54 protein-coding genes (2 of these 54 running past the window's edge) are annotated in these 55,628 nt (G+C 73.2%); 22 read left to right on the top strand and 32 right to left on the bottom strand.

The window, feature by feature from the left end:
* Positions 1–637 carry the 3' portion of an ABC transporter substrate-binding protein gene (locus CRP29_RS09840; RefSeq protein ID WP_097194803.1) on the top strand. Its footprint begins 260 nt before the window's first position, so 637 of the gene's 897 nt are visible here — the last part of the coding sequence; its start codon lies beyond the left edge, outside the window; the stop codon is at positions 635–637.
* 9 nt (positions 638–646) lie between these two features.
* On the opposite strand, the gene phaZ is transcribed toward CRP29_RS09840, so the two are convergent.
* The 5 genes from phaZ to CRP29_RS09815 form a co-directional block, all read right to left on the bottom strand.
* The gene (phaZ, locus tag CRP29_RS09835; protein ID WP_097194802.1) at positions 647–1,471 is read right to left on the bottom strand and encodes a poly(3-hydroxyalkanoate) depolymerase; all 825 of its coding nucleotides are present in this window, start codon (positions 1,469–1,471) and stop codon (positions 647–649) included.
* Positions 1,455–3,161 (bottom strand): PHA/PHB synthase family protein, encoded by a 1,707-nt coding sequence (locus CRP29_RS09830; protein WP_097194801.1) that lies wholly within the window; start codon positions 3,159–3,161, stop codon positions 1,455–1,457. The genes phaZ and CRP29_RS09830 overlap by 17 nt, the downstream gene beginning before the upstream one ends.
* Positions 3,162–3,247: 86 nt before the next feature.
* On the bottom strand, positions 3,248–4,429 hold the full coding sequence (locus CRP29_RS09825; protein WP_097194800.1) for an acyl-CoA dehydrogenase family protein: 1,182 nt from the start codon (positions 4,427–4,429) through the stop codon (positions 3,248–3,250).
* 117 nt (positions 4,430–4,546) lie between these two features.
* Positions 4,547–5,575, bottom strand: coding sequence for a YihY/virulence factor BrkB family protein (locus tag CRP29_RS09820; RefSeq protein WP_097194799.1), 1,029 nt, complete (start codon positions 5,573–5,575; stop codon positions 4,547–4,549).
* A 108-nt stretch (positions 5,576–5,683) separates the two neighbouring features.
* Positions 5,684–7,189 (bottom strand): MFS transporter, encoded by a 1,506-nt coding sequence (locus tag CRP29_RS09815; protein WP_097194798.1) that lies wholly within the window; start codon positions 7,187–7,189, stop codon positions 5,684–5,686.
* Positions 7,190–7,407: 218 nt separating this feature from the next.
* Between CRP29_RS09815 and CRP29_RS22690 the strand changes: the two genes are divergently transcribed.
* On the top strand, positions 7,408–7,557 hold the full coding sequence (locus CRP29_RS22690; protein ID WP_176522854.1) for a hypothetical protein: 150 nt from the start codon (positions 7,408–7,410) through the stop codon (positions 7,555–7,557).
* Positions 7,558–7,621: 64 nt separating this feature from the next.
* Here the strand turns inward: CRP29_RS22690 and CRP29_RS09810 are convergent, their stop codons facing one another.
* The 3 genes from CRP29_RS09810 to CRP29_RS09800 are packed head-to-tail and all read right to left on the bottom strand — an operon-like array spanning position 7,622 to position 11,717.
* A complete protein-coding gene (locus CRP29_RS09810; RefSeq protein WP_097194797.1) occupies positions 7,622–9,418 on the bottom strand; it encodes an acyl-CoA dehydrogenase in 1,797 nt (598 codons plus the stop codon).
* Between the two features lie 29 nt (positions 9,419–9,447).
* Complete coding sequence (locus tag CRP29_RS09805) at positions 9,448–11,208, bottom strand: MDR family MFS transporter (protein WP_097194796.1); 1,761 nt, start codon at positions 11,206–11,208, stop codon at positions 9,448–9,450.
* Complete coding sequence (locus tag CRP29_RS09800; RefSeq protein WP_097194795.1) at positions 11,205–11,717, bottom strand: MarR family winged helix-turn-helix transcriptional regulator; 513 nt, start codon at positions 11,715–11,717, stop codon at positions 11,205–11,207. The genes CRP29_RS09805 and CRP29_RS09800 overlap by 4 nt, the downstream gene beginning before the upstream one ends.
* A gap of 193 nt (positions 11,718–11,910) precedes the next feature.
* Between CRP29_RS09800 and hrpA the strand changes: the two genes are divergently transcribed.
* Positions 11,911–15,849: an ATP-dependent RNA helicase HrpA gene (gene hrpA / locus CRP29_RS09795; RefSeq protein WP_097194794.1), complete on the top strand. Its 3,939-nt coding sequence runs from the start codon at positions 11,911–11,913 to the stop codon at positions 15,847–15,849.
* Here the strand turns inward: hrpA and CRP29_RS09790 are convergent.
* Positions 15,839–16,243 carry a hypothetical protein gene (locus tag CRP29_RS09790; protein WP_097194793.1) on the bottom strand — a complete coding sequence of 135 codons (405 nt, stop codon included), beginning with the start codon at positions 16,241–16,243 and terminating at the stop codon, positions 15,839–15,841. The two genes, hrpA and CRP29_RS09790, sit on opposite strands and share 11 nt — an antisense overlap.
* 189 nt (positions 16,244–16,432) lie before the next feature.
* Here CRP29_RS09790 and CRP29_RS09785 point away from each other — a divergent pair, with 189 nt between their 5' ends.
* Both CRP29_RS09785 and CRP29_RS22685 read left to right on the top strand, forming a co-directional pair.
* Positions 16,433–16,822, top strand: a complete 390-nt coding sequence (locus CRP29_RS09785) for an ATP-binding protein (protein ID WP_097194922.1) — start codon at positions 16,433–16,435, stop codon at positions 16,820–16,822.
* A gap of 85 nt (positions 16,823–16,907) precedes the next feature.
* A complete protein-coding gene (locus tag CRP29_RS22685; RefSeq protein WP_176522891.1) occupies positions 16,908–17,075 on the top strand; it encodes a hypothetical protein in 168 nt (55 codons plus the stop codon).
* Between the two features lie 93 nt (positions 17,076–17,168).
* On the opposite strand, the gene CRP29_RS09780 is transcribed toward CRP29_RS22685, so the two are convergent.
* On the bottom strand, positions 17,169–18,482 hold the full coding sequence (locus CRP29_RS09780) for a sulfate adenylyltransferase subunit 1 (protein WP_217991512.1): 1,314 nt from the start codon (positions 18,480–18,482) through the stop codon (positions 17,169–17,171).
* Between the two features lie 68 nt (positions 18,483–18,550).
* On the opposite strand from CRP29_RS09780, the gene CRP29_RS09775 reads away from it, so the two are divergent.
* The gene (locus CRP29_RS09775; protein ID WP_097194792.1) at positions 18,551–18,787 is read left to right on the top strand and encodes a hypothetical protein; all 237 of its coding nucleotides are present in this window, start codon (positions 18,551–18,553) and stop codon (positions 18,785–18,787) included.
* On the opposite strand, the gene cysD is transcribed toward CRP29_RS09775, so the two are convergent.
* From cysD to CRP29_RS09745, 6 genes are all read right to left on the bottom strand, one after another.
* Positions 18,778–19,686, bottom strand: coding sequence for a sulfate adenylyltransferase subunit CysD (gene cysD, locus CRP29_RS09770; RefSeq protein WP_097194791.1), 909 nt, complete (start codon positions 19,684–19,686; stop codon positions 18,778–18,780). The genes CRP29_RS09775 and cysD overlap by 10 nt on opposite strands.
* An 84-nt stretch (positions 19,687–19,770) precedes the next feature.
* Positions 19,771–20,526 (bottom strand): inositol monophosphatase family protein, encoded by a 756-nt coding sequence (locus tag CRP29_RS09765; protein WP_097194790.1) that lies wholly within the window; start codon positions 20,524–20,526, stop codon positions 19,771–19,773.
* 4 nt (positions 20,527–20,530) lie between these two features.
* Positions 20,531–21,241, bottom strand: coding sequence for a PaaI family thioesterase (locus tag CRP29_RS09760; protein ID WP_097194789.1), 711 nt, complete (start codon positions 21,239–21,241; stop codon positions 20,531–20,533).
* A gap of 22 nt (positions 21,242–21,263) precedes the next feature.
* Positions 21,264–22,829: a sensor histidine kinase gene (locus tag CRP29_RS09755; RefSeq protein ID WP_097194788.1), complete on the bottom strand. Its 1,566-nt coding sequence runs from the start codon at positions 22,827–22,829 to the stop codon at positions 21,264–21,266.
* Positions 22,826–23,584 carry a response regulator transcription factor gene (locus CRP29_RS09750; protein ID WP_097194787.1) on the bottom strand — a complete coding sequence of 253 codons (759 nt, stop codon included), beginning with the start codon at positions 23,582–23,584 and terminating at the stop codon, positions 22,826–22,828. The genes CRP29_RS09755 and CRP29_RS09750 overlap by 4 nt, the downstream gene beginning before the upstream one ends.
* Before the next feature lie 210 nt (positions 23,585–23,794).
* Positions 23,795–24,631 carry a siderophore-interacting protein gene (locus tag CRP29_RS09745; protein ID WP_097194786.1) on the bottom strand — a complete coding sequence of 279 codons (837 nt, stop codon included), beginning with the start codon at positions 24,629–24,631 and terminating at the stop codon, positions 23,795–23,797.
* A 222-nt stretch (positions 24,632–24,853) separates the two neighbouring features.
* Here CRP29_RS09745 and CRP29_RS09740 point away from each other — a divergent pair, with 222 nt between their 5' ends.
* Both CRP29_RS09740 and CRP29_RS09735 read left to right on the top strand, forming a co-directional pair.
* Positions 24,854–25,063, top strand: a complete 210-nt coding sequence (locus CRP29_RS09740) for a hypervirulence associated TUDOR domain-containing protein (RefSeq protein ID WP_097194785.1) — start codon at positions 24,854–24,856, stop codon at positions 25,061–25,063.
* A 39-nt stretch (positions 25,064–25,102) separates the two neighbouring features.
* The gene (locus CRP29_RS09735) at positions 25,103–25,552 is read left to right on the top strand and encodes a DUF2795 domain-containing protein (RefSeq protein WP_097194784.1); all 450 of its coding nucleotides are present in this window, start codon (positions 25,103–25,105) and stop codon (positions 25,550–25,552) included.
* A 4-nt stretch (positions 25,553–25,556) separates the two neighbouring features.
* Here the strand turns inward: CRP29_RS09735 and CRP29_RS09730 are convergent, their stop codons facing one another.
* Positions 25,557–27,803 (bottom strand): arylsulfatase, encoded by a 2,247-nt coding sequence (locus CRP29_RS09730; protein WP_097194783.1) that lies wholly within the window; start codon positions 27,801–27,803, stop codon positions 25,557–25,559.
* 93 nt (positions 27,804–27,896) lie between these two features.
* Complete coding sequence (locus CRP29_RS09725) at positions 27,897–28,823, bottom strand: hypothetical protein (RefSeq protein WP_097194920.1); 927 nt, start codon at positions 28,821–28,823, stop codon at positions 27,897–27,899.
* 170 nt (positions 28,824–28,993) lie between these two features.
* Between CRP29_RS09725 and CRP29_RS09720 the strand changes: the two genes are divergently transcribed.
* Entirely contained in the window at positions 28,994–30,892 is a 1,899-nt protein-coding gene (locus CRP29_RS09720) for an LCP family protein (RefSeq protein ID WP_245852689.1), read from the top strand.
* A 99-nt stretch (positions 30,893–30,991) separates the two neighbouring features.
* On the opposite strand, the gene pstB (CRP29_RS09715) is transcribed toward CRP29_RS09720, so the two are convergent.
* The 5 genes from pstB (CRP29_RS09715) to CRP29_RS09695 form a co-directional block, all read right to left on the bottom strand.
* Positions 30,992–31,771 (bottom strand): phosphate ABC transporter ATP-binding protein PstB, encoded by a 780-nt coding sequence (gene pstB / locus CRP29_RS09715; RefSeq protein ID WP_097194781.1) that lies wholly within the window; start codon positions 31,769–31,771, stop codon positions 30,992–30,994.
* A 17-nt stretch (positions 31,772–31,788) separates the two neighbouring features.
* The gene (gene pstA / locus CRP29_RS09710) at positions 31,789–32,877 is read right to left on the bottom strand and encodes a phosphate ABC transporter permease PstA (protein WP_097194780.1); all 1,089 of its coding nucleotides are present in this window, start codon (positions 32,875–32,877) and stop codon (positions 31,789–31,791) included.
* A complete protein-coding gene (gene pstC / locus CRP29_RS09705; protein WP_245852688.1) occupies positions 32,877–33,782 on the bottom strand; it encodes a phosphate ABC transporter permease subunit PstC in 906 nt (301 codons plus the stop codon). The genes pstA (CRP29_RS09710) and pstC (CRP29_RS09705) overlap by 1 nt, the downstream gene beginning before the upstream one ends.
* 100 nt (positions 33,783–33,882) lie before the next feature.
* Positions 33,883–34,980: a phosphate ABC transporter substrate-binding protein PstS gene (pstS, locus tag CRP29_RS09700; RefSeq protein ID WP_097194778.1), complete on the bottom strand. Its 1,098-nt coding sequence runs from the start codon at positions 34,978–34,980 to the stop codon at positions 33,883–33,885.
* 166 nt (positions 34,981–35,146) lie between these two features.
* Positions 35,147–35,893, bottom strand: a complete 747-nt coding sequence (locus tag CRP29_RS09695) for a response regulator transcription factor (protein ID WP_097194777.1) — start codon at positions 35,891–35,893, stop codon at positions 35,147–35,149.
* 266 nt (positions 35,894–36,159) lie between these two features.
* Between CRP29_RS09695 and CRP29_RS09690 the strand changes: the two genes are divergently transcribed.
* From CRP29_RS09690 to pstB (CRP29_RS09675), 4 genes are all read left to right on the top strand, one after another.
* Positions 36,160–37,131 (top strand): PstS family phosphate ABC transporter substrate-binding protein, encoded by a 972-nt coding sequence (locus tag CRP29_RS09690; RefSeq protein WP_097194776.1) that lies wholly within the window; start codon positions 36,160–36,162, stop codon positions 37,129–37,131.
* 72 nt (positions 37,132–37,203) lie between these two features.
* Positions 37,204–38,181: a phosphate ABC transporter permease subunit PstC gene (gene pstC / locus CRP29_RS09685; RefSeq protein ID WP_245852687.1), complete on the top strand. Its 978-nt coding sequence runs from the start codon at positions 37,204–37,206 to the stop codon at positions 38,179–38,181.
* Entirely contained in the window at positions 38,181–39,077 is an 897-nt protein-coding gene (pstA, locus tag CRP29_RS09680) for a phosphate ABC transporter permease PstA (protein WP_097194775.1), read from the top strand. Before pstC (CRP29_RS09685) ends, pstA (CRP29_RS09680) begins: the two co-directional genes overlap by 1 nt.
* 52 nt (positions 39,078–39,129) lie before the next feature.
* A complete protein-coding gene (gene pstB / locus CRP29_RS09675; protein ID WP_097194774.1) occupies positions 39,130–40,047 on the top strand; it encodes a phosphate ABC transporter ATP-binding protein PstB in 918 nt (305 codons plus the stop codon).
* 27 nt (positions 40,048–40,074) lie between these two features.
* On the opposite strand, the gene CRP29_RS09670 is transcribed toward pstB (CRP29_RS09675), so the two are convergent.
* On the bottom strand, positions 40,075–41,280 hold the full coding sequence (locus tag CRP29_RS09670) for an MFS transporter (protein WP_097194773.1): 1,206 nt from the start codon (positions 41,278–41,280) through the stop codon (positions 40,075–40,077).
* Positions 41,281–41,290: 10 nt separating this feature from the next.
* Positions 41,291–42,685, bottom strand: a complete 1,395-nt coding sequence (locus CRP29_RS09665) for an FAD-dependent oxidoreductase (RefSeq protein ID WP_245852686.1) — start codon at positions 42,683–42,685, stop codon at positions 41,291–41,293.
* Positions 42,686–42,830: 145 nt separating this feature from the next.
* Between CRP29_RS09665 and CRP29_RS09660 the strand changes: the two genes are divergently transcribed.
* On the top strand, positions 42,831–43,169 hold the full coding sequence (locus tag CRP29_RS09660) for an ArsR/SmtB family transcription factor (RefSeq protein ID WP_245852685.1): 339 nt from the start codon (positions 42,831–42,833) through the stop codon (positions 43,167–43,169).
* A 1-nt stretch (position 43,170) separates the two neighbouring features.
* On the opposite strand, the gene mshD is transcribed toward CRP29_RS09660, so the two are convergent.
* A complete protein-coding gene (gene mshD / locus CRP29_RS09655; protein ID WP_097194771.1) occupies positions 43,171–44,058 on the bottom strand; it encodes a mycothiol synthase in 888 nt (295 codons plus the stop codon).
* Positions 44,059–44,062: 4 nt separating this feature from the next.
* Positions 44,063–44,794: a winged helix-turn-helix transcriptional regulator gene (locus CRP29_RS09650; RefSeq protein ID WP_097194770.1), complete on the bottom strand. Its 732-nt coding sequence runs from the start codon at positions 44,792–44,794 to the stop codon at positions 44,063–44,065.
* 169 nt (positions 44,795–44,963) lie between these two features.
* On the opposite strand from CRP29_RS09650, the gene CRP29_RS09645 reads away from it, so the two are divergent.
* The 6 genes from CRP29_RS09645 (at position 44,964) to CRP29_RS09620 (ending at position 48,784) form a co-directional block, all read left to right on the top strand.
* Positions 44,964–45,806, top strand: a complete 843-nt coding sequence (locus CRP29_RS09645; protein WP_097194769.1) for a hypothetical protein — start codon at positions 44,964–44,966, stop codon at positions 45,804–45,806.
* 46 nt (positions 45,807–45,852) lie between these two features.
* On the top strand, positions 45,853–46,545 hold the full coding sequence (locus CRP29_RS09640; RefSeq protein WP_097194768.1) for an LmeA family phospholipid-binding protein: 693 nt from the start codon (positions 45,853–45,855) through the stop codon (positions 46,543–46,545).
* 29 nt (positions 46,546–46,574) lie between these two features.
* Positions 46,575–47,024 (top strand): thioredoxin family protein, encoded by a 450-nt coding sequence (locus CRP29_RS09635; protein ID WP_245852684.1) that lies wholly within the window; start codon positions 46,575–46,577, stop codon positions 47,022–47,024.
* A gap of 150 nt (positions 47,025–47,174) precedes the next feature.
* Entirely contained in the window at positions 47,175–47,609 is a 435-nt protein-coding gene (locus CRP29_RS09630) for a DUF4395 domain-containing protein (protein ID WP_097194767.1), read from the top strand.
* Positions 47,610–47,653: 44 nt separating this feature from the next.
* Entirely contained in the window at positions 47,654–48,481 is an 828-nt protein-coding gene (locus tag CRP29_RS09625; RefSeq protein WP_097194766.1) for a sulfurtransferase, read from the top strand.
* A 9-nt stretch (positions 48,482–48,490) separates the two neighbouring features.
* On the top strand, positions 48,491–48,784 hold the full coding sequence (locus CRP29_RS09620) for a DUF1416 domain-containing protein (RefSeq protein ID WP_097194765.1): 294 nt from the start codon (positions 48,491–48,493) through the stop codon (positions 48,782–48,784).
* A gap of 61 nt (positions 48,785–48,845) precedes the next feature.
* Here the strand turns inward: CRP29_RS09620 and CRP29_RS09615 are convergent, their stop codons facing one another.
* Both CRP29_RS09615 and CRP29_RS09610 read right to left on the bottom strand, forming a co-directional pair.
* Positions 48,846–50,087, bottom strand: a complete 1,242-nt coding sequence (locus CRP29_RS09615) for a PP2C family protein-serine/threonine phosphatase (protein ID WP_245852681.1) — start codon at positions 50,085–50,087, stop codon at positions 48,846–48,848.
* A 98-nt stretch (positions 50,088–50,185) separates the two neighbouring features.
* On the bottom strand, positions 50,186–50,911 hold the full coding sequence (locus tag CRP29_RS09610) for a DUF4184 family protein (protein ID WP_097194763.1): 726 nt from the start codon (positions 50,909–50,911) through the stop codon (positions 50,186–50,188).
* A gap of 118 nt (positions 50,912–51,029) precedes the next feature.
* On the opposite strand from CRP29_RS09610, the gene CRP29_RS09605 reads away from it, so the two are divergent.
* Together CRP29_RS09605 and CRP29_RS09600 are read left to right on the top strand one after the other, a co-directional pair.
* Entirely contained in the window at positions 51,030–51,578 is a 549-nt protein-coding gene (locus tag CRP29_RS09605) for a heme-binding beta-barrel domain-containing protein (RefSeq protein WP_097194762.1), read from the top strand.
* On the top strand, positions 51,575–53,284 hold the full coding sequence (locus tag CRP29_RS09600) for a DUF885 domain-containing protein (RefSeq protein WP_097194761.1): 1,710 nt from the start codon (positions 51,575–51,577) through the stop codon (positions 53,282–53,284). The genes CRP29_RS09605 and CRP29_RS09600 overlap by 4 nt, the downstream gene beginning before the upstream one ends.
* Here CRP29_RS09600 and CRP29_RS09595 read toward each other — a convergent pair.
* The 3 genes from CRP29_RS09595 to nhaA all read right to left on the bottom strand — a co-directional run.
* Positions 53,231–54,013 (bottom strand): hypothetical protein, encoded by a 783-nt coding sequence (locus CRP29_RS09595; RefSeq protein WP_141437097.1) that lies wholly within the window; start codon positions 54,011–54,013, stop codon positions 53,231–53,233. The genes CRP29_RS09600 and CRP29_RS09595 overlap by 54 nt on opposite strands.
* 30 nt (positions 54,014–54,043) lie before the next feature.
* Positions 54,044–54,775 carry a hypothetical protein gene (locus CRP29_RS09590; RefSeq protein WP_097194759.1) on the bottom strand — a complete coding sequence of 244 codons (732 nt, stop codon included), beginning with the start codon at positions 54,773–54,775 and terminating at the stop codon, positions 54,044–54,046.
* 315 nt (positions 54,776–55,090) lie between these two features.
* On the bottom strand, positions 55,091–55,628 hold the 3' end of the coding sequence (gene nhaA, locus CRP29_RS09585; RefSeq protein WP_097194758.1) for a Na+/H+ antiporter NhaA. Its footprint extends 881 nt past the window's final position; the window shows 538 of its 1,419 coding nt (coding positions 882–1,419); the start codon falls outside the window, past its right edge; the stop codon is at positions 55,091–55,093.

Here is a 55,628-nt window from a genome sequence, read left to right as displayed (position 1 = left end):
CTACCTGGGGACGGCGCTGGCCTTCGCCCGGCCGGAGTTCGCCCGTCCGCCGGTCGCGCCCGAGGAGATGCACGCGGTGCTCGTGCGGACCATGGGCGGCCGCGGCGTCGACGTCCTCGCGCCGTCGACGGCCGAGGACCAGAACGGCTTCGTCGTCACCCGCTCCTTCGCCGCCGAGCACGGCGTCCGCACGCTCTCCGACCTCGCACCGCTCGCACCGGAGCTGGCCTTCGGCGGCCCACCCGAGTGCCCCGCCCGGCCCTTCTGCCTGCTCGGCCTGGAGCGGGTCTACGACCTGCGGTTCGGCGCGGTGCTGAGCATGCCCACCCGTGGTGCGACGCTCGAGGCGCTGCTGTCGGGGCAGGTCGACGTCGGCATGCTCGAGACGACCGACGCCCGGCTGGCCGTCGCGCCGGTGACGCTGCTCGAGGACGACCGGGCCCTGCAGCCCCGGGAGAACGTCGTCCCGATGGTCGGCGCCGAGGCCGCCGAGCGCTGGGGCGAGCCGTTGCGCCGGGCGCTGGAGGAGGCGAGCGCCCGGCTGACGACCGAGCAGGTGATCGAGCTCAACCGGGCGGTGGAGCTCGACGGCCGCACCCCGGCCGAGGCGGCGGCGTCCTGGTGGGACGCCCAGTGAGCAGCCGCCTCAGCCGTCCAGGAAGTCCTCCACCACGGGCGCGAGCTCGGGGGCCTCGGTGACCAGGGCGATGTGGCCGCCGCCGTAGACGTGCAGCCGGGCGTGCGGCAGCAGCCGGGACATGAGGCGGGCGTTGACCACCGGCACGATCGGGTCGTCGTCCCCGGCCAGCACCAGGGTGGGCTGCCGGATCAGCGAGAGGAACGGCAGGCTGCTCCAGCCGGTGCTGGCGGCGAGCTGGAAGTAGTACCCGCGGCGCGGGCCCAGGCGGGTGGCGGCGTGCAGCGCCCGCGCCGCCCGCTCGGGCTCGGCGCGCATCGAGCCGCCGTAGATCTCTCCCGCGATGCGCCGCGCGTACTCCGGGTCCCGGTGCCGGCGGGGGGTCAGCATGCGCCCCAGCACGCGGGGGTGCGCGGGCACCATGAGCGCGCCCGTGGCGGTGGCGGCCAGCACCAGCCGCCGGCAGCGGCGCCGGTGCTGGACGGCGAAGTGCTGGGCCAGCCCCCCGCCCCAGGAGAGGCCCAGCACGTCGACCGCCCCGCCGTATCCGAGCCGGTCGAGCATCCCCGTCACGACCGGTGCGAAGGTGGCCAGGTTGTAGGGGACGACGGGTGGCGGGGAGCCGCCCACGCCCGGCACGTCGAACCGGATGACCGTCCGCCGGCCGTCCAGCGCGTCGACGAACGGCTGGAGCACCTCGAGGCTGGCGCCGATCCCGTTCATGAGCAGCAGCGGCGGGACGTCGTCGTCGGTGCCCGGCCGGACCGATGTCCGCAGCGTGCGGCCCCCGGCGGTGACCGAGCGGACGCGCTCGCCGCTACTTGTCGAAGACATAGGTGCCCGGAGCGTCGCCGAGGACCTCCAGCCCGCCGCCGAGATCGGTCGGAGCCGGGACGTGCTCGCCGGTGCGCTCGTCCAGCCAGGTGGTGAAGTCCGGCCACCAGGAGCCCTTCTCCGTGCGGGCGGCGGCCAGCCACTCCTCCGGGTCCGGCGGGGTGGAGTCGGCGACCTGGAAGGTGGACTTCGGGTTGCCCGGCGGGTTCACCAGCGACGCGATGTGGCCGCTGGTCGAGAGGATGAACCGGCTCTCGCCGCCCAGCAGCTGGGTGCTGCGGTAGCAGGCCTGCCACGGGCAGAGGTGGTCGGCGATACCCGCAGTGACGTAGGTGTCGACGGTCACCGTCGACAGGTCCACGGGCGTGCCGAGCATCGTCGCGCCGCCGGCCTCGGTGAGCTGGTTGCCGAGGGCGACGTCGATGAAGTCGTGGTGCAGGCCCGCGCTCATCCGGGTCGTGTCGGCGTTCCAGAACAGGATGTCGAAGTTCGGCGGCGGCTTGCCCTGCAGGTAGTTGTTCACCCAGTAGTTCCAGATCAGGTCGTTGGGGCGCAGCCAGGCGAACACCTCGGCCAGCTGTGCGCCGTCGAGGTAGCCCTTCTGCCGCGACTTCTCCGTCGCCGCCCGCACCGACTCCTCGTCCATCAGCGCCGAGACGGTGCCCGCGCGCGACCAGTCCAGCACCGTGACGGCGAAGCTGGCCGCGCTCACCCGGTCCTGCCGGCCCTGCGCGGCCAGGTGGGCCAGCACCATCGCGGTGATGATCCCGCCGGAGCAGAACGCCTGGAGGGCCACCCGCTCGCTGCCCGACGCCTGCTCGACGGCGTCCATCGCGTCGAGGAGGGCCTGACCGTAGGTGTCCAGGCCCCATTCGGCGTGCCGTTCGTCGGGGTTGCGCCAGGAGATCATGAAGACCTGGTGGCCCGCGGCCACGTAGTGCTCGACGATGCTGCGGCCGGGGGCGAGGTCGGTGATGTAGTACTTGTTGATCGTCGGCGGCACGATCACCAGCGGCACCTCGCGGACGGTCTCCGTCGTGGGGTGGTAGCGGATCAGCTCGAACACCTCGGTGCGGAACACGACGACGCCCGGTGTCACCGCGAGGTCCTCGCCGACGCTGAACGCGTCGGGCTCGACCATCGAGGGCACGCGGGGCGGTGCGGCCAGGTCCGTGGCCATCCGCCGGAGGCCCTGGACGACGTTCCTGCCGCCGGTGTCGATCAGCGCCTTCCAGCCCAGCGGATTGAGCACCGGCACGTTGGACGGCGCCAGGGCGTCGACCAGGTTCGTCGCGGTGAACCGGATCCGCTCGTCGTCCTGCCAGTCGAGGTCGGCGTCCTCGATCAGCTCCCAGGTCGCGCGCGCGGCGGCGAGGTGGGTCTGCATCGCCCGGCGCAGCAGCGGGTTCCCCGTCCAGGCCGGGTCGGCGAACCGCTTGTCCTTGCGGCCCGGGGCGAGTTCGGACCGGCCGACGGTGATCAGGCCGAGTTCGCGGGCCAGCTCTCCGGTCCGCCGCGCCACCGTGCCCGGCTGGCGGGCCAGGGCCGCGCCGAACCGCAGGGCGGTGCTCGCCGGTGGCACCATCCGGCGCAGCGGGCCGCGGGCGGCGTCGACCAGGACCATGTCCAGGCCGAGCGCCCCCTCGGCCGCGCTCTCCGCGGTCTCCCGGTCGGTCGCCGACGACGTCATGAGGGCCTCCTGCGTGGCGCTGGATGTGACTCAGGCCACTGAAACACACCCGGCGCGGTCCGGCAGGAGAAGCGGAACGCTCCCGCTCAGGTGATCGCGCTCGTCCCCGTGACCGCTCGCCCGACGATCAGCGTGTTGACCTCGCGGGTGCCCTCGTAGGAGTAGATCGCCTCGGCGTCGGCGGCGAACCGTCCCACGTGGTTCTCCAGCAGGATGCCGTTGCCGCCCATCAGCTCGCGGGCGTAGCCGACCGTCTCGCGCATCCGCATGGTGCAGAACGCCTTGGCCAGCGAGGCCTGCTCGTCGCTCATCGTGCCCTCGTCCTGGAGCTGGGAGAGCCGCGCGCACATGGCCGCGGAGGCGGTGATGTTGCCCAGCATCCGCACCAGCAGGTCCTGCACGAGCTGGAACTCGGCGATCTGCTGACCGAACTGCTCGCGGTCGGTGGCGTAGCGCAGCGCGTGCTCGTAGGCGCCGCGCGAGCAGCCGACCGACGACCACGCGACGCCGGCGCGGGTCATCTTCAGCACCTTCGCCGTGTCGCGGAAGCTGCGCGCCTCCTGCAGCCGGTTCTCCTCCGGCACGCGGACGTCCTCGAGGGTGATCAGCGCGTTCTGCACGACCCGCAGCGCGATCTTGTCCTTGAGGTCGACGGTCGAGAAGCCCGGCGTCCCCTTCTCGACGACGAAGCCGAGCACGTCGTCGGTCTCCTCGTCCTTGGCCCAGATGATGATCAGGTCGGCGAAGCTGGCGTTGCCGATCCACTTCTTCTCGCCGTTGAGGACCCAGGTGTCGCCCTCGCGGCGGGCCGTCGTCCGGGCGCCGCGCGCGATGTCGGAGCCGGCCTCCGGCTCGGTCAGCCCGAAGGCGCCGATCAGCTCCATGCGGGCCATCGCCGGCAGCCAGCGCTCCTTCTGCTCCTCGGAGCCGCAGAGGTAGATCGAGCCCATGGCCAGCCCGCCGTGCACCCCCATGAAGGTGGAGATCGAGGCGTCCCCGCGGGAGAGCTCCATGGCCACCATGCCGTCGAACAGCGACGACCGGCCCGGGCAGCCGTACCCGGAGTAGGGGTTGCCGGCGATGCCGAGCTCGGCCAGACCCGGGATCAGCTCGTGCGGGAACTCGCCGCGGGTCCAGTACTCGTTGATGACCGGCTCGACCTTCTTGTCCATGAAGGCCCGCACCCGGTGCAGGAGCGCACGCTCGTCCTCGGGCAGCAGCGCCTCGAGGTCGTAGAAGTCCGAGGTCACCGGCGGGGCGTCGCTCATGGGTGTCGTGTCTCCCTGCAGTCGTGGGTCGGTCGATGAGGATGATCAGCACGCACCGAGGGCTGCCATCCGACGTCGGATGACAGCCCTCCGTGCGTTCTGATCATGGTGCGGGCGCTACGTCGTCTGCTTGTCCTTCGGGTTGGCCCGGGCGTCGAGCTGGATCTCCTTCTCCGCCCTCGGCACGCCCTCCTTCAGCTCCGTGGTGCGCTCGATCTCGGCGTCCAGCTCGATGCCGAAGAGCAGGGCCACGTTGATCAGCCAGAACCAGACCAGGAAGATCACCACGCCGGCGAGGGCGCCGTAGGTCTTGTTGTAGCCCGCGAAGTTGGCCACGTAGAACGCGAATGCCGCCGAGGCCACGATCGCCACGAGGATCGCCACGCCGGCGCCGGGGCTGACCCACTTGAAGCCGCGGAGCTTCACGTTGGGGGTCGCGTAGTAGAGGACGGCGATCATCAGGGCGAGCAGGACGAGCACGACCGGCCACTTGGCGATGCTCCAGATGTTCTGGCCGGTCTCACCGATCCCGATGGCCGAACCGATCGCGTCGACGACCGGCCCGCTGAGCACCAGCAGCGACAGGATGATGGCCGCGAACAGGATCCCGATCAGCGTGACCAGCAGCTGGAGCGGCTTGAGCTTCCAGACCTTGCGTCCCTCGGGCGTCTCGTAGACGACGTTCGCCGCGCGGGTGAACGCGCCGACGTAGCCCGAGGCCGACCAGACGGCCGTCAGGAGACCGATGATCAGCGCGACGCCGGCGGTGCCGCTGTTGCCGGCGATCTGGTCGATCACCGGGTTCAGGGTCTCGGCGGCGTCCGCCGGCACGACCTCGGTGAGCGCGTCGGTGAGCTGCTTGGGCTCGGTCAGCAGGCCGACGATGGACACCAGGGCGATGAGCGCGGGGAACATCGCCAGGACGCCGTAGTAGGTCAGCGCCGCGGCCCAGTCGGTGAGGTTGTCCTCGCTGAACTCCTTGAGCGTGCGCTTGATCGTGCCGCCCGTCGTCGGCTTCGGGTCGGCGCCGACGGGCGCGTAGTCGGCGCGGGTGCCGCTGATGACGTCGGTGTCCGGGGCCGGGTCGGCGCCGGCCTTGCCGGTGGAATCGCTCGCGTGGCTGGACGAGCCGGTGGGTCGGGTCATGGAGTCCTCCGGTTCGGGGAAGGCGCACGGGCCTTCAGGTCGGAGGGTTCGGTGCCCCGGACCGTCCGGTTCCATGCCGGGCCCCGGCGTGCTGTTGTCGAACGGAGATCAGCGGATCCCCGACACCGGCGACCACTCGCCCGCCCCGGCGACGGCCTCCTCGACCTCCGTCAGCGGGTCCGGCCGCCGCTGCCGCGCCGCGCGGGAGTCGGCGCGGAGCCCGAGCAGGGCGGCGACCAGGATCGCGACGGCGGCACCGATGCCGACGGCGCCCACCAGCGTGAAGGCGACGTCCCGGGGCAGGCCGGTGCCGGGGTCCAGGTGGGCGGCGATGAGCGTGACCGCCACCGCGCTGCCGAGGGCCTGACCGACGGAGCGGGCGATCGAGTTGATCGCGTTGGCCACGCCGGTCTCGTCCTCGTGCACCGCCTGCACGACCAGCGACGGGAGCGCGGCGTAGGCGACGGTGACCGCCACCTGGGTCAGCAGGCCGGCGGCGATGACCGCCCAGGGCTCGCTGCGGAACCAGGTGAGCAGGACGAACCCGGCCAGCCCGAACGTCCAGCCGACGAGCAGGGTCGGCAGCCCGCCGAAGCGGGTGACCACGGAGCCGGCGAACGGCGCCAGCAGGATGCCGACGACCCCTCCGGGCAGCAGGTAGACCACCGTCGCCTCGAGGACCGTGGCGTCGAAGCCGTACCCGGTGATCCCCGTCGGGCTCTGCACGTACTGCAGGACGGCGAGGAACGAGGCGAACATCGCCACACCGGTGAGCAGGCCGACGACGTTCGGCACGATGGTGCGGCGGTCGGCGAGCATCGCGGGGCGGACCAGCGGCGCGGCCAGCCGCCGCTGCAGCACCGTCCACCCGCTCAGGACGACGACCGCGCCGGCCAGGCAGCCCAGGGTCGGAGCGGAGGACCAGCCCCACGCGTTGCCCTGCGAGACGAACAGCAGCAGCAGCGACAGGCCGGCGCCGAGGACGGCCGCACCCCACCAGTCGACGCCGCCGGACGCGGTGACCGGGCGGCGGGGCAGCAGCCGCACGGCGAGGACCAGCGCGACCACGGTGATGCCCAGGCCGATCCAGAACGGCCGGCGGTAGTCGGCGTCGTCCCCGGCGAGCAGGCCCGTCGCGACGAGCCCGGCGACGCCGCCGACGCCCAGGGTGCTGCTGACCACGGACATGCCCATGCCGAGCCGGCGCTCGGGCAGCTCACGGCGCAGCACGCTGATCGACAGCGGGAACAGCCCGTAGGAGGCGCCCTGGAGGACCCGGGCCAGGAGCAGCAGCGGCAGCGACTCGGTGGCGATCGCCAGCACCGTGCCCACCGCGACGGTCACGAGGATGCCGATGATGACCGGCCGCTCGCCCTTGAGATCGCCGAGCCGGCCCAGCACGGGGGTGAGCACGGCCGCGGCCAGGAGGTTGGCGGTGAGCACCCAGCCCGCGGCGCTCGGCGAGACGTCCAGCTGTGCGGCGATCCGGTCGAGGACGGGGACGACCAGGCTCTGCAGCAGCGAGAGCGTGGTGACCACCAGCGACAGCGCGAGCACCAGCAGGACGGGCCCGGCCGCCCGGCCCTGGACGGGGGGCTGTTCGCGGACCGACACCCGAGGATCAGACCACGGCCCCCGGCGGTGGCTGCCCCCCGTGCCGGGACCGTGCCGAACATGACTCTGGTCACACACCGTCAGGTGAGCTGCACAACTCGACGATTAGGAGCCTCGTGGACGGGGGACAGAGCCCTCTGAAGACGTGCCGCCGTCCCTGACCCGACGGCGGGTTCCGAACCTGGGGGAGAACAACAAGCATGGTGATGTGGCCGACCGTGACGCTGATCGGATTCCTGGTGCTGACGGCCCTGGTGATCGCGATGGGCACGCAGTCCACCGCCCGCTACGAGCGTGAGCGCGCCGAGCGCACCTCTGGTGCCCGGCACGCCACCGCCGAGCCCGTCGGGGCGGCGCAAGCCGCCTGACGCACCCGACGACGATCGCCGGACGCCCCGCTCCCTCTCCGGAGGCGGCGGGGCGTCCTGCTGTTCAGAGCACGTCGGCGGGGGTGTCCAGCACGGTGCGGTCCAGCGACTCGAGCAGGTCGAACTGGGGACCGGTGCGAGGCAGCTCCGAGCGCCAGAACCAGCGGGCAGCGGCCCGCTTGCCCTCGTAGAAGCTGCCGGTGCCCTCGCCGGTGGCCAGTGCCTGCTCCAGCCACAGCCAGGCGACGACGACGTGGCCGGCGGCCTCCAGGTAGACGTGCGAGTTGGCCAGCGCGAGATCGGGGTCGCCGGTGCCCCAGAGCGTCGCGGTCACCGCGCCGAGCCGGCCGACCGCGGCGTCGAGGTCGGCGGCGAGGCCGGCCCACTCCGTGCCCGAGGCCCGCCGCGTGGCCGCGGAGATGGTCTCGGTGAGCAGTCGCAGCCCGGCACCGCCCTGCTGCACCACCTTGCGGCCGAGCAGGTCGAGGGACTGGATGCCCTGCGTGCCCTCGTGGATCGGGTTCAGCCGGTTGTCCCGGTAGAACTGCTCGACGGGGTAGTCGCGGGTGTAGCCGTAGCCGCCGTGCACCTGGATCGCCAGGTCGTTCGCCGCCGGCCCCCACTGCGAGGGCCAGGCCTTGGCGATGGGGGTGAGCGTGTCCAGCAGCAGGTGCGCGCGCTCCCGCTCCTCCGTCGTCGGCGCGGTCTGCTCCTCGTCCACCAGCCGCGCGCAGTACAGCCCCAGCGCCAGCCCGCCCTCGACGTAGCTCTTGGCGGCCAGCAGCATCCGGCGCACGTCGGTGTGCTCGATGATCGGCACCATGGGCGACGCGGGGTCCTTCGCGCCCGCCGGGCGGCCCTGGGTCCGGGTGCGCGCGTACTCGAGGGCGTGCAGGTAGCCGGTGTAGCCCAGCACGCTCGCGCCCACCCCGACGCCGATCCGCGCCTCGTTCATCATGTGGAACATGTAGGTCAGGCCGCGGTTCTCCTCGCCCACGAGGTAGCCGACGGCGCCGGCCCGCCCGCCCGGCGTGTGCACGCCCTCGCCGAAGTTGAGCAGCGTGTTCGTCGTCCCCCGGTAGCCCATCTTGTGGTTGAGCCCGGCCAGGACGACGTCGTTGCGCTCGCCGAGCGCGCCGTCGTCCCCGACGAGGAACTTGGGGACGACGAACAGCGAGATGCCCTTCACGCCGGCCGGGCCACCCGGCACCTTGGCCAGCACCAGGTGGACGATGTTCTCGGTCAGCTCGTGGTCGCCGGCGGAGATCCACATCTTGTTGCCGGTGAGCCGGTAGCTGCCGTCGTCCTGGCGCTCGGCCCGCGTGGTGATGTCGGCCAGCGAGGAGCCGGCCTGCGGCTCCGACAGGGCCATGGTGCCGAACCAGCGGCCCTCGACCATCGGCGCGACGAAGGTGTCGATCTGCTCCCGGCTGCCGTGCGCGAGGAGCAGCCGCGCGTTGGCCATCGTGAGGAACGGATAGGCCGACGTCCCGATGTTGGCGGCCTGGAACCAGGCCAGCACCGCCTGGCCGACGGTCTGCGGCAGCTGCATGCCACCGAACTCCTCGTCGAAGGTGCCCGCCATCAGCCCGGTGCGGGCGAACACGTCCAGCGCCCGCCCGACCTCGGGGATCTGCACGACCCGCCCGTCGACCATCCGCGGCTCGTTCTCGTCGGCCAGGCGGTTGTGCGGCGCGAAGTGCTCGGTCGCGACCTGCTCGGCCAGGTCGAGGACCGCGTCGAAGGTCTCCCGCGAGTGCTCGGTGAACCGGTCCCGCGTCGTCAGTGACCCGACGTCGAGCCACTCGTGCAGCAGGAAGTCGAGATCACGCCGGGACAGGACGAGCGACGAGCTGGGCATGCCCCCAGTCTCACCCGGGGGTGGAGGGGTCAGCGCGGCGCGGGGTCCTCGCCCGGGCGGCCGGCCGGGGGCGGCGTGGACGTCGGGGCCGCGACGGCGGCACCCCGGACGGCCTGCTCCGCCGTGTCCGCCGGGTCGCCGGCCGCCGCTTCCGCCGCCTCGCCCTGGCGGGCCTGGAGGGCGGAGACGTTGCTCAGCGCCAGCTGCGGCAGGAACAGGAACACGAAGAACCCGATCGCGACCACGCCCGCAGCGATGAGGAAGACCAGGTCGATGGTGGCGGTGAAGCCCTCGCGGAAGGGCGCCACCAGCAGCGGGAACTCCGTGATCCGGGTCGTGTCGGCCAGGAGCCCGTCCAACCCGCCCTGCTGGAGCTGCTGCGCCTGGGTGGCCGCCTCGGGGTCCGCCGCGGCCGCCTCGCCGATCCGGCCGCCCACCTCGGTCGGCAGCCGGGTGAACAGGATGGACAGGAAGGCCGCGGTGCCGATCGTGCCGCCCATCTGGCGGAAGAAGGTGACCGACGACGTCGCCACCCCGATCTCCCGCGGGGAGACGGCGTTCTGCACGGCGAGGATGACCGGCTGGAAGTTGAAGCCCAGGCCCAGGCCGAGCATGACCATGAACGGCGCCATCACCCACACCGAGGTGTCGGCCTCGACCACGAACGACAGGGACAGCAGGGCCACCACCATCAGCGCCACGCCGACGAGCGGGAAGATCTTGTACTTCCCCGTCTTCGAGATCGTGGTGCCGGAGATGATGCCGCCGCTCATGATGCCGAGGACCAGCGGTGTCATCTGGAGCCCGGCGACGGTGGGGCTGGAGCCGTGCACGATCTGCAGGTACTGGGGCAGCAGCAGCAGCCCGCCGAACATGCCCGCGCCCATGACGACCGACCCCACGCCGCTCACGGTGAAGGTGCGGTTGCGGAACAGCCGCAGGGGCAGCAGGGCGTCGTCCCGGTAGGCCCGCTCGGCGAGCACGAACAGGGCGAAGCCGACGGCGCCGATGGCGTAGCAGAGCAGAGCCCGGCCGGAGGTCCAGCCCCAGGTCCGGCCCTGCTCGGCGATGACGAGCAGCGGCACCAGGAACGAGATCAGCGCCAGGGCACCGGGCCAGTCGATGCGGTGCTCGCGGCGCTCGTGCGGCAGGTGCAGCACCCGCCAGATCGTCACGAACGCGACCGCCCCGAGGGGGACGTTGATGAAGAAGATCCAGCGCCAGCCCTCCATCCCCAGCAGGGTGCCCTGACCGGCGAAGAAGCCACCGATGACCGGGCCGAGCACGCTCGAGGAGCCGAAGACGGCCATGAAGTAGCCCTGGTACCGCGAGCGCTCCCGCGGCGGCACGATGTTGCCGATGATCACGAAGGCCAGCGACATGAGGCCGCCGGCGCCGATGCCCTGCACCGCGCGGAAGACCGCCAGCTGGTACATCGAGTCGGCCATGCCGCACAGCACCGAGCCGACCACGAAGATGGTGATCGCGAACAGGTAGAACGGCCGCGAGCCGTAGATGTCGGAGAGCTTCCCGTACAGCGGGGTCGCGATCGTCGAGGTGATGAGGAACGCCGTCGTCGCCCAGGCCTGCAGGTCGTAGCCCTGCAGGTCGTCGGCGATGGTGCGGATCGCGGTGGAGACGACGGTCTGGTCCAGCGCCGCCAGGAACATCGCGACCATCAGGCCGACGAGGATCGTGACGATCTGCCGGTGGCTGAACGTGCCGTCGGCAGCGGGGGCGGCGGCGGTGCGCCGCCGGGCTCCCCGCTCGGCTGCGGTGGTCTGGCTCATCGGAGGTCTCCCGGTACGGGCGTGGCGGCGGCGTCGCCCGGCAGGGCGGCGGCGAGGTCGTCGAGGAAGCGGCCCAGGAGGCCGGTGAAGGAGGCGAGGTCGTCCGGCTGCCAGTCCGCGGTGATGCGCTGCACGACCGCCGCCCGGTCCCGGCCCAGCTGCTCGAGCGCGGCCAGCCCGGCGTCGGTCACCAGCAGCCGGGTGGCCCGGCCGTCGGACTCGTCGGCCACCCGCTGCACGAGGCCCTCCTGGACCAGTGCGGCGACGTGCCGGCTGACGGTCGAGGGGTCGGCCCGCACCTGCTCGGCGAGCGCCCCCTGGCGGATCGGCCCCAGCCGAACCAGCGGGTGGAGCAGCACGAGGGCCGCCCGGTCACGAGGATCGGTGGAGAGGTGCACCTTGGCCGCGGAGATCAGTCGCAGGAACCGGGGGAGCTGCTCGGACAGCGTCTCCACGGAGCGGCCGCGGGGCGTCGCGACGGCCGGTGCGGGGCCGGGAGAGCGGGTCATGACGGCCCTTCGGTGACGACGAGAACCCGAAAATCGTACGACCGGTTGTTGGATGCAAGCAAACAGTTGCGGCCTGCATCCATTGTGATCCTGACGACGTCCCGGGCGTCGCCGCGCAGCAGTGGGATCCTGGGTACGCGCGGCGCGAGGCCCGCCCGTACCCCCGCCCATCCAGAGAGGAACGCGACGCCCGGTGAGTTCTCCGCAGGACGACCTCCGCGCGCGCCTCGCGACCCTGACGCTCGTCGACGAGCACCGGTTGCGCCGCCGGCTCGACGGGCTCCGGAAGACCCGGGACGTCGCCGCCCGCGAGCGGCAGCGGGAGCGCATCGTCGCCGACGTCGTCGCCGCGGAGGAGCGGATCGCCCGCCGGCGGGCCGCCGTCCCGGCGATCACCTATCCCGAGGACCTGCCGGTCAGCGCGCGTCGTGACGACATCGCCGCGGCACTCCGCGACGCCCAGGTCGTCGTCGTGGCGGGGGAGACGGGCTCGGGCAAGACGACGCAGCTGCCCAAGATCGCGCTCGAGCTCGGCCGGGGCGTACGTGGCCGGATCGGGCACACCCAGCCGCGCCGGATCGCCGCCCGCAGCGTCGCCGAGCGGATCGCCGAGGAGCTCGGCACGCCGCTGGGCGAGGCCGTCGGGTTCAAGATGCGCTTCAACGACCAGGTGTCGGACGACACGCTGGTCAAGCTCATGACCGACGGCGTGCTGCTGGCCGAGATCCAGCGCGACCGGCTGCTGCGCCAGTACGACACGATCATCCTCGACGAGGCCCACGAGCGGAGCCTCAACATCGACTTCCTGCTCGGGTACCTGGCGCAGATCCTGCCCCGGCGCCCGGACCTGAAGCTGGTCATCACCTCCGCGACGATCGACGTCGAGCGGGTGGCGGCCCACTTCGCGGGCGCGCCGATCGTGGAGGTCAGCGGCCGGACCTACCCGGTCGAGGTGCGGTACCGCCCCGTCGTCGACCCGGACGACCCGGAGGCGGACGAGGATCGGGACCAGGTGACGGCGATCCTGGACGCCGTCGACGAGCTGGTCGCGGAGGGGCCGGGCGACATCCTGGTGTTCCTCGCCGGCGAGCGGGAGATCCGGGACACCCAGGACGCGCTCGCCGAGCGGGCGCTGCCGTACACGGAGGTCGTGCCGCTCTACTCGCGGCTGTCCGCCGCGGACCAGCACAAGGTGTTCAGCTCCCACACGGGGCGGCGGATCGTGCTGGCCACGAACGTCGCCGAGACGTCGCTGACCGTGCCGGGCATCCGCTACGTCATCGACCCGGGCACCGCGCGCATCTCGCGGTACAGCCATCGCACCAAGGTGCAGCGGCTGCCGATCGAGGCGGTCAGCCAGGCCTCGGCCCGGCAGCGCTCCGGCCGCTGCGGCCGGCTCGGGCCGGGCATCGCGATCCGGCTCTACAGCGAGGACGACTTCGACGGTCGCCCGGAGTTCACCGACCCGGAGATCCTGCGCACCAACCTCGCCTCGGTGCTCCTGCAGATGGCCGCCCTCGACCTGGGCGCGGTCGAGGACTTCCCGTTCGTCGACCCGCCGGACCGCCGCGCCGTCGCCGACGGCCTGGCGCTGCTCGAGGAGCTCGGTGCCCTGGACGGGCACGGGGCGCTGACGCCGACCGGCCGGTCGCTGGCCGCGCTGCCGCTGGACCCGCGCATCGCCCGCATGGTGGTCGAGGCGGACCGCCGCGGCGTGCTGGAGGAGGTGCTGGTCATCGCCGCGGGCCTGACGATCCAGGACCCGCGCGAGCGGCCGACCGAGCACCAGCAGGCCGCCGACGAGCTGCACCGCCGCTTCGCCGACGAGAACTCCGACTTCCTCGCGCTGCTCAACCTGTGGCGCTACCTGGGGGAGCAGGCCGAGGCGTTGAGCGGCAACCAGTTCCGCCGCACGGTGAAGCGGGAGTTCCTGCACTACCTGCGCATCCGGGAGTGGCAGGACCTGCACGGCCAGCTCCGCGGCACCGCACGGCGGCTGGGCATGAAGCTGGGCGAGCCGGCGGCCGAGCCCGACGAGCGGGGCATCACCGCGGCGCTGCTGGCGGGGCTGCTGTCGCAGATCGGCATGCAGGCGGAGCCGGTCAAGCAGCGCGACGGCAAGCCGGGCCGGCCGGGACGGGAGTACGTGGGCACCCGCAACACCCGGTTCGTGCTCGCGCCGGGCACGCCGCTGGCGAAGAAGCCGCCGCGCTGGGTGGTCGCCGCGGAGCTCGTCGAGACCAGCCGGCTGTTCGCCCGCACGGTCGCCCGGATCGATCCCGAGACGGTCGAGAAGCTCGCCGACCACCTGGTCACTCGGCAGTACTCCGAGCCCCGGTGGGACGTCAAGCGCGGCTCCGTCGTCGCCACCGAGCGGGTCACGCTGTACGGCCTGCCGCTGATCGTCGGCCGGCGCGTGCAGTACGGCTCGATCGACCCGGAGATCAGCCGCGAGCTGTTCATCCGGCACGCGCTCGTGCAGGGGGAGTGGAGCACGCACCACCGCTTCTGGGCGGAGAACCAGCGCGCGATCGAGCAGGTGGCCCAGCTCGAGGAGCGCGCCCGACGGCGGGACATCGCCGTCGACGACGAGACGCTGTTCGAGCTCTACGACGCCCGCGTGCCCGCCGACGTCGTCTCCACCCGGCACTTCGACCGCTGGTGGAAGGCCGCCGCGCGGCAGACCCCCGACCTGCTCACCTTCACCCCGGCGATGCTCACCGACGCCGCCGCGGCGGGGCAGGTGGACCCGTCGGACTACCCGGACGCGGTCGAGCTCTCGCAGGGCCTGACGCTGCCGCTGTCCTACGCGTTCGCGCCCGGTGACGCGCAGGACGGCGTCACCGTCGACGTGCCGCTGGGCGTGCTCGACGCGGTGGCCCAGCGGACGTCGGGGGAGTCGCTGGCCTTCACGGTGCCGGGCGTGCGCGAGGAGCTCGTGACCGCCCTGCTGCGCACGCTGCCGAAGCAGACGCGCCGCGCGCTCGTGCCGATCCCCGACCGGGTGCGTCAGGTGCTGCCGCAGATCGATCCGGGCGAGGCGTTGCTGCCCGCGCTGGAGCGCGAGCTGCGCCGTGCGGCCGGCGTCGTCGTCCCGCCCGACGCCTGGCAGCCCGCGCAGGTGCCCGACCACCTGCGGGCCACCTTCCGGGTGCTCGACGACCAGCAGCGCCCGCTGGCCACCGGCAAGGACCTCGCCGCGCTCAAGGCGCAGGTGGCGCCGCAGGCCCGGGCCACCCTGGCGGCCGCGGCGGCCTCCGTCGAGCGCAGCCGGATGACCACCTGGGACATCGGCACGCTGCCGCGGACGGTCGAGGTGCGCCGGGGCGACCACCTGGTCACCGCCTATCCCGCGCTGGTCGACGAGGGCGCGACCGTCGGCGTCCGCGTCGTCCCCACCGAGGTGGAGGCCACCCGGCTCAGCCGGCGCGGGGCGCGGCGGCTGCTCGTGCTCGTGGCCGGCTCCCCGACCAAGCAGGTCGTGAAGACGCTGGGGCCGCGCACCCGGCTGGCCCTGCAGTTCAACCCCGACGGCGAGATCCCCGCGCTGGTGGACGACTGCGTCGACGCCGCTGTCGACGAGCTCATCGCGGCCGCCGGCGGACCGCCGCGCGACCAGGCGGCCTTCGAGGCCCTGGTCGCGACGGCGAAGCGCGAGCTGCACCCGCTCACCCTCGACGCGGTGCAGAAGGTCGAGGCCGTGCTCACCCAGGCCCGCGAGGTCGCGGTCGCGATCGGAGCCGCGCCCGGACGCCGGGTGCCCGAGGCGGCGGTCGCCGATCTGCGCCGGCAGATGACCGGCCTGCTGCACCGCGGCTTCGTCGCCGCGGCCGGCCGGCGGCGGCTCCCGGACCTGGTCCGCTACCTGCGGGCGATGGCGCACCGGCTGGAGAAGCTGCCGGCCAACGCCGTCCGCGACGAGCTCTGGACCGCGCAGATCGCGGCGGTGACCGCCGAGTACGAGCAGCTCCGTGCCCAGGTCCCGGCGACCGGCGCGCCCGACGACCCGGTGGTGCGGGTGCGCTGGATGGTCGAGGAGCTGCGGGTCGGGCTCTTCGCGCAGGGCATCGGCACGCCGCGGCCGATCTCCGAGCAGCGCGTCTACAAGGCCATCGACAGCCTCATGGCCTGAGCTCGTCCCCCCGTTCCCGGCCAGGGGGATCCTCGGAGCCGCCTTCCCGCAGCAGGGCCGAGATGCGCTGCCGCGTGACGCCGAACAGTGCGGCGATCCGGTTGATGCTGATCTGCTCGGCCTGGAGGGCGGCGGCCTGTTCGCGGCGCCACGTGTGGCCGGCCGCGGACAGCGCGGCCAGGACGGTGGAGATGCGCTCGACGATGAGGGGGCGGGCCTCGTTCGTGACGACGTCGAGCCAGGCCGACCCCTCGCGGCGCCGACGCTGGAGCGTCTCGGCCCGTGCGCGGGCCTGTACGAGCTCGTCCACGCACCGGTCGAGCTCGGTGAGCAGGTCGGCCAGGGCGCGGTCCGCCTGGTCGTCGGGCGGGGTGGCGCCGGTCTCGGTGCCCATGACACCTCTCTCGTCGGCGGTTTCCGGCTGCACACTAGCAAGTGTTAACAGGCGTTGCATGCAATGGTCCTTGCAACGCAAGGGCCATGACATGCAACGGCCCTTGCGTACCGGAACGATCCGTGGTTGGTTGTGTGCAACACAGCCGCCGGGACCGCGGGGCTGTGGCCCGCGCAGATCGGATCCCTCATGTCCAGCCGCAACGCCAGCGTCGACCTCCCCCCGACAGCGCGCAGCGTGCGCGTCGCCCGGCGCCTGGTGCTCGAGCTGATGGGGGCCTGGGGCGTTCCGCACGACCCGGAGGACGCCGCGCTCCTGGTGACCGAGCTGGTGTCGAACGTCGTGGACCACGTCGGGGGCGAGGCCGAGCTGACGCTCGAGATCGGCGCATCCGAGGATTGGCTGCGGATCGCCGTCGTGGACGGGTCCGCCGTCCTGCCCGTGGTGCGCGAGCTGTCGATGGACGAGCCGCGAGGGCGGGGCATGCGGATGGTCCAGGAGATCGCGGACCGCTGGGGGGCCGAGGACCACGACGGCGGCAAGCGGGTCTGGTTCGAGCTCCGGCCACCGGGCCGCTGAACCGCCGGTGTGACCGGGCAGCTGGTTTGCCGGGGCCCGGGATCGGGGAGGGGTCTGTTGCACACGACCGAGAGGAAGGACGGCGATGAGCGAGCCGAAGAACACGCAGGCCGCGGGCGAGGGTGTCTCCGACGAGGAGATGATCGAGACCGTCGCCGGGCAGACCGACAGCGCCTCCGAGAACGCCGACGTGGCGGGCAAGGACTGGAACGGCGACCCGAGCGAGGCTCCGGCCCCGACCGACCAGGCCTGAGCACAGACGCATCCGGTCCCGGTTCCCCTCAGCGGGGAGCCGGGACCGTCGTCGTCCGGGGCAGAAACGGCCACCTCTGCCCCGGAGGAGCTGCTACGGGGCGACGAGCATCCCGGCGCCGACGGTGGCGTTGGTGGCCTCGTCGACCAGGATGAACCGGCCGGTGGCCCGGTTGCGGGCGTAGTCGTCCACGAACAGCGGCTGCGTGGTGCGGAGCATCACCCGGCCGATGTCGTTCAGCCCGAGGTCGCCCGCCTCCTGGTCGCGGTGCAGCGTGTTGACGTCGAGGCGGTAGACGACGTCCTTGACCATGGCACGCACCGAGCGGGTGGTGTGCTTGATCGCCAGCCGCTGACGGGGCCGCAGCGGCTCGTCGGCCATCCAGCACACCATCGCGTCGAGGTCCTGGGTGGCGCGCGGGGCGTTGGCCGGCCGGCAGATGAGATCGCCGCGCGAGACGTCGAGGTCGTCGGTGAGCCGCACGGTCACCGACATCGGGGGGAACGCCTCGTCCACCGGCCCGCGCGGCCCGTCGATGCCGGCGATCGTCGTCGTCAGGCCGCTGGGCAGCACCTGCACCTCGTCCCCGGTGCGCAGCACGCCGCTGGCCACCCGGCCCGCGTAGCCGCGGTAGTCGTGGTGGGCGTCGGACTGCGGGCGGATCACGTACTGCACGGGGAACCGGGCGTCGACGAGGTTGCGGTCGCTGGCGACGTGCACGTGCTCGAGGTGGTGCAGCAGCGAGGGGCCCTCGTACCAGGGCGTGTTCTCCGAGCGGGTGACGACGTTGTCGCCGTTGAGCGCCGAGATCGGGACGACGGTCAGGTCGGGGATGGAGAGCTTCGCGGCGAACGCGGTGAACTCGTCGCGGATCGCCTCGTAGGTGGTCTCCGACCAGTCGACGAGGTCCATCTTGTTGACCGCCACGACCAGGTGCGGCACGCGCAGCAGCGAGGCGAGGAAGGCGTGCCGCCGGCTCTGCTCGAGCATCCCCTTGCGGGCGTCGACCAGCACGATCGCGAGGTCCGCGGTCGAGGCGCCGGTGACCATGTTCCGCGTGTACTGCACGTGCCCGGGGGTGTCGGCCAGGATGAAGGTGCGCCGCGGGGTGCTGAAGTACCGGTAGGCGACGTCGATCGTGATGCCCTGCTCGCGCTCGGCGCGCAGGCCGTCGGTGAGCAGCGCGAGGTCGACGTAGTCGCCCTTGCTGGCCCGCTCGACCGCCTCGTACTGGTCCTCGAAGACGGCCTTGCTGTCGTACAGCAGCCGGCCGATCAGCGTGCTCTTGCCGTCGTCGACCGAGCCGGCGGTGGCGATCCGCAGGATGTCCTTGCGGGCGACGGCGATGTCGTGGGCCTGGGCGGCGGCGTCGGAGTGCAGGTCGACGGGTCCGTCAACGGGGGTCATCGGGCGGTCTCCTGGCAGCGGACGGCGGGGCGGCGCACCCTGGGGCGCGGAGCCCGGGAGAGGTGCGCATGTTCGTGTTCGCGGTGGCCACGCCCGCGCTGCTGGTCGTCGTCCTCGGCTACGTCGTGGGCTACGCGGCGGGCGCGTGGGTGACCGACCTGCTCGGGACGTCGTCCCCCGTGGTGGCGGAGCGGGTGGGCTGGACCACCGGACTGCTGCTGCTGGCCGTCGTCACGCGCGTCGCGCTGCTGCTGTGGCGCCGTCGTCGGGCGGGCCATCAAGATCGCGGAGGCCATCAGAAGTAGCCCTCCTTCTTGCGGTCCTCCATGGCGGCGTCGCTGACCTTGTCGTCGCCGCGGGTGGCGCCCCGCTCGGTCATCCGGGTCACCGCGATCTCGGCGATGACCTCCTCGACCGTGGTCGCCTCGGACGGCACCGCCGCGGTCAGGTTGGCGTCGCCGACGGTGCGGTAGCGGACGGTCTCCCGGCGCACCTGCTCGCCGTCGCGCGGCCGGATGAACTCGTTGACCGCGTAGAGCATCCCCTGGCGCTCCACGACCTCGCGCTCCTCGGCCAGGTACAGCGCCGGGATCGCGATCTCCTCGCGGAGGATGTACTGCCAGATGTCGAGCTCGGTCCAGTTCGACAGCGGGAAGATCCGGATGGACTCGCCGAGGTGGATCCGGCCGTTGTAGAGGTCCCAGAGCTCGGGGCGCTGGTTCTTCGGGTCCCACTGGCCGAACTCGTCGCGGAAGGAGAACATCCGCTCCTTGGCGCGGGCCTTGTCCTCGTCGCGTCGGGCGCCGCCGAACAGCGCGGTGAAGCCGTGCTCCTCGACCGCGTCGAGCAGCACGGGGGTCTGGATCCGGTTGCGGGAGCCGTTGGGCTCCTGCTTGACGGTGCCGGCGGCGATCGCGTCCGGCACCGAGGCGACCACCAGGTCGACGCCGAGCTCGGCGACCCGCTTGTCGCGGAACTCCAGCACCTCGGGGAAGTTCAGCCCGGTGTCCACGTGCATGACCGGGAACGGGATGCGGGCCGGCGCGAACGCCTTGCGGGCCAGCTCGAGCATCACGATCGAGTCCTTGCCGCCGGAGAACAGCAGAACCGGTCGCTCGAGTTCCGCCACGACCTCGCGGATCACGTGGATGGACTCGGCCTCCAGCGTCTCGAGCTGGCTGAGCCGGTAGTCGGGCGTGGTCACGGCGTGAGGACTCCGGGGGATTCGGGGCTGGCTCGTCACAGCACCAACCGCATCGGATCGGTGCAGATTCCCCTCCAGTGTCCGCTATCGCCCCGCGCGCACCGCAGCCAGGATGGGCTCGGCCAGCTCCGGGCGGCAGACGACCAGGTCAGGCAGGGAGAGTTCCGCGGCGTTGTAGACCAGCGCGCGGCCGTCGATCCGGCTGGTGGTCAGGCCGGCGGCGCGGGCGACGGCGACCGGTGCCGCGGAGTCCCACTGGTACATCCCGCCCGCGTGGACGTAGGCGTCCACCTCGCCGCGGACGACGGCCAGCACCTTGTAGCCGGCCGAGCCCATCGGCACCAGTTCGGCGCCGAGCGCGGCGGCGACCGCCTCGGACTCGGCCGGCGGGCGGGTGCGGCTCACGGCGATGCGGACCGGTCCGTCCCGGCGCGCGGGGAGCACCGGCGCGGGCTCGGTGACCAGGACCTGGCCCAGCGCCGGCAGCGCGACCGCTGCCGTTCTCAGATCCCCGCCGGCCCCGCGCTCGCCGTCCGCCCACAGCGCGACGTGCACCGCCCAGTCGGAGCGCCCGGCCTCGCCGTACTCGCGGGTGCCGTCGAGCGGGTCGACGATCCAGACCCGGTCCGCCGACAGCCGCCCCGGATCATCGGCGGCCTCCTCGCTCAGGACGGCGTCGCCGGGGCGCTCGGCGGCGAGCACGGCGCTGATCGCCTGCTGCGCGGCCGCGTCACCGGCGTCCCCGAGGGCGCGACCGGTCAGGGCGCCGTCGGCCCGCAGGGCCAGCAGCACGTCGGCCGCCGCCCGTGCGGCGCGGGCGGCGACGGCGACGTCGTCCACGGGATCAGGCCAGTCGGAGCGCGGTCGCGTCGCCGGGACGGCGGGGCGGGGCGTGCCGGCCGCTGGCGTCGGTGACGGCGCCGAAGTAGGCGGCCTGCTTCTCGGGGCGCGGCATCACGAACAGGCCGCGGGCCTCGACGAGCACCTTCTCGGGCGCCGAGGCGAGCGCGATCGTGCCGCTGATGAAGGCCTTCCGGCCCTCCTGCGACTCCACGCGGGCGCGGAGCACCAGCGCCGTCTGCAGCGGCAGCGGTCCGCGGTAGTCCAGCTCGAGGTGGGCGGTCATGCCCCACAGGCCGGCGGCGCCGGCCGCGCTGCCCAGCATCTGGTCCATGAACAACGCGCTCATGCCGCCGTGCACGAACGTCGGGGGGCCCTCGTAGGCCAGCCCGAGGGTGATCTCCGCGACGACGCCGCCGTCCTCCTGGCGCACGATCAGCGGGGGAGCGAGCGGGTGGGCGATGCCCGTGACCGGGTTGAAGACACGGCGGCCCTCGGAGGGGTCGTCCAGGCGGGGCAGCTGGGTCGCCTGTCGCGGTGCGCCGCTGATCCGGGCCGTGGCCGCGCGCACCAGCTCGGCCGCCGCACCGACCTCACCGGCGGCCGCGGTGGTCGTCACCGAGGTCTCGATCAGCTCGCGCAGGGCGTCGCCCAGCTCGATGGTCGCGGTCAGCAGCTCGGCGGTGGAAGCGGCGCCGCCGTCGTTCGAAGTCACGTTCGAATGGTGACAGGCGCCCTCACGCGGGCTGGTCGGCGGCCCCGTCGGGAGCGGCCGGCGGCGGTGGTGGCGGCGGTGGCGCCGGCGGGCCGGTGCGGTGCAGGCGGACGGTGAACACCGCACCGCGCCCGGGCGCGGTGTCCAGCGCGATCGTGCCGCCGTGCGCCTGGACCAGGGAGGCCGCGATCGCCAGACCCAGCCCGCTCCCGCCCGCCTCGCCGTCGTCGCCGTTGCGGGTGCGCGAGGTGTCGGCCCGGTAGAACCGCTCGAAGGCGCGGGCCGCGTCGGCGGCGGCCATGCCGGGGCCCTCGTCGGCGACGCGCAGCAGCAGGGCGTCGTCGCCGTCCTGCCCGACGCTCACGGTGACCCGGGTGCCGGGCGGGGTGTGCGTCAGCGCGTTGGTGACGAGGTTGCCGACGACCTGGCGCAGCCGCCCCTCGTCGCCGAGGACGACGGGGACGTCGGTGAGCGACTCGTCGAGGTGCAGCGCGATCGGCCGGTCCGGCTGCACCGCCCGGGCGTCGTGCACCGCGTCCCCGGCGATCGCGGCGAGGTCGACGGGGGTGAGCACGAGCGGCCGGCGCTGGTCGAGGCGGGCGAGCGTGAGGAGGTCCTCGACGAGGCCGCCCATGCGGGCGCCCTCGGACTCGATCCTGCCCATGAGGCGCTGCAGGTCCTCCTCGGAGGACACCGCGCCCTGCCGGTAGAGCTCCGCGAACCCGCGGATCGAGGTGAGCGGCGTCCGGAGCTCGTGGCTGGCGTCCGCGACGAACCGGCGCATCTTCTCCTCGGAGCCGCGCGCCTCGGCCTCGGAGGCCTGCTGGGCGCGGAACGCGCTCTCGATGCGGGTCAGCATCCCGTTCAGCGCGGTGGACAGCCGGCCGACCTCGGTGCGCTGGTTGCCCTCGGGCACGCGCTGGGACAGGTCGCCCGCGGCGATGGCCTGCGCGGTGCGCTCCACCTCGGCGAGGGGGCGCAGCGAGTTGCGGACGAGCGCGTAGCCCGCGACGCCGAGCAGCGTCAGGACGATCAGCCCGACCACGATCTCGATGCGCACCAGTCGGGAGATGACCTTTTCGTCGCCGGCGAGGTCGCTGGCGAAGAGCGCGGCGTTCCCGTCCGGCAGGGCGACGGCCATCATCCGCCAGGACGTGCTGCCGTCCTGAGCCCGGATGTCGAAGGGTTCCACGCGGTCGGGGCCTTGATCGCCACCCATCAGGTCCTCGACGCGCTCCGCCACGCGGTCGAAGTCGGGCAGGCGCTCCTGGTCGTCCAACGGGCTAGCGAAGACGAACACCCGGTTGATCGACGGGACCAGGCACCCGACGAAGTCCGTGGATGGGAAGCGCCTCCCGCCCTCGCAGAACTCAGACGCCCAGGACCGGGAGCTGCCGGCGACGCTCTCCGCGTTGACCCGCAGCGCGTCGTCCTGCTGGTCCTGCAGGTAGTCGCGCAGGAGCGAGGTGGCGGCTGTCCCCGTGGCGGCGAGCGCGATGGTCACGAGGAGCAGCAGCAGCGCGACGAGGGTGATCCGCAGCGGCACCCGGGGGCCGCTGCGGACCGGCGTCGATACCGGTGCGGTCATGCTCCCCGCGGCAGGCGGAGCGTGTAGCCGACCCCCCGGATCGTGTGCAGCAGGCGGGGCTCGGTGGTGTCGATCTTGCGCCGCAGGTAGGAGATGTAGGACTCCACGACGTTGGCCTCGCCGTTGAAGTCGTAGTTCCACACGTGGTCGAGGATCTGCGCCTTGGACAGCACCCGCCCCGCGTTGGCCATCAGGTAGCGCAGCAGCTTGAACTCCGTGGGCGACAGGCCGATCACGGTGCCGGCCTTGATGACCTCGTGGCTCTCCTCGTCCAGCTCGATGTCGGCGAAGGTCAGCCGCGGCGCCTCCGCGGCCTGCTGGGCGCCGGCGGTCCGCCGCAGCACCGCGCGGATGCGGGCGATGACCTCGTCGAGGCTGAAGGGCTTGGTGACGTAGTCGTCCCCGCCGAGCGTCAGCCCGGACACCTTGTCCTCCGCGGCGTCGCGGGCGGTCAGGAAGAGCACCGGCGTGCGCCGGCCGGACTCCCGCATCCGGCGGACGACGCCGAACCCGTCGAGCCCCGGCATCATCACGTCGAGCACCAGCAGGTCGGGGCGGAACGACTCGGCCAGGGCGAGCGCCTGCTGGCCGTCCGCGGCGGTGGCGACCTCGAAGCCCGCGTAGCGGAGGCTGGCCGAGAGCAGCTCGCGGATGTTCGGCTCGTCGTCCACCACGAGCAACCGGGCCTCGGGTGCGCGGGTCTGCGAGCTGCCGGCCACGGATCCTCCGGTCGAACGAGCGGGTGCCGTCGTCATGCCCTCAGCGTGCCGTCGGGGGCTGCCGTCGCACTGGACGCTACCTGTGAACTCCCTGGGCGCATGGGCATGGGAAGCAATACCTGCGTCAGGGGCTCCGGAACGGGTGCATCGCTTCCCATGCCCGTGTCAGCCGGCGGGGTCCTCTGGCCGGCTTCCGCGCCCGGGTCCGCTCCTCGATCGTTCCTCGCTGCGATGCTCCCCGGGCTGTCAGCCGGCGGGGGCCATGGCGCGGCCGCGGCGCCAGTAGCCGATCGCGTGGTGCTGCGCGCGGCTCAGCCCCCAGCGGCCGCGCAGGTCCGCCCGGATGGCGCGGACAGCGGCCGACTCGGCCCCGACCCACGCGAAGACGTCGTCGGAGGCGGGCGGGTCCAGGGCGGCGACGGCGTCGACCAGCAGGGTGCTCTCACCCGGCGGCGTGCCCAGCCGGTGCAGCCAGTGGACGGCGATCCCCGGGGGCGCCACGAGCGGTTGCTCCTCCTCCGGACCCGCGACCTCGAGGTAGGCGACGCCGGTCGTGGCGGGGTCGGCCGCGGCGAGCAGCCGGCTGATCGCCGGGAGCGCGGTCTCGTCGCCGGCCAGCAGCAGCCACCGGGCGGGGCGCTCGGCGAGGGACGCCGCCCCGGCGACGGCGAGCAGAGCCCCGGGGCGGGCGGCGGCGGCCCAGGCGGCGGCCGGCCCGTCGCCGTGCAGCACGAAGTCGATCTCGAGCTCTCCCGTGGCGGGGTCCTGGCGGCGCGCGGTGTAGCTGCGCAGCGCGACCCCGTGGCTCCCCTGCGGCCAGACGATCCGGCCGTCCCGCTGGATCCGCGGCCAGTTCGGCTCGGCGTCCCCCACCCGCGGCACGAGCAGGTTCACCGTCGGCCCGGCGGCGGCGACCGCCTCGGGGCTGCCGGTCAGGACGACCCGGCGCACCGACGGCGTCACGTCGGCGACCGCGGTGACGGTCAGCACGTCGGCCGGGCGGAGTCCGTCGAGGGGAGGGCCGTCGAGTGGAGGGCCGTCCGGGGTGACCCCGTCGATGGAGGCCCCATCGCTGGAGGACATGGCTCGCAGGCTAGCGGGGCCGACCCGGCCTTCCCCGGGGGAATGGGGTCGACCGGGCCGGCGAAAACCACGCTAGGTGAGCAAATCGCCCCTGCCAGCGCCCGCACGGGTGAGGGTGGCTCCCCGAACGGGTGATCGAGCGGACCGCCACGGCGATGTGTGCCTCCCGCCCGCGGCGGGCACGGGGAGCCCCACACCGTCCACGAGCGCGAGGAGCCGGGCATGGCCGATGAGCTGAAGAAGGGTGACCACGTCACCTGGAAGAGCCACGGGAGCACCGCCGAGGGCACCGTCGAACGGAAGATCACCTCCGACACCGAGGCGTCCGGCCGCACCGTGCGGGCCAGCGAGGACGACCCGCAGTACGAGGTGAAGAGCGAGAAGAGCGGTGGCATCGCGGTGCACAAGCCCGCAGCACTCGACAAGGACTGATCCACCCGGCAGCCGCCGGGGCGACCGACAGGAGACGACGTGACCGAGGACGGAGACGCCTTCGCCGGCGTGAGCGCACGCAGCACCAAGCACAGCCCGCGGGTCGACGAGGAGCTGGAGCACGAGATCCAGGGGATGCTCAAGGCCGAGCGCGCCACCCGGTCCGAGGAGTGGCGCGAGGCCGAGCCGGTCGCCGAGGGCGAACCGGACCTGACCGCGGACCCCACCGGGACGCTGGTGGGCGGGACGCCGGTCGGCATGGACGCCGACGCCGTCGCGGCTCGGGCCGAGCTGGCCCGCTGGCTGGACCGTGCGGACTTCCCGAGCACCGGGCCGGAGCTCGTCGAGGCGGCGCGGGACCACCGCGCACCCGAGGCGGTGGCGGCCGAACTCGGCCGACTGCCCGAGGGGGAGACCTACGAGCGGGTCGGCGACGTCGTCCGCGCGCTGGGCTACCCCACGGAGACCGGCCAGCACGGGGCGCCCTGAACCATCACTCGCGCCCGAGATCGGCGGCTCCGGCGCCCTCGTGGTCGACCTGCTGGTCGGTCATCAGATCCACCGTGACGCGGACGAGGTGGCCGGTGTACGCGTAGGGCCCCATGTGCCGGCCGGTGCCGTCGTAGTCGGCCACCGTCGTCCCGCGGTCCAGGCCGATGTCCAGGCCCGAGAACGAGATCATCAGCCAGAAGATCTGGTCGGTCTGCATCGTCCCGGCAGGGTCGCCGTCGATGAGCAGCGTTCCGGTGCCGTGCGGGAAGGTGCCCTCGCCGCGCCGCTCCATGGCGAAGCCGAGGGTGGTGGCCCCCGGTGGGATCGGGCGGTCCGAGGTGACCAGCTGGTGCGTGCCGCCGATGTTGAGGTCGTGCACCAGGTGGCCGTCCCGGACGAACAGGGAGTAGCCGGACGTCGCGTCGCCGTGCGCGATCAGCACGCCGTCGGCGGCCCCGCGCGATCCCGACGGGTTGATGTGCGCGGTGATCCGGTAGCTGCGGCTGCGCAGGTCCGGCGCGACGTCGCTGGGGACGTGCCCCATGCCCGACCAGAAGGAGAACCGGGTGCGGGCCCCGGTGTGCCGGGCGGCGTTCTCGGCGAACCTCTCACCGAAGCGGTCGTCCAGCGGCAGCACCTTGTTGGCGGCCGCCTCCTCCCACCAGCGGGCCTGGAGCGCAGCGAGCCGTTCGGGCTGGTCGGCCGCCAGGTCGTGGACCTCGTTCATGTCGCTCGCGAGGTCGTAGAGCTCCCACCGGTCGTCGTCGAACGGTGAGCCGGGCGCGTGGTACGCGACGGCCTTCCAGCCGTCCTGCCAGATGCCGCGGTGACCGAACATCTCGAAGTACTGCACGGTCTTGCCGGTCTGCGCGTCGGGTTCGGCGAGCGTGCCGGCGAAGCTGACACCGGTCATCCCGCCGTCGTCGTCGATCCCGAGCAGGTCCAGCACGGTCGGCGCGAGGTCGACGACGTGGCAGAACTGGTGGCGCAGGGTTCCGGCGTGCTCGGAGCCGACCAGCCGGTCGGGTGCGGAGACGATCAGGGCGTCACGGACGCCGCCGCCGTGGGTGTTCTGCTTGTACCGCTTCAGCGGCGTGTTGGCCGCCATCGCCCAGCCGTGCGGGAAGTTCGAGTGCGTGTCCGGGCCCCCGATGTCGTCGATGCGGGCGAGCTTCTGCTCGAGGGTCTCGGCCACCATGTTGAAGGGGCCCATGGCGTTGACGAACCCCAGCGGACCACCTTCCTGGCTGGCCCCGTTGTCCGAGGTGATCAGGACGACGGTGTCCGCCAGCTGCCCGGTGGCCTCGAGGGTGTCGACGAGCCGGCCGAGATGCTGGTCGAAGTGCGCCAGCATCGCCCCGTAGGCCCCCGCCAGACGGGCGAAGAGCCGCTGCTCGTCGGCGGTGTGCTCGGCCCACGGCCGGACGCCGTCATTGCGGTCGGGCAGCTCGGTGCCGGCCGGCACGATGCCCAACCGGATCTGCTCGGCCAGCCGATCGTCGCGGGTGCGGTCCCAGCCCTTCGCGAAGACCTCGGCGTAGTGGTCGATCAGCTCCCGGGGTGCCTGGTGAGGTGCATGGCAGGCGCCGGGCGCGAGCAGCATGTGCCACGGCACCTGGGGCGTCGCGGCCTCGTGGCTGGTCACGTAGGAGATGGCGTGGTCGACGAGGTCCTCGGTGAGGTGGTAACCGGATTCGTAGTCGCCAGGCGCCCGGACGTGGCTGTTGTCCTGCACGAGCTCCGGCGAGTACTGGTCGGTCTCGGCGTCGAGGAAGCCGTAGAAGCGGTCGAACCCGCGCCCCAGCGGCCAGCCGTCGAACGGGCCCGTCGGCCCGGTCTCGGTCAGCGGCGTGCAGTGCCACTTGCCGACCATGTAGTTGCGGTAGCCGTGGCTGCGGAGCCGCTCGGCGAGGGTGGGCGCCTCGGCGGCGATCTTGCCGCGGTAGCCCGGGAAGCCCGAGTCGAAGTTCGCCAGGCAGCCCATCCCCACGTCGTGGTGGTTCCGGCCGGTCAGCAGCGCCGATCGCGTGGTCGAGCACATCGCGGTGGTGTGGAAGCCCGTGTACCGCACGCCGGCCGCGGCGAACCGGTCGATGACCGGGGTCGCGATCTCCGAGCCGAAGCACCCGAAGTCCCCGAAACCCACGTCGTCGAGGAGCACGACCAGCACGTTGGTCTTCCCGCCCGGCGGACGGACCGGGTCCGGCCAGTGCGGCTCGGAGTCCGCGACCGTCCTGCCGATCCTCACCCGACGGTCCCGCGGAAAGTCCTGCTGGGGGCAGACATGAGCGGACGCTAGCAGCGGTGATCGGCCGACGGTCCTGGTCAGAGCGCCGTGAGCTCAGGCATCCCCGTCGTCCTGGGCCTCGTCCTCGGCGATCTCCTCCGCGCCGCGGCGGCGGAAGAGGCGTGAGCCCGGGAATCCCTTCACGACCTGGCGCAGGTCCTGCACGGTGTCGACGAGGGCGTGCACGTCGGTGCCGACGTCCCCGAGGGACTCCAGCACCGGCAGGATGTCCTCGTCCAGGTGCGTGATCAGCTGCGGCAGCCGGTCGATGAGCGTGACCATCGCCTGCACCTCGGCCGGATCGAGGCTGGCCGCCAGCCGGCGCACCGAGGGTGCGAGGGCCGTCAGTGCCGGCGTGTAGTCGTCCAGGATCGGCTCGACCCGGACGACCATCCCCTCCGCCCGGCCCACGAGGGCATCGGCACGATCCGACGTGGTGCCGACGGCGGCGATCGCCTCGTCGGCCTTGGTGTTGGTCTGCCCGACGGCTTCGATGGCGGCGTCGGCCTTGTCGTTGGTGGTGGCGACGGCCTCGATGGCGGCGTCGGCCTTGTCGTTGGTGGTGGCGACGGCCTCGATGGCGGCGTCGGCCTTGGTGTTGGTCTGCCCGACGGCTTCGATGGCGGCGTCGGCCTTGGTGTTGGTGGTGGCGACGGCCTCGATGGCGGCGTCGGCCTTGGTGTTGGTGGTGGCGACGGCCTCGATGGCGGCGTCCGCCTTGTCGTTGGTGGTCGCGACGGCTTCGATGGCGACGTCCGCCTTCGCGTTCGTCCGCTCCACCCCGGCGATCACCCCGTCGGCGCGGTCGACGACGCCGTCCACGCGGGCCAGCAGCGCCGACACCTGGTCGAGCAACCCCTCCACGCGGCCCAGCACGGCCGCCGCGCGCGGGACCAGCGCGAGGGCGTCCGCCACCCCGTCCCGTGCGCCCGTGACCGCGGCGACGACGTCCGAGGGACCGGGCAGCGACGGCAGTCTCACCGTCCGCACGCTACGCACCCCTTCGGTGGGCCACACCTCGATCGCACACGATCGGTGCGAGCCGGATGCGGGCCGCGGCATTGCGCGCGTCGGCCGGGTGAGGTGCCCGTCCCCCGTATCGTGGAAGCTCCCGCCTCCGGATGCGGGGCCAGAGCAACCACGGACAGAGGGTGTCGACACCGGTGGGGGACGAGCCGAGGGCCGACGACGCGCACAGCCGCGGCGTCCCTGACGGCTCCCGGCGGCGGCGTGACACCCCCGACCCGCTGACCGTCGAGCAACTGCTCTCCCGCCCGGGCAGCACCTCCGGAGGACGCCGCGCCGCCCGCCGGGAAGGCGGTACGCCCGCCGCCCCGGCGACGCCCCCTCCGGGCGTGCGCAACGGTCTGCCGCCGGTGCCCCCCGGCAGCACCACCCCGCCGCCCACGTCGCAGGCCGGGCTGCCGCCGGTGCCCGGCGCCGCTCCGCGACCGGCCCGTCCACCCGTGCCCGGCGCCCCGGCCGCGTGGGAGCCCGAGGCCCGCCCCTCGCGGCGCAGCGGCCCGATCCCGCCCCTGCCCGGCACGCTGCCGCCCCGCCCCCGCTCGACATCCGCCGGCGCCACACGCCGCCCGAGGCGCCCCGCCCCGCGGGCCACGACGCCGGGCCGGCGCCGGCTGGTCCGCGCGGGGCTCGCGCTGGCCGCCGTCGTCGGCGTGGTGCTGCTCTACCACCTGGGGCTGTACTTCTACGTCGACCAGAAGATCGACCGCGTCGACGCCCTGGCCACCGACGGGCCGGAGATCCTCGCCGCCCAGCTGCAGGAGGCGTCGGAGACCTACCTCGTCGTCGGCACGGGCGTGCCGGGCGAGGAGGGCCCGGGGTCGGTGGCGACGCTGCTGGCCTCGGTGTCGGATGACGGCGAGCGCGCCGTGCTGGTCGGCTTCCCGGCCACCGCCCTGGTCGACACCCCGACGTGCCGGACCGCGGACGGCGAGCTGCGCACCCCGCGGACCGAGGCGTTCGCCCGGTCCCTCCTCGACGGCGGGCCCTCCTGCATGGTCCGAGTGGTCCAGCAGCTCTCCGGCGTCCAGGTCGACCACTACCTCGGAGTCGACCTCGCGCGCCTGCCCGGGATGGTGGACGCGCTCGGTGGCGTACCGGTGTGCATCGTCCCCTCACGCGTGACGGCCGCGGCCGCGGTGCCCCCGCCGCCCGGCGCCTCGGAGCTCTCCGGCGAGGCGGCAACGGGGTACCTGCGACCCGCCGGTGAGGGCACGGACGCCACCGGCACGGCGGTCGCCGAGCGGGCCCAGCGGCTGCTGACCTCGACGCTGCGCGCGGCGATGTCGCGGGAGAACGTCCTCGACCCGGTCACCCTCACCCGCTTCCTGACCCGTGCTGCCGACGCGCTGACCGTGGACGAGCAGACCACCCTCGGCGACCTGCGCACGCTGGCCACCTCCCTCGGCGACGTCTCCGGTGACGCGGTGGCGCGCACCGGGCTGCCCGTCGCCCAGGTCGGTCACGTGCCCGTCGGCTCCGAGGAGGCCTTCGTGCTGCTGGACGGCGCCGGCACCCGCACGCTGTTCGACGCGGTGATCGACGGCAGCCGGGTTCCCGAGGGCTTCGTCACGGAGGAGGAGCCCGTCGCGCAGCCGGACGAGGAGGCCGCCGGAGAGCCGGCCGTGGCGGCCGACCCCGGCACCGCCCTCCTGCCGCCGGCCGAGGTCGAGCTCGACGTCCTGAACGGCACCGGCACCGGCGGGCTGGCCGCCACCGTCACTGCCGCGCTGGAGGCGCAGGGCTTCGCCGTCGGCGAGGTCGGCAACGCCGACGGCACCGTCAGCCAGTCCGTCGTCCGGCACGGGCCGGGCATGGTCGCCCAGGCGCGCACCGTCGCGGCCGCCGTCCCGGGCTCCGTGCTGCAGGCCAGCGACGCCATCGGCGACACCGTCCAGCTGATCATCGGCCCCGGCTACTCGTCCGTCCAGACGGTCCCGCCTCCCGCGGCCGCGGTTCCCGAGCCTGCCGACGACGCGCCGGCGCCCGAGACGGAGACCCAGGCCGCTGCCGTCAGCTGCGGCTGACCGGCGGAACCGTCCGGCCCCCGATGATGTGCGCTGGGGCCCCGTCATTCGCGGGAGCAGGGGGCTTGCGCGCACACCGTTCCGCGCGGCTGATGCCGATCAGCCGAAGCGGCCGGAGATGTAGTCCTCGGTGGCCTTCTGGTCGGGATTGCTGAAGATCTTCTCGGTCGGGTTGAACTCGATCAGCCGCCCCGGCTGGCCGGCGCCGGCGATGTTGAAGAAGCCGGTCTGCTCGCTCACGCGCGCCGCCTGCTGCATGTTGTGCGTGACGATGACGATCGTGAACCGTTCCTTGAGCTCGGTCATCAGGTCCTCGATCGCCAGCGTCGAGATCGGGTCCAGAGCAGAGGCGGGCTCGTCCATGAGCAGCACGTCGGGCTCGACGGCGATGGCTCGGGCGATGCAGAGCCGCTGCTGCTGACCGCCCGACAGCCCGGAGGCGGGGCGACCGAGCCGGTCCTTGACCTCGGTCCAGAGGTTCGCGCCGCGCAGCGACCGCTCGACGAGCCCGTCGAGGTCGGACTTGCTGATCTTCTTGTTGTTCAACCGCAGGCCGGCGGCGACGTTGTCGTAGATCGACATCGTCGGGAACGGGTTGGGGCGCTGGAAGACCATGCCGATCTGCCGCCGGACGTCGACCGGATCCACCCCCGGCCCGTACAGGTCTTGGCCGTCCATGATGACCTTGCCCTCGACCCGAGCGCCCGGGAGCACCTCGTGCATCCGGTTGATCGAGCGCAGGAAGGTCGATTTGCCGCATCCCGAGGGGCCGATCAGCGCGGTGACGCTGCGCGGCTCGATGGAGACCGTGACGTCCTGGACGGCGAGGAAGCTGCCGTAGTAGATGTTCAGGTCAGAGACGTCGATGCGCTTGGCCACGGGTTCCTCCTGCCCGGTCATCGACCGGTAGTGGGTGCGAAGAAGCGGCTGATCAGGCGCGCCATGACGTTCAGGCCCATCACGATCAGGATGAGCACGAGCGCCGCCGTCCAGGCCCGGTCGATGGCGAACTCGGGCGGCACTCCGGGCTGGGTCAGCTGGTAGTAGGCGTACACGGGCAGCGTCGCCATCCTGCCGTCGAAGGGGTCGAAGTTGGTGGCGTTGGCGATGCCCACGGTCACCAGCAGCGGGGCGGTCTCGCCGATGACGCGGGCGATGGCCAGGGTGACCCCGGTGGCCAGCCCCGCCATGGCCGTGGGGATGACCACCTTGACGATCGTGCGCCACTTGGGCACGCCCAGCGCGTAGGCCGCCTCTCGCAGCTCGTTGGGGACGAGCTTGAGGACCTCCTCCGCCGAGCGCACGACGACGGGGATCATCAGCACGGCGAGCGCCACCGCCCCTGCGATGCCCAGCCGGACGCCGGGGCCCAGGAAGAGCGCGAACAGCGCGTAGGCGAACAGGCCGGCGACGATCGACGGGATGCCGGTCATCACGTCGACCAGGAAGGTGATGGTCCGCTTGAGGCGCCCGGTGCCGTACTCGACGAGGTAGATCGCCGTCATGAGGCCGATGGGGACGGCGATCAGCGTGGTCAGGCCCGTGATGACCAGCGTGCCCATGATCGCGTGGTAGGCCCCGCCCCCTTCACCGACGACGCCGAGCAGCGACCAGCTGAAGAACTCGCCGTCGAGGCGGGGCGCACCCCGGCGGACCACCTCGACGATCAGGCTGACCAGCGGCACCATGGCCAGCCCGAAGGCGCTGTAGACGAGACAGGTGGTCAGTCGGTCGGTGGCCCGCCGGGGGCCCTCGACCGCACGCGAGAGGCTGTAGAGGAGCACCGTGCCCAGGGCGACCGCGCCCAGCGCGAGGAGCGCGATGTGGGTGTCCCTCAGCTGACCCAGCAGCAGCGCGACCACGATCGCTGCGGCGAAGCTGGCCGCCGCCGCCCACCGGGGCAGGCGCCGCGTCTGGCGCACGGGGCCGCGTCCGGAGGGCGTCGACCCGGTCGGCGAGTCCACGCGCATCGGGCTGGTCGTCATCAGTTCGCTCCGGAGAACTCGGACCGGCGGTTGACGACGTATCGGGCCAGCATGTTCACCGCGAAGGTGATCACGAACAGGACCAGACCGCTGGCGATCAGGGTGTTGACGGCGATGCCGCTGGACTCGGGGAACTGCAGGGCGATGTTGGCCGCGATCGTCGACGGGTTGCCGCTGCTGATCAGGTTGAACGTGATGCCGCCGGAGACCGACAGCACCAGGGCGATGGCGAGCGTCTCGCCCAGGGCCCGGCCCAGGCCGAGCATCGCGCCGCCCACGATTCCGGACCGCCCGTAGGGGAGGACCGCCAGCCGGATCATCTCCCAGCGCGTCGCGCCCAGCGCCAGTGCGGCCTCGCGGTGCAGCGTCGGCACCTGGCGGAAGACCTCGCGCGTGAGGGCACTGATGATCGGCAGGATCATGATCGCCAGCACCAGGCCGGCGGTGAACATGGTGCGGCCGGTGGCGGAGGTGGGGCCGGCGAACAGCGGTACGAAGCCGAGGTTCTCCTCGAGCCAGCGGAACAGCGGGACCAGTCGGGGCGCGAGCCAGTAGATGCCCCAGAACCCGTAGACGATGCTCGGGATGGCGGCCAGCAGGTCCACCAGGTAGCCCAGGGCCGAGGCGATGCGGCGCGGCGCGTACTGGGTGATGAACAGGGCGATCGCCACGGCGAGGGGCGTGGCGACGACGAGCGCGATGACCGCGGCGAGCAGGGTGCCGAACAGCAGGGGCCCGATGTAGGCCGTCAGCCCTTCGCCACCGGGCACGTCCTCCGCCGGTGCGCGCAGGGCCGGGATCGCCTCGACCACGAGGAACGCGGCCACCCCCGCGAGGATGACCATGATCAGGATTCCTGCGGCCCGCGCGGTTCCGGAGAAGATCCGGTCACCGCGGCGGAGCACAGGCTTCGCGGTACGGGTCCCTGGCGCACTCCGCGTCTGGCTCACTGCTGATCCCTTCGCGCGCGTACAGGAGAACGCATCGTCGGCTCCCGGATCCCGATCAGGAGGCCGCGACGGCGTCGAGCGCCGTCAGCGCCTGGTCGCGAAGGCCTGCAGAGATCGGCGCGGAACCGGCGACCAGGGCCGCGGCCTCCTGGCCCTCCTCGCTGACGACGTAGGTCAGGAAGGCGCGGACGAGCTCGGCGACCTGCGGATCGTCGTAGGTGAGGCAGCCGATGTGATAGCTGATCAGGACGATCGGGTACTCGCCGGAGCCGGACGTGTCCCGGTTGACCTCGATCGCGAAGTCGAACGGCCCGCGGCCCTCGATCGGTTCGGAGTTCTCGACGACGGCGGCGGCGGCCTCGGCGGTGGGTGCCACGAACTCCTCGCCCACCCGGATGCGGGCGACTCCGAGCTCCCCGGCCTGGCTCAGGTCCGCGTACCCGATGGTGCCGTTGCCGGCGTTGACGGCGCCGACGACCCCGGAGTTGCCCTGCGCGGCCTCCCCGCCCGGGACCGGCCAGTTGCCGTCGACCTCGTGCGGCCAGGCCGCTCCGGCCGCCTGGTGCAGGTAGTCGACGAAGTTCTCGGTGGTCCCGGATTCGTCACTGCGGTTGACGGGGGTGATGGGCACGTCGGGCAGGTCGGTGTCCGGGTTGTCGCCGGCGATCGCCGGGTCGTCCCAGCGGGTGATGCGCTGGGCGAAGATGCCCGCGAGCGTGGTGGGCGAGAGGTTCAGTTCGTCCACGCCGTCGACGTTGTAGATCACGGCGATCGGCGCGATGTAGTTGGGCAGCTCGAAGACGCCGTCCGGCCCGCACCGCTCGCGCGCCTCCACGAGCTCGTCCTCGTCGAGGAAGGCGTCGGAGCCCGCGAAGTCCGTGCCGCCGGCGAGGAACTGCTCGCGCCCGCCACCGGAGCCGATCGGGTCGTAGTTCACGGTCACCTCGGGCTGGACGGAGGCGAAACCGGCCGTCCAGCCCTGCATGGCCGCCTGCTGGGCGCTGGAGCCGGCGCCGACGAGCGTTCCGGCGTACTGCTCGCCGGATCCGATCGCCAGGTTCCGCTCGTTCACTGCGGCGCAGCCGGTGACCGACAGACCCGCGACCAGCAGGAGGGGAGGGAGCGAGAGGAGGCGCGCGCCAGTGAACCGCACTACGCCGTCCTCCTTGGGTGAACCGATGGTGACTGATCCGGTGAACGAGTCGAACGGTAGGCGGCACAGGTTGACGCCCCACCCACAGTCAGTGAACGGAGGATGAACGAGCCCGGGAACGACGGGCCGGCGGCGTGCGACCGGTCACAGGATAGGCGCGTGGCAGTCAGTCGGCGGGAGCCTGCAACAGGTAGCCGGAGCGGCCGACCGTCGTGATCAGTCGCGGCCGCCGCGGGTCGTCACCGAGACGGAGGCGGAGCCGGCGCAGGTGCACCGACACCGTGTTGGACGCCGACGGCGCGGTCCGGCCCCAGACGGCCTCCCACAGCTCGGCCTGGCTCACCACGCGCCCCTCGTGCGTCATGAGGAAGTGGAGCAGTCGGAACTCCTGCGGAGGCAGCGGGATCAGCGAGCCGCGCAACCGGACCGTCCGGGCGCCGGGTGACAGGGCGAGGCCCCCACACCGGACCACGTCCCCGTCGTCCGGCGACGAGGGCCCGAGCGCGGTCACCAGCGACAGGAGCTGGGCGGTCCGGTAGGGCCGCGCGACGCAGGCCACCGCCCCGGCCTCCAGTGCGGCACCGACGAGCTCCGGGTGCTCGCTGCCCACGGCGACGACGACCGGCAGGTCGCCGCGGCGGTTCAGCAGCCGCACCACGGTCGTCGCCGGGACGTCCTCGAGGTCGGCGCGCATCAGCACCACGTCCGGGTGCGCCGCCCCCGCCATCAGGAGGCCTTCGGCCGCGGAGGCGCAGATGCGCACGTCCAGCCGATCGCCGAACTCGTCGACGAGGCCGGCAGCCTCCGGATCGGGGTCGATGACCAGCAGCAGGATCCGTCGGCGCGGGCTGACCCCGCCCCACGCGGCGCCTACCCCCGGAGGGGCGTCGGCCGGCGGCTGGAGACTGTTCATGGTGCGAGCCAGCGAAGCGTCGACGGGTGTGCTCCGGGGGGCGTCGGTGTGAACGACTCCTGAACATCCGCGGTGCGGTCGATGACGGCCTCCCGGCGCCGGTGACCGAGGGGCGCCGGTGGCGCGACGGAGATCGCCGGCCGTGCCGTCAACGTTCGCCGTCCGTTCACCGGAGGCAGTGCACCGGTTCACCGCCGCTGCCTAGCTTTCGAGCCGTCCGTCCCGCTGCCTGGGCTCAACCAGGCAGAGACAGAGAGGCTCCTCCGTTGACGACCAGCACCCTGCGCCGCCGTTCCGCACCCGCGGCCGCCGTGCTCACCCTTGCCCTTGCCCTCTCCGCCTGCGGCGGTTCCGACGACGACGGGGGCGGCGGTGGCGGCGGTGACGCCCTCTCCGGCGAGGTCCTCGTCGACGGCTCCTCGACCGTCCAGCCGCTGACGGCGGCGGCCGGCGAGTACTTCGCCGAGGAGGAGCCGGGGGTCAACGTCTCCGTCGGCACGTCCGGCACCGGCGGCGGGTTCGAGGTGTTCTGCCAGGGCGAGACCGACATCTCCAACGCGTCGCGTCCGATCAAGGACGAGGAGATCGCCCTCTGCGAGGAGAACGGCATCGAGTTCACCGAGCTGCAGGTCGCCACCGATGCCCTGACCGTCGTCGTCTCCGCTGACAACGACTTCGTCGACTGCCTCACCACGGAGGAGCTGGCCACCCTGTGGGGGCCGGCGGCCGAGGGCACCGTCACGACGTGGGACCAGGTCAACCCGGAGTTCCCGGCCGAGGAGATCGAGCTCTACGGTCCGGGCACCGACTCCGGCACCTTCGACTACTTCACCGACGAGATCAACGGTGAGGAAGGCGTGAGCCGCACGGACTACAACGCCTCCGAGGACGACAACGTGATCGTCCAGGGCGTCTCCGGTTCGGCGAACGCGATCGGCTACTTCGGGTACACGTACTACGAGGAGAACTCCGACGCGCTCAAGGCGGTCGAGATCGACAGCGGCGAGGGCTGTGTCGCGCCCAGCGCGGAGACCGCACAGGACGGGACCTACACCCCGCTGTCCCGCCCGCTGTTCATCTACGTCTCCGACACCGCGGCGTCGGAGAAGCCCGAGGTCAAGGCGTTCGTCGACTTCTACGCGACGAATGACGACCGGATCGCCGAGGCGGCGCAGTACATCCCGCTCAACGACGAGCAGCGCAGCGCTCTGGAGTCCGCGGCCGAGTCGATCGGCTGACCTGGGCGCCTGGCCCGCTCAGCGGACCGATGAACACCCGCTCAGCGGACCGATGAACAGCAGAGGAGCGTCGTGACCATCACGGCAGACGGGGGGTCCCCCGCGGTGGGGACCCCCCGGAGCAAGCGGGGCGGCGGGTTCGACCCGACGTCCCTCCGCCGCCAGTCACCTCGCCACGGCGAGCGGGTGGTCATGGGCGTCCTGATCGCGGCGGCCCTGCTCTCCGTGCTGGTGACGGTCGGCATCGTCCTCTCCCTGCTGCTGCCGGCGATCTCGTTCTTCCGCGAGGTCAGCTTCGGCGAGTTCCTGTTCGGCACCCGGTGGTCCCCCCGGTTCAGCGGCCAGGAGTCCTACGGCGTCCTGCCACTGATCACCGGAACGGCCTGGACCACGCTCATCGCCCTGGTGATCGCCATCCCGTTCGGGCTCGGAGCGGCGATCTACCTCTCCGAGTACGCCCCGTCCCGAGTGCGCAAGGTGCTCAAGCCGGTGCTCGAGGTCCTCGCCGGCATCCCGTCGGTGGTGTACGGCTTCTTCGCACTGACCTTCGTCGCCCCGGTGATCCTGAACGATCTGCTCGGGCTCGACGTCGGCACGTTCAGCGTGCTGTCCGCCGGCCTGGTGCTCGGCATCATGATCATCCCCACCGTGGCCTCGCTGTCCGAGGACGCCATGTCGGCCGTCCCCGACGCCCTCCGCCACGGGTCCATGGCGCTCGGCGCCAACAAGATGCGCACCACTCTTCGCGTGGTCTTCCCCGCTGCCGTGTCCGGCATCGCCGCATCCATCGTCCTGGCTCTCTCGCGGGCGGTCGGCGAGACGATGATCGTCGCCCTCGCCGCAGGTACCCAGGCGAGGATGGTGGGCGGCCCCACCGAGGTCGGGCAGACGATGACCGGCTTCATCGCGCAGACGGCCACGGGGGAGAGCACTCCCGGGACGTTGAGCTACAACACGCTCTTCGCCGTCGGACTGCTCCTCTTCGTCATCACCTTCGTGATCAACATGATCAGCATCCGGCTGGTCCGGAAGTTCCGGGAGGCCTACTGATGGCCACGATCGGTCAACTCGCCACCCGCCCCCTCAAGGCCGAGCGCAACGGCGACAAGAGCCCGGCCTCCATCCTCTTCCTCGTCGCCCTGTGGGTGGCGCTGTCCTTCGCGGTCCTGACCCTGGTGGTCCTGCTGGTCACCTCGTTCATGGACGCGCTGCCACGGTTGGACGGCGAACTGTTCACGAACTACTCCTCGCAGGTCAGCCCGGAGACGGCGGGCGCTCGCGCGGCGATCATCGGTTCGCTCTGGGTGATCGTGGCGACGGCGGTCATGGCGATACCGCTGGGGATCGCCGCGGCGATCTACCTCGAGGAGTTCGCCAACCCGTTGCGCTGGTACAACCGGATGATCGAGGTCAACCTGCAGAACCTCGCAGCGGTGCCGGCCATCGTGTACGGCATGCTCACGGCCGGCCTGGCGCTGACGATCGGGCTGCGACGAGGTGTCGTCCTGGCCGGAGCCATCGCCCTGGCGCTCCTGATCCTGCCCGTCATCATCATCACGACGCGCGAGGCGCTGCGCTCGGTGCCGGCGGAGATCCGCCAGGGGTCGCTGGCTCTCGGTGCGACTCCGCTGCAGACCGTGTGGCGGCAGACCCTGCCCTCGGCGATCCCGGGGATCGCCACGGGGACGATCCTCGCGCTGTCCCGCGCGCTGGGCGAGGCGGCGCCGCTGTTGCTGCTCGGCGGGCTCGTCTTCATCCGGTACGACCCGAACGGCCTGTTCTCGGGCTTCACGACGCTGCCCATCCAGATCTTCAACTGGGCCGGCCAGCCGCAGGTGGAGTTCCAGGAGGTGGCCGCGGCCGCGATCATCGCTCTCCTCGGCCTGCTGCTCCTGATGAACGGCCTCGCCATCGTCATCCGCAACCGGTACCAGAGGCGCTGGTGATCCGACGCCCTCGCCCACAGCTCACCCCCCGCTGCTACGGACTGGACGGCTCATGATCAGCACGACGACCACCGCAGACGACGCCCCTGACGCGTCGACCAGCGCTTCGGACAGCTCGTCCGTCGCCGCGGCGCCCCGCCCGCAGGTGGGCGCCTCGGGCGGCACCGATCGCTACCTGCCCGAGCACCCGACGCCGGTGATCGAGTGCGAGAACGTCGACATCTACTACGGCGCGTTCCGCGCCGTGCACGACGTCTCCCTCGTCTACGGGCGCCACGAGATCACCGCCATGATCGGGCCGTCCGGGTGCGGCAAGTCGACGGTCCTCCGCAGCCTGAACCGGATGAACGACCTGATCCCCGGGGCGCGGGTCACCGGGAAGATCAGCTACCACGGGCAGGACATGTACGGGTCCGGCGTGGACCCCATCGAGGTCCGTCGCCGGATCGGCATGGTCTTCCAGAAGCCGAACCCGTTCCCGAAGTCGATCTACGACAACATCGCCTACGGCCCCCGGGTGACCGGCATGAAGGTCGACTCGATGGACGACCTCGTCGAAGAGGCGTTGCGCGCTGCGGCGCTGTGGGACGAGGTCAAGGACAAGCTCAAGCAGTCTGCCTACGGCCTCTCGGGCGGGCAGCAGCAGCGGTTGTGCATCGCGCGCACGATCGCGGTGCGCCCGGAGGTGATCCTCATGGACGAGCCGTGCTCGGCCCTGGACCCCATCGCGACGGCGCGCATCGAGGACCTCATGGAGGACCTCCGCAAGGACTTCACGATCATCATCGTGACGCACAACATGCAGCAGGCCGCCCGCGTCGCCGACCGGACCGCCTTCTTCACCGCTCAGGCGGCCGAGGGAACCGGTGACCGCACCGGTCAGCTCGTCGAGTTCGACCTCACGTCCAAGATCTTCTCGAACCCTGCCGACCGGCGGACGGAGGACTACATCTCCGGCCGCTTCGGCTGACCCCTCGACCGGCGTGGGCCGTCCGCCTCACCGTCGCGCGCTCAGGGCAGCCAGGCCGGCGGCGCAGGACACGAGCACGGCCAGGACCGCGAACATCGACGGGTAGCTCCCCGTGATGCCGGCCAGCGCCGTGCCCGCCCAAGGGGCGATCGCCGCCGCGGCGGTGATCGGGGCGGCGAAGAACCCGGCCAGCGTTCCGTAGCGGGCGGCTCCCCAGTGCTCGGCGACCACCGTGGCCTGGAGGAGGGTGCCCGCGCCCCGAGCGGCTCCCGCGAGGACCGCCAACCCCACCAGCAGGGCGGTGGGCCCGGAGAACGCCGCGAACAGGGCGAGCGGAACGGCGGAGACCAGCACGATGGCGACCGTGCGCCCCGCGGGGGTCGTGCGGGAGGCGAGTGGCGCGTACCCGATCCGGCCGAGCAGCTGGCCCGCGCCGAGCAGCCCCAGGGTGGTCGCGGCGAGCGTGGAACTGACGCCCCGCGACGTCAGCAGCGGGATCAGCGCGAGGCTGGCGGCGTACAGGCCGAAGGCCGTGACCGTGAGTGCTCCGGCCAGCAGCAGGAAGGACGGCGTGCGCACCTCGTCGGGGACGCGGCGCCGATGCGGGACCGCGCGCGCCGCACCGACGGCGACCCAGGGTGGGGTGAGCGCGAAGGCGTGCAGCGGAACCGTGACCACCGCCAGGAGGAGCGCCAGCAGCAGATAGCTCGTGCGCCAGTCGTAGCGCTCCAGCAGGAGGTGGGTGAGCGGGGCGAAGACCGTGCTCGACAGGCCGGCGACCAGGGTCAGGATGGTCAGCGCCCGCACCCGCCGGTCGCCGTACCACCGGATCAGCGCAGCGAAGGCGGCCTGGTAGAAGACGGCGGCCATGGCGACGCCCGTGACCAGCCAGGCGACCACGAACCAGGCGTACGTGGGTGCGAGGGCGATGCCCGCGGTCGCCGGCACGGCGAGCAGCGAGCCGGTGGTCATGACGAGACGGGGTCCGTGGTGGTCCAGCCAGCGCCCGACCGGGATCCCGGCCAGGGCGGACACGACCAGCCCGCCGGAGAAGGCGGCGGTCGCGGCCGGGGCGGACCAGCCGGTGTCGGCGCTGATGTCGGCCAGCGCCACGGGGAACGCGTAGTAGAGCACTCCCCAGCTGGTGATCTGGGTGATCGACAGCGCGGCGAGCACCCGCCGGGGCGGGCCCGGGCGGGTGCCCGCACCCGCCCCGGCGATGGCGGGCCTCATGGGTGCGCGGTCAGCCGGCGCAGGACGTGGCGGCGGCCACGGTGGCCCGCGGCGCCGGGCCGCAGCAGCCGGCAACAGCCGGTTCTGCGGAGTACCCGTGCCCGGAGCCGGTCGGGAAGCCGACGGCCGGCGCGTCCTCGGCCGCCTCGCGATCGCCGAGTTCGGTCGCGCAGACGCCGGTCTGCGGGAGGTGCAGCTCGACCCGCTGCGCTGCGGCCGTGTCGCCGGCGAGGGCGGCGGCGATCGAACGGACCTGCTCGTACCCGGTCGCGAGCAGGAACGTCGGCGCCCGGCCGTAGGACTTCATCCCCACGATGTAGAAGTTCTCGTCGGGGTGGGACAGCAGCGCCTCGCCGTGCGGCGGAACGGTTCCGCAGGAGTGGAAGTTCGGGTCGATGAGCGGCGCCAGCCGTGCGGGCGCCTCCACTCCGGGATCGAGGTCCAGCCGCACCTCGCGGAGCATGTCCAGGTCGGGACGGAATCCCGTCGCCGCGGCGATCGCGTCCACCTCGATCTGCACGAGATCGCCGTCCCGCGCGGTGCCGGTGACCGTCACCGGGCCGCCGGCGTCGAGCGGCGGTTCCAGTGCCGTCAGGGTGAACTCGCGGACGAGCCGGATGGCGCCGGAGCCCACGGCGGCCTTGAGGGTCGAGCCGAGCAGGCCGCGGGCCGGCAGGCCGTCGGCGTCCCCGCCGCCGTAGAGACGGGCGGGGGAACGACCCCGGATGGCCCAGGTGATGTCGGTTCCTGGCTCCTCGTCGCGCAATCGGGCGAGCGCCAGCAGGGTGTTGGCCGCCGAGTGGCCCATGCCGACGACCAGCGTGTGCCGCCCGGCGAACCGCTTCCGCTCGCTCCCCTGCACGTCGGGGAGCGGACCCACGAGCCAGGGGCCGGCCAGCTCCTCGCCGACCGCCGGAAGGCCGGCCGCGCCGAGCGGGTTGGCGTGACCCCAGGTACCCGACGCGTCGACGACGGCGGCGGCCCGGAGATCGGTGATCTCGCCGGCACGGACCGCGCGGACGATGTAGGGCCGGCCGCGGCGTCCGACGGTGCGCGTCTTGTCCATGCCCTCGCGGGTGACTGCCAGGACCCGGGTGCCCGTACGGATCCGGGACGCGAGCTGGGGAGTGGTGGCGAGGGGGACGAGGTAGGAGTCGACCAGCTCCGCACCGGAGGGAAGCGTGTCCCGGTCGGGTGACTCCCAGCCGGTCCGCTCCAGCAGCCGCAGCGCGGCGGCGTCGACGTCGTACTCCCAGGGCGAGAACAGGCGGACGTGACCCCATTCGCGGATGGCGGCACCGACCTCGTCACCGGCTTCGAGGACGAGCGGTTCCAGTCCCTGCTCCAGCAGGTGCGCCGCGGCGGCGAGGCCGACCGGCCCGGCGCCGATCACGACGACCGGCAACCCTGACTCCTTCACGGAGAGCGACTCGCCCACCCGGACCACCCCTCAGACATCGACACACATCAATGCCCGGTAACCTAACAGCAACCGCTGTTGATGACAACGACTGTGTGGCATAGTCCGGGGCATGCGACAAGGTTTGGACGTGCGGCTCGAGCCCGTCGCCGTCGGCTCGGCCGCCGAGCGCGCGCAACTCCTGGCTCCGCAGCTCAAGGCCATGGGCGATCCCAACCGCCTGCACCTCCTCCTGTTGCTGGCAGAGGGGCCGCACACCGTCCGCGAGCTCACCGAGGCGTCCGGCATGGGGCAGACGCTGGTGAGCCACCACCTGGCGCCCCTCCGGGAGCAGGGGCTGGTGACGATCACCCCGCAGGGGCGCAGCAACGTCTACTCGCTCTGCTGCGAGGCCCTGTCCGGGCCGGTCAAGCTGCTCGCGACGCTGGCCGCGATGACGCCCGAGGGCGCCGACGCCTGCTGCAGCTAGGTCAGCCCGGCTCGCGCCGCCAGGAGACGTCGACGGCGAAGCGGGCGAAACCGCGGCGCTCGTACAGCCGGACGGCGGCGGCGTTGTCCTCCTCGACGTATAGGAGGACCGAGCCCAGCCCCTGCCGGCGCAGGTGGGCCAGCCCCAGGTCGGTGAGCGCGCCGCCGAGCCGCAGGCCCTGGGCGTCGGGGTCGACGCCCAGCACGTAGATCTCCCCGACGGGGTCGGGCCCGGCGTCGCCGGCGGGGTGGACCTTGGTCCAGTGCGAGCCCAGCAGCGTGCCGCCGGCGTCCGGGTCGCCGCGCCAGGCCATGAGGAAGCCGGCAGGGTCGAACCACGGCTCGGCGCAGCGGAGCTCGAGGTCGGCCCGGGTCATGCGGCCCTGCTCGGGGTGCCAGTCGAAGGCGCGGGCGTTGACCCGCAGCCAGGCCGCCTCGTCCCGGCCGGGGCGGAAGGGCAGCACCTGCACGTCGGCGGGCAGCTCCGGTCGCGGATCCGGGTCGAGGTCCGCGAGGTCGCGTCGCATCTGCAGCAGCACGCGGGCGCGTTCGAAGCCGTGCGGGGCGAGCAGCTCCGCCGATCCGGGCAGGTCGCCGTGCGCCCAGATGCTCAGCGGCCGGCCGCCGGCCAGCTCCAGCAGCTGCCGCAGCAGGGCGCGGCCGTGCCCGCGCCGCCGCAGCTCCGGGTGCACCACGAGCTCCGCGACGCCGTCGTCGTACCGGGCGTAGCCGGCGAGGACGCCGTCGTCGTGCACGACCAGGTCGCGCCCGCCCGCGTCGGCGTGCTGCAGTCGCAGCTCGGCGTCCTCCGACAGCGGCCGGACGCCGTCGGCCGCCGCCGCGGCGCGCAGCAGCGCGAGGACGGCCTCGACCTCCTGGCCGGAACTCACCGGGTCAGACCAGCTCGGCGTCGGTCTCCGCCTGCGTCGCCCGGGCGGTGGCGTCGGCGACCTGCTGGTCGAGCTTGTAGCCGACGTTGCGGACGGTGCCGATCAGCGCCTCGTGCTCGGTGCCGAGCTTGGCGCGCAGCCGGCGCACGTGGACGTCGACGGTGCGGGTGCCGCCGAAGTAGTCGTAGCCCCAGATCTCCTGGAGCAGCTGGGCGCGGGAGAAGACCCGGCCCGGGTGCTGCGCCAGGTACTTGAGCAGCTCGAACTCCTTGTAGGTGAGGTCGAGCGGGCGGCCGCGGAGCTTGGCGGAGTAGCTGTGCTCGTCGATGACCAGCTCGCCGGCCTGCGTCACGCCCTTGTCGGCGCCGTCGGCGGGGGTGGCGGCGGCCAGGCGGCGGGAGGTGGCCCACTTCAGCCGGGCGTCGACCTCCGCGGGGCCGGCGGTGTCGAGCAGGACGTCGTCGACCCCCCAGTCGGCGGACAGCGCGACCAGGCCGCCCTCGGAGAGGACGGCGACGAGCGCTGCGGCCACACCCGTGGAGGAGAGCAGGCCGCACAGGGTGCGGGCGCGGATGAGGTCGTGCCGGGCATCGACCAGCACGACGTCGCCCGAGTCACCGTCGAGCAGGCTGGACAGCTCGGGGGCGACGACGCGGACCTGGTGGCCGAGCAACCCGAGTGCGGGCAGGACCTCGGTCGTGGCCTGGCGCGCCGAGGTCATGAGGACCAGTCGCATGTCGTCTCCTCGCGGGTTCCCACGACGCGCAGCCGTGGCGGCCGTCGACGACGCTGTCGAGGTGAGAGCGAAGAATAGCCGACGCGCCCCTGACCCGGCAGATTCCGGCCCGGAACCTCCCTCGCGCCGGTGACGGTCTCGGCGCCCGCGGTCTGCCACCATCGACGCCGTGAGCACCGCCGCGCCGTCGTCCCGCCTGACCGCGCGGGAGCACCACCTGCCCGCGGCGGCGTGCGCAGCGCTCGCCGTCGCCCTGCTCGTGGGACTGCCCGAGGTGCTGGGCCAGACCGGCCGGCTGGCCGCCGTGCTCGTGCTGCAGCTGGGGCTGGTCCTGTGCTGGGTGCTGGTCACCGGCGTCCAGGGCTTCGCCGGCTCGCTGGCGGTGGGCGCCGGCGCCGCCGTCGCCGCGGACCTGGCCCTCGTGCTGCCGGAGGACCCCGAGCTCGGCGACCTGCTCGCGGTGATCGGCATCGGCTTCCTGGCGGTGGTGGTGCAGCAGATGCTGCGCCGGCCGCGGCACGAGCTCGTCGCCTCGCTCTCCGGGGCGGTGCTGATGATGGTCGCCGTCGCCTCGCTGGCCGCCCTGCTGCTGCTCGGGAGCACCGACGCCGGGTCCGAGCGCGCGCGCGTGGCGCTCCTGGCCATGGGCGCGGCGCTGGTCGTCGGCCACCTCGTCGACGCAGGTCTGCCCCGGCCGCAGCTGGCCGACGGCGTGCCGCGCGGGCTGCTCGGCGTGGTCCTCGCGGTCGGTGCGGGTGCCGCGGCGGCGGTCCTCGCGGCCGGCACCGGCGACGCGCTGGACGCCGAGCGGTCCCTGGTGCACGGCGTGGTGATCGGGGGGGTCGCGGCGCTGGCCGCGCTGGTGGCCAGCTACCTCGTGGTCGAGGTCACCCCCGGCGGCGCGCTCGACGACGAGCAGCGTTTCTCCCCCTGGACGCTCGCCGTCGTGCAGGTGGCGCTCCCGGTCGCCGCCTGCGCGCCGGTCGCCCTCGCCCTGCAGGCGGCGCTGTGACCGGCTCTATGACCGGCTCTATGACCGGCTCTGCGATCGGCCGCCCGTGAGGGCGCTGCTGGTCGCACTCCTCCTGCTCGCCGGCCTCGCGCTCCTGGCCGACCGGGTCGCCGTCGGCGTCGCCGAGGGGCAGGTGGCCGGGCAGCTGGCCGGCAAGGGCGGCCTCGTCGGCACCCCCGAGGTCGACATCACCGGCTTCCCGTTCCTCACCCAGGCGATCTCGGGCCGGTACGAGGACGTGCGCATCGCGCTGGACGCCGAGGAGCTGGGCCAGCCGGAGGGCACGCGGGCCGCGGTCTCGCTGCGCGGGGTGCACGTGCCCCTGTCGTCGGTGCTGGACGGATCGGTCGCCGAGGTGCCGGTGGAGCGCATCGACGGCCGCGCGACGCTCGCCTACGACCTGCTGGCCGCCGAGCTCGGCGGCGACGCCACCGTCTCACCCGAGGGGGCGGGGCTCCGGATCACGCGCACGGTCGAGCTCCTCGGCTACACGTTGCCGGTCGGTGCGGCCGGCACCGTCGCGCTCGACGGCGACCAGCTGGTGGTCGACGTCGATCGGGCCACGGGCGCCGGCGTCGAGATCCCGAGCTTCCTGGTCAGCCAGGTCAGCGACCTGCTCGACCTGCGCTACACGGTCCCCGAACTGCCGTTCGGCCTGCAGCTCACCGGGGTCGCGCCCGCGGCGGACGGCGTCGAGGTGCGGGTCGAGGCGACCGATGCGGTGCTGGTGGCGGAATAGTCCACCGCCCCGATCGGGTTGTGCCGTCGATGAGCACGATCGGGATCGTCGTCCTCGCGGTGGCGCTCGCCGCCACGGCGGCCGCGGCGTGGTGGCAGCGCACGCGGAACGGCGCCGTGCGCGCTGTTCCGGACGACGACGAGGAGGCGGGCATGGCGGGATCCGCGGCGTTCGAGCGGCTCGGTGTGCGCCCGGCCGACGCCGACCTCACCGTCGTCCAGTTCTCCACCGCGTTCTGCGGCCCCTGCCGGGCGACCAAGGCCCGGCTCGCGCAGCTGCAGACCACCCGGCCGGGGCTGGCCGTCGTCCAGGTCGACGCCGAGAGCCACCTCGACGAGGTGCGCGAACTGGACGTCCGCCGCACCCCGACGCTGTTCTACCTCGACCGGTCCGGCGCCCTCGTCGGGCGCAGCAGCGGCGCTCCCCGGCCCGACGAGCTCACGGCCCTGGTGGACGCCCACGCGGGGGTGTCCGGGTGATCAGCTACCCTCGCGCCGTGGGCATCCTGCTGACTTCGCGACGCACAGTGGACCTGTGCCGCGTCGGCAGCACCCTCTGTCCGACCTCCTGAGGTCGGCACCCGACCGACCAGACGCGCCCTGTCCGCCGTTCTGAGGTCCTCTTCCGCAATGACTGCACCCTCTCCGCACGTCGACGTGCGTGCCCCGCGGTTCGCCGCCGGGCTCACCTCGGTCGTCCTCGCCGTCGCCCTGCTCACCGCCGGCGGCTGGCTGGTCGCCGCCCAGGCGCTGGTCTTCGCCGTCGGTGCGCTGGCCGGCCTCCGGTTCTCGCCCTACGGCCTGCTGTTCCGCACGCTCGTGGCGCCGCGGCTCGGGCCGGTCCGCGAGCGCGAGCCCGAGGCGCCGCCGCGCTTCGCCCAGCTCGTCGGCCTGCTGTTCACCGTCGTCGGGGCCGCCGGCTACCTGCTCGGCGCCCCCGCGCTCGGCGCCGTCGCCACCGGTCTCGCGCTCGTGGCGGCCCTGCTCAACGCGGCCACCGGCTTCTGCCTGGGCTGCGAGCTGTACCTCACCGCCCGGCGGGCGCTGCCCGCCCGCACCGCCTGACCGACCACCCGACCACCGCACGACCGATCACAGGGAGCTACCCCATGAGCCGCAACGACGTGCTCGTCACCGTCGACTGGGTCCAGGACAACCTGGGCACGCCCGGCCTCGTCTTCGTCGAGGTCGACGAGGACACCAGCGCCTACGACGGCGGCCACCTCGAGGGCGCCGTCAAGCTGGACTGGAAGCAGGACCTGCAGGACCCGCTGCGCCGCGACTACCTGGACAAGACCGCCTTCGAGGCGCTGCTGTCCTCGCGCGGCATCGGCAACGACGACACCGTGGTCCTCTACGGCGGCAACAACAACTGGTTCGCCGCCTACGCCTACTGGTACTTCAAGATCTACGGCCACCGCGACGTCAAGCTGATGGACGGCGGCCGCAAGAAGTGGGAGCTCGACGGGCGCCCGCTGTCGAAGGACGCCGTCGCGCGCCCCGCGACGCAGTACGTCGCGAGCGAGCCCGACCTCTCCATCCGCGCCTTCCGCGACGAGGTCGTGGCCGCGATCGGCAGCAAGAACCTGGTCGACGTGCGCTCGCCCGACGAGTTCTCCGGCAAGATCCTCGCCCCCGCGCACCTGCCGCAGGAGCAGTCGCAGCGGGCCGGCCACGTGCCCACGGCGATCAACATCCCGTGGAGCAAGGCCGCCAACGAGGACGGCACCTTCAAGAGCGACGAGCAGCTGGCCGCCCTCTACGGCGAGCAGGGCTTCGACGACAGCCGCGAGACCATCGCCTACTGCCGGATCGGCGAGCGCTCGAGCCACACCTGGTTCGTGCTCAGCGAGCTGCTCGGCAAGAAGAACGTCAAGAACTACGACGGCAGCTGGGTCGAGTACGGCTCGCTCGTCGGCGTCCCGATCGAGAAGTGAGCAGCTGAAATGTGCGGAGCCCCGAAGCAGGGTGGTGCCCTCGCGGGCATCGACCTGAACACCCAGACGGTGATCCAGGGTCAGGTGTGGCACGACGGCGCACCCGTGGCCGGCGCGTACGTCCGGCTGCTGGACGGCACCGACGAGTTCACCGCCGAAGTCGTCACCAGCCCGGAGGGCGAGTTCCGGTTCTTCGCCGCCCCCGGCACCTGGAAGGTCCGCTCGCTGGCCCCCGTGGGCAAGGGTGAGCGGGTCCTCGACGCCGAGGTCGGCCTGAACGAGACGACCATCGTCATCGACTGACGTCCCTCCGGACGATGCAGCGCCCGTCCCGGCTCCGGCCGGGGCGGGCGCTGCCGTGTGCTCAGCTGATGCCGGGCGGGAGGACGTTCGGCCCGGCCTCGGCCGGCCGCGGACGGTCCTCGGGATAGGCACGCACGGCCACCACGGCGACGTCGTCCTCGCCGGCCCGGGGGACGAGCCGGTGGAGCACGGTGTCGAGCAACTCCGGAAGCGGGGTCCGGCCCAGATCGCGCAGCGCGTCCTGCAGCCGGGCCATGCCCTCGTCCAGATCGGAACTCCGCTTCTCGACCAGCCCGTCGGTGACCAGCAGCAGCGTGTGGTCGGAGTCCAGCTCGACGGTGTGATCGCGGCGCGGAGCCGACGGCTCGACGCCGAGCATCAGGTCCGGCGTCGTCTCGAGCACGCGGGAGCTGCCGTCCGGCGCCAGCAGCAGCGGGGGGACGTGGCCGGCGTTGCTCCAGCGGACCACCCGCCGCCCGGCCACGGGCACGTCGGGATGCCGCTCGACGCGGGCGAGGATCGCGGTCGCCAGGGTCGAGACGGCCAGGCCGGAGGCGGCCCGGTCGGTGCGCCCCAGGGTCTCCGCCGGAGTCTCGTCGTTGTCGTAGGCGAGCGCCCGGAGGATCCCGCGGAGCTGGCCCATAGCGGCCGCGGCGCCGCTGCCGTGGCCGACGACGTCGCCGATCGCGAGCATCGTGGCGCCGTCGGGCTGCAGGAACGCGTCGTACCAGTCGCCGCCGACCTGGGCCTCGTGACCGGCGGGGAGGTACCGGACGACGACGTGCAGGTGGTCCGGCTCGGGCGGTGGGGTGAGCAGGGCCTGCTGCAGCTGGTCGGCGAGCGCCCGCGACGCGGCCGCCTCGCGCGCCAGCCGGTCGAGCTCGGCGGCCTGCGCCTCGGCCGCGCGCCGTTCGGTGAGGTCGCGGAAGGAGACGATGACGCCGGTGACCCCGCCCTCCTCGACCGTGGGGACGGCGACCAGCTCCACGGGGACCGGGACGCCGTCCTTGCGCCAGAACACCTCGTCGTCGGCGAAGACGGTGCGGCCGCTGCGGATGGCCTGCCAGACCGGGCACTCCTCGCGCGGGTACGGGGAGCCGTCGAGGTGCGAGTGGTGCAGCAGGGCGTGCTGGTCGATGCCGCGCTGCTCGACGGAGGGGTAGCCGGTGAGGCGCACGGCGGCGGGATTGACGAACTCGACCCGGCCCTCGGTGTCGAGGCCGTAGATCCCGTCGGCGACGTTGGCCAGCACCCACTCGTAGCGGATGAGCGCACGCGCGAGCTCCTCCTCGGGCGTTCGCACGCGCACCTCCGTCGTCCCGGACCGTGCCGGACGGGGCGCCGGCGATCGCTGGTCCCGCTGGGAGGACTATAAGCGCCGGGACAGCGGGGCCCGGTCGCTCAGCGGCGCCGGGGGCGGAGCTGCCAGGCCGCCGCCAGCAGCACCGCGAGGCCCAGCGCGGTGCCGCCGCCCCAGGTCGCGGCGTCGTAGATGGCCTCGCCGAGGTCGCCCGCGGGCAGCGCGGCTGCGGTGCCGACGACGGTGCCGACCGCTCCGAGCAGCACCCAGGGCCACCGCCGTCCGGCCGGTGCCGACGTCCGGGCCGGTGTCCGGAGCCACCAGTGCAGGGCCCAGCCGAGCAGGGCCAGCCCGCCGAGCACGCTCATGCCGTACTGCAGCCACCGATAGCCGGGCATCAGGCCCCACTGCTCGGCCAGCACGGGGAACGTCTCCGGGCCCCAGCGCCGGGCGTGGGTGAACTCGTCCCACAGCACGTGGGTGCCGGCGCCCACCGCCAGCGCGAGCAGCGTCCAGGCTCCCCGCGCCGGGGACGCCAGCCGGATCCGGAGCCCGAGGGGGACGCCGGTCACCCGCGCGCGCAGCGCCGCGGGTGCGGCCCGGACGGCCGGCTCCGCGAGCAGCCCGTGCCACAGCGCCCAGGCGGCGAGCCCGATCAGCACGTCGGTGGTGACGACGGCGCCGGCGGTGTGCGTCGGCCACGGCAGCTCGAACGGCAGGTAGAAGGGCAGGTCGGGCGCGACGCTGCCGGCGATCAGCGCCGACGCGGGCAGCGGGGTGCGCAGGAACGGCAGCACGACCGCCGCGTGGCTCGGGGTGAACGGCACTCACTACCGTGGCATGCATGGTTTCTGCCTGGGTCCTGGTCGCCCTGGCGGCGCTGGCCGCGCTCTCCTGCGGCTACGGCGCCGTGCGCCTCTCGCGCCGCCCGACGGGGGCGCGGCGATGAGCGCGCCGACGGAGCTGCCGGTCCCCGACACCGTCGACGTCCGCACCGGCCCGGAGGTGTCCGACCAGCTGCTGTCGGTGCTGCCGCTGCTGGGCGAGTGGCACGGCGAGGGCATCCTGGCCGGCGCTGCGGCGGGGTCCGGCGCGGATCTCCGGTTCGGCCAGTGGGTGCGGTTCAGCCACGACGGCCGCGGGTTCCTCGCCTACGACTCGCGCACCTGGCGGCTCACCGACGACGGTCAGGTCGTCGGCCCGGACGTCCGGGAGACCGGCTTCTGGCGTTCCCGCGGCGAGGGTGACGACGTCGAGCTGCTGGTGGCGGGCGCCGACGGCCTGCTGGAGATGTACGTCGGCGCCGCCCGGACCACGACCAGCTGGGAGCTCGCCACCGACCTCGTCGCCCGCACGCCGGACGCGCCGGAGGTGACCCGGGCGGTCCGCCTCTACGGCATCGTCGAGGGCGCGCTCATGTACGCCGTCGACCGCGCGGTGGGCGGCGGAGAGCTCCGTCCCACCATGTCCGCCCGGCTGGAGAGGCTTCGATGACCGAGACGCCGACGACGCCGACCACCCCCCGCCAGGTGGCCGACGCCTACGTCGCCGCCGCCTGCGAGCTCGACCCGATCCTGGCCACCCAGCTCGGCGCCCGCCCCGGCGACGACCGGCTGCCCGACCTCTCCCCGGAGGGGCTCGAGGCCGAGGTCTCGCTGGTGCGGGAGACCCTCGCCGAGCTCGACCGCGTGCTGGCGGAGAACCCCGCCCTCGAGGACGACCCGGTCGAGCGGCGCTGCGCCCGGCTGCTGCGCGAGCGGCTCACCTCCGAGCTCGACGGGCACTGGGCGGGGGAGAGCTTCCGGTCGCTGAACATCCTGTTCTCGCCCGTGCACTCGGTCCGCCAGGTGTTCAGCCTGATGCCCACCGCGACCGACGAGGACTGGGCGGTCATCGCCCGCCGGATCGCCCGCGTCCCCGAGGCGTACCGCGGCTACCGGGAGACGCTCGAGGAGGCGGTGCGCCGCGACCTGCTGGTCGCCCCGCGCCAGGTGCGCACCATCGTCGAGCAGCTCGACGAGTGGCTGGCCGGCCCGTACTTCACGACCTTCGTCGCGACCGGTCCCGAGGCGCTGCAGCCGGAGCTGCTGGCGGCCGCGGCGGACGCCGACGCCGCCGTGGCCGCGATCCGCGACCACCTGCGCGACGAGTACGGCCCGCGCACCGAGGGCGTGCCCGACGCCGTCGGCCGCGAGCGCTACGCACTGGCCGTGCGCCGCTGGTCCGGCTCGGACCTCGGGCCCGACGGGGGCCTCGAGGAGGCGTACGCCTGGGGCTGGGCCGAGCACAAGCGGATCCTCGCCGAGCAGCGGATCGAGGCCGACCGCGTCCAGGCCGGCGCGACGCCGATGGAGGCGATGCGGGTGCTGGCCACCAGCGGCCCCGCCGTCGAGGGCGTGGAGGAGATCCGCGTCCGGCTGCAGGCGATGATGGACGAGGCGATCGCCGAGCTCGACGGCACGCACTTCGACCTCGCCGAGCCGCTGCGCCGGGTCGAGGCCATGATCGCGCCCCCCGGCAGTGCGGCGGCTCCGTACTACACCCGGCCCTCGCAGGACTTCTCCCGGCCCGGCCGCACCTGGCTGCCGACGCTGGGGAGGACCCGCTTCCCGCTCTGGGACCTGGTGTCGATCTGGTACCACGAGGGCGTCCCGGGACACCACCTGCAGCTGGCCCAGTGGGCGTACGTCTCGCAGCAGCTGTCCACCTACCAGACCTCGGTGGGCTCGGTCAGCGCGAACGTCGAGGGCTGGGCGCTCTACGCCGAGCGGTTCATGGACGAGCTCGGCTACTTCGCCGACCCCGGCACCCGGCTGGGCTTCCTCGACGCCCAGCAGCTGCGCTCGGTGCGCGTGGTCATCGACATCGGCATGCACCTGCAGCTCCCGATCCCCGACGACGCCGAGGGTGCGCTGGCCGCGCACCGCGGCGAGCCGTGGACGCCGGACCTCGCGCGCGCCTTCCTCGGTGAGAACTCCGGCGCCGCGCTGGCCTTCCTCGACAGCGAGCTGGTCCGCTACCTCGGCATCCCCGGGCAGGCGATCGGCTACAAGCTGGGCGAGCGGGCCTGGCTGGCCGGCCGGGAGCAGGCGCGGCAGGCGCGGGGTGAGGCGTTCGACCTCAAGGCGTGGCACATGGCCGCGCTCTCACAGGGGTCGTTGGGGCTCGACGACCTCGAGGCCGAGCTCGCGCAGCTCTGACCGGCGCGGGGGCGCGGACAGCATGATCAGCGCCGCGGCCCAGCCCAGGCAGAGCCAGGACCAGACGGGGGAGAACCCTGCCCACTCGCCGGGGAAAGCGGCCGACACCAGACCCACGTAGCCGGCGCACACCCCGGCCGACGTGCCGAGGAACCGCCGTCCCTCCGGCCAGCAGGCCGCCAGCAGCGGCAGGACCACCAGCGACAGTGCCAGGGCGCCCTGCACGGCGTGGTGGTCGATGCCGTTGGTGACCTCGCCGAGGGCGACGCCGGCGCCCCGCCGATTGGCCCGCCACATGTCCGCCGCGTGCACCAGCCACGGGACGGCGCCCAGCGTGGCGAGGGCGAGCAGCGCCGGCGAGACCGACCAGGTGAGCGGCTGCCACCGCGGTCGGGTGGGCAGCAGCGCGAGCAGCAGTGCCGCCTGCACCGCCAGCAGGGCGACGAAGCCGAGCAGTGGCCACTCCAGCCCGGCGGCCACCGCCACCAGCCAGCCGGCTCCCGTGACGCCGAGGGTGGCCCAGGCGGCGCGCGCGCCGCGCGGCCGGACGGCGACGGCGAGGAACGAGCCGCCGACCAGCACGGTCATCGTGATCCCCCAGCTCGCCTCGAGCACGACCGCCCAGTCCTCGTCCCAGGAGACGGAGAGGTCGATCAGCCCGAAGCCGGGGAGCAGCAGCCAGGTCAGGGTCCAGAGCGCGGCGAGAGCGCGGGCGGCAGCGAGGCGCACGCCGCGCAGCATGCCGCAGAACGGGTGCGCTCAGCGCCCTCCGGGCAGCGGGTTGAGGGTGTCTGCGGCGAAGGCGGTCGAGTCCTCCGGCCGGGCGGGGAGCGCCTCGATCCCCGGGGTGGCCAGGAGCTCGGCGATGCACGCGGCGCTGCCGCCGACGTAGGTGCTGGTCAGGTCGATGTCGGTGACCACGCACCAGGCGCGGTCGGCCGGCCACCACAGGTTGGCGCTCTGCTCGTGCGGCTCGGGCGCGAGGTTCCGGACGGCGTCGGCGACGGTGCCACGGACCAGCACCACGTCGTGGTTGCCGCGCAGCGGCATCCGCGGGGGCGAGTCGGGGTCCGGCAGGTCGAAGCCGTAGCCGTCCCACCGCCCGAACAGGCAGTCCTGCGGAGTGGCGGTGTGCCCGGCGAGGACGGCGGCCAGGCGGGCGGCCACGGCGACCGGCAGATGCCCCTCGGCCGGGCCGTCGTCCCACACCGCGGCCTGGAGCTCGGGGGGCTGGGCGTCCCAGCTGCCGGTGATCGTGTGCCACTGCATGAGCGGGTGCGCTCGGGTGCCGTTGTGCGCGGCGACCTCGGCCCAGGGCACCTCGATGTCGTCGTCCCCGGCGTAGCGGACCGCCGGGTGGAAGACCCGCGCGTGGGCCTCGAAGGCGGGGAGCAGGGCGGAGACCGTGCCGGGGGCGCCGAGGCGGCAGGCGACGGAGATCCACACGCCCTGCCAGACGTCGGTCTCGACCGGCAGGCCGCCCAGCTCCATGGGGCGCAACCTACCCGGAGAACGGACAACCCCCGGGCTGCTCCGCCGCGCTCCCCGGAGGGAGCTGCGTGCGGGCCGACTGGACAACGGTCGGCGGCCCGGGGGTCGGGTGACTGTCCGGTTCTCGCTCGCCGCCGTACGACGGACGGGCGATCTGCCGTCGCTCAGCGCGGACGCTGAACGGGCGGCCCATCTGGACGGCGGCTAGCGGACAGCCACCTCACGAGTCCTGTAGCTCAGCAAAGTTACGGACCACCTCCTCTCTCGTGTACGACGACGGTACGTCCGGCCCGAGAGCGTCGGCAACCGAAAAAGTCAGCTGTCGGCGAACGGCCCGCCGGGCCGCCCCGGGGGCGGCGTCCAGCGCCGGCCGGGGTCGTGGTCGGCCGCGTCGTCCACCGTCGGCCAGGCCGGTCGCGCGGGCCCGATGTTCTCGGGCGCCTCGTAGACGTCGGGGATGCCGTCGGCGTCGACGTCGACCCGCTCCTGGGCGGCGATCTCCCGGTACTGGCGGTTGCGCAGTCGCAGGATGACCGCGGCCAGCGCGGCGGCGATCACGGTGCCGAGCAGGATGCCGACCTTGGCGTGGTCGAAGCTCTCGGGGTCGTCGACGTAGGCGAGCTCGGTGATCAGCAGCGAGACGGTGAACCCCATCCCGCCGAGCAGGGCGAGCCCCACGACGTCGGTCCAGCTCAGGTTCTCGTCGAGCTGCGCGCGGGTGAACCGCGAGACCAGCCAGGTGGCTCCGGTGATGCCGATCGCCTTTCCGGCGACCAGGCCCACCATGATGCCGATGGCGATGCTGTCGCCCAGCGACTCGCCCAGTCCCGAGATGCCGCCGAACGCCACGCCC

Source organism: Blastococcus aggregatus, assembly GCF_900221005.1.
GTDB classification, from domain to species: Bacteria; Actinomycetota; Actinomycetes; order Mycobacteriales; family Geodermatophilaceae; genus Blastococcus; species Blastococcus aggregatus.
This window is presented reverse-complemented; position numbering and strand designations above follow the sequence as displayed.

What these genes read in the sequence shown, in the direction of transcription:
- CRP29_RS09590 (WP_097194759.1), bottom strand. Translation starts at nt 54,775, where the DNA reads ATGGAGCTGGGCGGCCTGCCGGTCGAGACCGACGTCTGGCAGGGCGTG.
- pstB (WP_097194774.1), top strand. Translation starts at nt 39,130, where the DNA reads ATGATCAGCACGACGACCACCGCAGACGACGCCCCTGACGCGTCGACC.
- CRP29_RS09805 (WP_097194796.1), bottom strand. Translation starts at nt 11,208, where the DNA reads ATGAGCCAGACCACCGCAGCCGAGCGGGGAGCCCGGCGGCGCACCGCC.
- CRP29_RS09620 (WP_097194765.1), top strand. Translation starts at nt 48,491, where the DNA reads ATGTGCGGAGCCCCGAAGCAGGGTGGTGCCCTCGCGGGCATCGACCTG.
- pstA (WP_097194780.1), bottom strand. Translation starts at nt 32,877, where the DNA reads ATGACGACCAGCCCGATGCGCGTGGACTCGCCGACCGGGTCGACGCCC.
- CRP29_RS09785 (WP_097194922.1), top strand. Translation starts at nt 16,433, where the DNA reads ATGTCCAGCCGCAACGCCAGCGTCGACCTCCCCCCGACAGCGCGCAGC.
- CRP29_RS09630 (WP_097194767.1), top strand. Translation starts at nt 47,175, where the DNA reads ATGACTGCACCCTCTCCGCACGTCGACGTGCGTGCCCCGCGGTTCGCC.
- CRP29_RS09825 (WP_097194800.1), bottom strand. Translation starts at nt 4,429, where the DNA reads ATGAGCGACGCCCCGCCGGTGACCTCGGACTTCTACGACCTCGAGGCG.
- CRP29_RS09800 (WP_097194795.1), bottom strand. Translation starts at nt 11,717, where the DNA reads ATGACCCGCTCTCCCGGCCCCGCACCGGCCGTCGCGACGCCCCGCGGC.
- CRP29_RS09670 (WP_097194773.1), bottom strand. Translation starts at nt 41,280, where the DNA reads ATGAGGCCCGCCATCGCCGGGGCGGGTGCGGGCACCCGCCCGGGCCCG.
- CRP29_RS09820 (WP_097194799.1), bottom strand. Translation starts at nt 5,575, where the DNA reads ATGACCCGACCCACCGGCTCGTCCAGCCACGCGAGCGATTCCACCGGC.
- CRP29_RS09780 (WP_217991512.1), bottom strand. Translation starts at nt 18,482, where the DNA reads ATGACCCCCGTTGACGGACCCGTCGACCTGCACTCCGACGCCGCCGCC.
- CRP29_RS09755 (WP_097194788.1), bottom strand. Translation starts at nt 22,829, where the DNA reads ATGACCGCACCGGTATCGACGCCGGTCCGCAGCGGCCCCCGGGTGCCG.
- CRP29_RS09790 (WP_097194793.1), bottom strand. Translation starts at nt 16,243, where the DNA reads ATGGGCACCGAGACCGGCGCCACCCCGCCCGACGACCAGGCGGACCGC.
- CRP29_RS09625 (WP_097194766.1), top strand. Translation starts at nt 47,654, where the DNA reads ATGAGCCGCAACGACGTGCTCGTCACCGTCGACTGGGTCCAGGACAAC.
- pstA (WP_097194775.1), top strand. Translation starts at nt 38,181, where the DNA reads ATGGCCACGATCGGTCAACTCGCCACCCGCCCCCTCAAGGCCGAGCGC.
- CRP29_RS09830 (WP_097194801.1), bottom strand. Translation starts at nt 3,161, where the DNA reads ATGACGTCGTCGGCGACCGACCGGGAGACCGCGGAGAGCGCGGCCGAG.
- CRP29_RS09750 (WP_097194787.1), bottom strand. Translation starts at nt 23,584, where the DNA reads ATGACGACGGCACCCGCTCGTTCGACCGGAGGATCCGTGGCCGGCAGC.
- CRP29_RS09740 (WP_097194785.1), top strand. Translation starts at nt 24,854, where the DNA reads ATGGCCGATGAGCTGAAGAAGGGTGACCACGTCACCTGGAAGAGCCAC.
- CRP29_RS09775 (WP_097194792.1), top strand. Translation starts at nt 18,551, where the DNA reads ATGTTCGTGTTCGCGGTGGCCACGCCCGCGCTGCTGGTCGTCGTCCTC.
- CRP29_RS09810 (WP_097194797.1), bottom strand. Translation starts at nt 9,418, where the DNA reads ATGCCCAGCTCGTCGCTCGTCCTGTCCCGGCGTGATCTCGACTTCCTG.
- CRP29_RS09650 (WP_097194770.1), bottom strand. Translation starts at nt 44,794, where the DNA reads ATGCGACTGGTCCTCATGACCTCGGCGCGCCAGGCCACGACCGAGGTC.
- CRP29_RS22685 (WP_176522891.1), top strand. Translation starts at nt 16,908, where the DNA reads ATGAGCGAGCCGAAGAACACGCAGGCCGCGGGCGAGGGTGTCTCCGAC.
- CRP29_RS09600 (WP_097194761.1), top strand. Translation starts at nt 51,575, where the DNA reads ATGACCGAGACGCCGACGACGCCGACCACCCCCCGCCAGGTGGCCGAC.
- phaZ (WP_097194802.1), bottom strand. Translation starts at nt 1,471, where the DNA reads ATGTCTTCGACAAGTAGCGGCGAGCGCGTCCGCTCGGTCACCGCCGGG.
- CRP29_RS09635 (WP_245852684.1), top strand. Translation starts at nt 46,575, where the DNA reads ATGAGCACGATCGGGATCGTCGTCCTCGCGGTGGCGCTCGCCGCCACG.
- CRP29_RS09605 (WP_097194762.1), top strand. Translation starts at nt 51,030, where the DNA reads ATGAGCGCGCCGACGGAGCTGCCGGTCCCCGACACCGTCGACGTCCGC.
- CRP29_RS09695 (WP_097194777.1), bottom strand. Translation starts at nt 35,893, where the DNA reads ATGAACAGTCTCCAGCCGCCGGCCGACGCCCCTCCGGGGGTAGGCGCC.
- CRP29_RS09745 (WP_097194786.1), bottom strand. Translation starts at nt 24,631, where the DNA reads ATGTCCTCCAGCGATGGGGCCTCCATCGACGGGGTCACCCCGGACGGC.